Genomic DNA, 57,671 nt, shown 5'->3' with positions numbered 1-57,671 from the left:
GATCCCCCACGTCGTCGCCGGCATGATGGGCGAGCCGTTCCAGAGCCCGTTCGCGAGGCCGCCGGGCGAGGGCCTGTCCTCATCGACCGTCAACATCGTATGGGGCTTCTTCAACCTCGCCGTCGGGTACCTGCTGGTGTGCCGCGTCGGCGACTTCGGCCTCCGGACCACCGGCGACGTCGCCGCGCTCGGCCTCGGCGGCCTCCTGATCGGCCTGTTCCTGGCGCGGCGGTTCGGACGGTTTCACGGCGGAAACGACCCTCAGCGAACATGAGACGCGTATTTCGATCACTCGCGAGCTTCAACTACCGGGTCTGGGCCGCCGGCGCGCTGGTGTCCAACATCGGCACCTGGATGCAGCGCGCCGCCCAGGACTGGCTCGTCCTCACCCAGCTGACAAATCACAGCGCATCCGCCGTCGGCATCGTGATGGCGCTGCAATTCGGACCGCAGCTGCTGCTGATGCCCTGGTCGGGCCTCGCCGCCGATCGCTTCAACCAGCGACGGCTCCTGATGGCGACGCAGGCGACGATGGGCACGCTGTCGCTCATTCTCGGCATTCTCACCGTCACCGGGCTGGTGCAGCTCTGGCACGTCTATGTGTTTGCGTTTCTGTTCGGCTGCAGCGCCGCGCTGGACGCCCCGGTCCGCCAGACCTTCGTGGCCGAACTGGTCGACGATCGAGACCTGTCGAACGCCATCGCGCTGAACTCGACCTCGTTCAACGCCGCGCGCATGGTCGGCCCCGCGATGGCCGGCTTGCTGATCGCCTCGATCGGCACCGGCTGGGCGTTCCTGTTCAACGGGGCGTCCTTCATGGCGGTGCTGACCTCGCTGTGCCTGCTGCGCAAATCCGAGCTTCGGCCGAATGCGCGCGCACTCCGCACCAGGGGCGGCATCACGGAAGGATTTCAGTATGTCTGGTCTCGCTCCGATCTCAGGACGACCCTGGTCATGCTGTTTCTGATCGGCACCTTCGGGCTGAACTTTCCGATCTTCATCTCGACCATGGCGGTCGGCGTGTTTCATACCGACGCGCGCGGCTTTGGCCTGTTGTCATCGATGATGGCGATCGGCACGATGTCGGGAGCGCTGCTGGCGGCGACCCGCGACCGGCCGCGCTTTGTCGCGTTGATGCTGGGATCCGCGATCTTCGGCGTTGGCTGCACCCTGGCCGCACTGGCGCCGAACTACTGGCTGTTTGCCGCCGCCCTCGTCGTGATCGGCATCGCCTCGTTGACGGTCTTGAATACCTCGAACGCACTGATGCAGCTTTCGACCGAACCGGCGATGCGCGGGCGTGTGATGGCGCTGCGGCTCGGCGTTGCGCTTGGCGGCACGCCGATCGGCGCACCGATCGTCGGCTGGGTCGCCGATCATCTCGGCCCGCGCTGGGCGCTCGGCGTCGGCGCTGCCGCAGGCTTCGCCGCGGCACTCGTCGCGCTTGCCATGCTGTCTCGATTGGACGGCGAAGCCGAACTTCGCAGCCAGGAGGCGCGAAGGATCGAGGTCAGCCTGCCGCCGGCGGAGTGACCACGGTTCACGCGAACCGATGTCCACTTCGCTTGAAACGCGCTAATAGGCGTACGACGTCTTGCCCGGCTGCACGGTCAGCCGGAAGGCAACATCGGTCGAACCGTCCATCAGCTCGATCGAGTGGTCGCACACCAGGCATCGAAACTCACCGGCGACGCCGCCCTTCGACGTCAATTCGATCCGGCGATAGCCGGCCTGGCAATGGGGGCACGTCACGTCAGATTTTCGCATGGAATCAGCAAACCGTTGCTCTCTCTATTTTCCATATGCCCATCGTCAGAAATGTGACGGCGTCACGATCTGTGAGAGACAGAAGTGATTTCGCGCGGATTATCGATGACTGTAAACCGGCGCGGCCGGGCGATAGGGAAACGCCGAGACCCCGAAGTTGCGGCCATATTGCTGATGCACCGCCGGGACGTTGACCACGCCCACCTTGAGATCCTGCGATTTCGCGTCGATCGGAGGCGTGTTGGTCACGGGCGGATTGACCTGATCGACCTGCTTCTTCAAGCGCTCGTTGATGCAGCCGAGCGAGGCCGCATCACCGCAGCGCTCGGCCGGCGCGCCGCCGCCACTTCGTGCCGCAGGCCGGCCGGCGCCGCCATTGGTGTCGCGGTTAAGATTGAGGGCCGGCGGCGGTGTGCCGACGACAATTTCCGGCAGCGGCGTGTGCTGCTGCGTCTGCGCTTCCGCCTGCATCGCCGACAATCCGGCAACGGCGACCGCCAACATGATCACTTTCATCGGTGCTGCTCCTTGCAGAACCAGGGCTGTTTCAAACGATAGGAAGCCAGGGGCAGATATCAAGCGAGGATGGGCAACGCTTCGAACATGAAAGGCGCAGCCTTGCTATTTCCCTCCCCGGGCCTGGATCACAAGCGCGTTGAGCCGCGTGTTGAGCGCGACGAGATCGACGCGTCCGACGCGTCCGCCGCCGCCGAGGCACTTGCGGCCACATCCGCCGCCACCACCGCCGCCGCCGCGCCCGGGCTCACCGAAGGTTGCGACCGGCACGGTTCCCGTCACCCGAAAGCCGCGAGCAAACAGCCGAGCGCGCACCGCCACGCAATAGTTCACCGACAGATAGGAAAAGCGGGTCTCGCCATGGCCCGCGCGGTACTTCATGACAGCGGTGCACAGGTCGCCGCCGGCAAGGCGCCACGCCTGTGCAAGATACATGACACCGAAGTGAATGTTGTTTTCGGGAATGGCGAGTTCGGCAAGTGAGCCGGAGAAGCCGAGCATGCGCGCGGTCGAGGGCAGCAGCTGCATCAGCCCGATTTCGCCGACGCCGCCGATCACGTCGGGATTGTAGCCGCTCTCCACGCCCATCACCGCCTCGGCGATCTCCGGCGCGAGCCCGCTTCCCGCCGCCTCCTTCTCGACCAGCGCGCGATAGCGCATGCGCGCGTCCGACAGCGCTGGCTGGCTTGCCGGCGGAGGCGGGAGTGTCTTCCCGCCGGCGTCCTTCGGCGTATCCCTTGCTGTGTCCTTGGCCGGAGCGGCCGGCTTGGTCGGCTCGGTCGGCGGCCTTGCCATGACGTCGGCGGAAGGCTCGGCCTGGTCGACGGCGGCAAAGCGCGTGCTGAACGACGGCGCCGGCGCCTCTCCTTCGGCATGAACGGGCTGCGCAAGACAAAGCACGAATGCAAGTGCGCCAGCGATGCAGCTGCCCCGACGACGCGCAGGATCGATCAGCTTCCGCGTTCCGCGGAAGCTGATCGCCTTCATCGTGGGGGCGTCGTCGTTCATCGGTCGCTTGCGGTCCTGATGGTCGCGCGTCGGCACGACTACTGGATGGTGGGAACTGCCTCCGCTTCCGCGGCGCGCTCATGCGACGGCTGCTGGGCCGGCGCAGCGGGCTGCGGGGCGGCCGCAGCCGCGCCGTTGCGCGCGGCGAGCTTCGGCAGCTCCTCGCGCAGATAGGCGATCAGCTCCTGAACCAGCCGGTCCCAGATCTCGATCTGCGCGCGGACAAAGTTCGGCGCCACCCCGCCGGCGACGGAGACGTCGAGGCAGAACATCAGGAACGGCTGGCTGTACTGCAGCCGTCCGAATCGCCGCGTCGTGTTCCAGCGATTGACGAGGTCGAGCGGCAGCTCGCCCTGCACTTGAAGCGTGGTGACCAGCGTGGCGTCGACAAAGCTCTGTTCCTCGCCGACCAGCTGGTTTCCCGGCCGGATCTCGAAGCCAAGCCCCGCCGTCGCCGAGCGCAGATAGGTCGTGTTGGCGACCGGATCGGTCAGCGTTTCGACGCGATAGCCGACGCTCTGGAAGCTGTCGCGCAATCCTTCGATGGTGAGCCTGGTGATGGTCTCGGACATTGTGGTCTCCGTATTACTTCTTCGATGCGTCGAGCAGGCTCGACAGCGCGAGTTCGTTGAGGACGGGCGGATGCTGCTTCAGCAACTCGGCGAGATAGCCTCGCCGCATCATGTTCGACCGCTCGGAGCGGATCTGCAGCACCAGCTGGTCGCGCACTTCCGGCAAGGTGCGGGTGTAGGACGCCTTGGTGTCGATCAGCTTGATGATGTGCCAGCCGTCGTCGAGCTTGATCGGCTCGGACACGCTGTTCTTGGCGAGCCCCATCACCTGGCTGCGGATCTCCGGGCGGATCTGGGTCTCCGCAACCCATCCGAGGTCGCCGGCATCCTTGGCGGCGTTGTTGTCGCCGCGCGCGATCGCGGCGAAATCCGCCCCCGGCGCCTTCAGCTTGCGCTGCACGTCGTCGAGCTCCTGCCGCGCCTTGTCCTCGGCGGCCTTGTCGCCCTCCTTCGGAGCGGCGATGAAGATCTGCGAGAGCTGGAATTGCCGCGGCATGAGGAATGCGGCGCGATTGGCCTCATAGACCTTTTGCAGGTCGTCCTCGCTCGGGAAGTTCGCCGGCGGCGTCGACACCGATTGCAGATAGAGCTCGACTACCGCGCCCTCGCGGGCCCGCTCCAGCTGCGCCGCGATGGCCGGTTGCTGATCCCACTTCTTCGCCACCGCCTCTTGCAGCACGAGGCGGTTGGCAAGCAGCAGCCGGACCGCCTGGCTGAGCATGGCCGGATCCTTGGCGAGCGCGGCCTGCTCACGCGGAGCAAGCGCTGCGACATAGCTGCGCAGATCATCGGCCGAGATGTTGGTCTCGCCGACGCGCGCGATGACATTCTCCGGAGCCGTGGCGGGCTTCGGCGCGGCCGCAACCGGAGCCGGCGCGGGTGTGGCGGCGGCTTGCGCCTGTGCCGCGGGCTGCGGCTGTGGTTTCCTGACCGGAGCCTGCACTGTGCGTGGCGCGGGAGCCTGGGTCTGGCCCTGCGCGGATGCATCGATCGGCGCAACGAAGGTCGCGACGACGGCGGCGAGGCCGATCGAGCGAAGCGGCTTCGCGATAGTGGCGGTCGTCATGGGTTCACCTTCTGATCGAGGAACTTGTCCTGGCTTTCCTGCAGCTGGTTCTGGATTTCGACCCGGCGCTGCTGAATCATCGGCTCGCGCGACACCACGATCTCGCCGATGGTCAGGTCCTTGTAGCGCTGCACCATCTCCTTGCCGGCCTTGACCAGCTGGGTGTTCTTGGCGATGCAGCTCTTGGTGCTGGCCTTGTAGGCGGTGGCCTCACCTTCGAACTTGGCGCGCTCGGCATCCTTGGCGCGGGCGACGGTGGCCGCCTCCTCATATGCCGACTTCCACTTCTCCAGCGTCTCGTCGCGTTCGGCGAGCCGTTGATTGAACTCGTCGACCGCCTCGCGATGTTCCTTGTCGGCCTTCTTCAGCTGCGCCTTGAGGTCGTCGGCCTCCTTCTTGGCCGCCGCCTTCTCGCGATCGGCGTCGGCGATCTTCGCTTGCATCGCCGTACGCTGGTCTTCCAGCGCGCGGGTCTGCGCCGTCGCACCGCGCAGGGCCTCGCGCAGGCGGTCGGTCTCGGACTGGGCGAATGCGGTGCCGGAGCTCAAGGCTCCGACCACCATCATCAGGACAAAGAGTGCGATGCGCATGGTCAGAACTTCGCGTTGAGGTCGACTTGCAGGACGTCGACGGCATAGGGGCTGCCGGCGATGCTGTTGGCGCTCATCCAGCGCAAGGTTGCCCAGACATTCTCGCCGAGACCGACATTGCCGCCGACGAAATAGCCCTTGAGGTTGGTGCCGCCGAGACCGAAGTCGGAGTCGGCGAAGGCATCGATGGTGGCGTCGGATTCCAGGTATTTGTAGCCGGCGTGAACATTCCAATCCCAGAGATGCTTGATCTCCCGGTTGCCGACGGTGACACGGCCGAGCCAGCCCTGATTGCCGCCGTTGAATGCGCCGGGCGTGGTGCCGCCATCCGGGCTCGGCCCGCGATTGTTCATCAGCACGCCGTAGGTTGCGGCCGCGGCGTTCATGAACGAGCGGCTGAACGCGGTGTTGTAGACATACTCGCCGTCGAGCACGATGTGAGCCGGATGGAAATGTCCGAGATCGAGCTGCCCGCTGACGACTACCGGGCGATACTGGCTGACCAGTCCGAAATATTCGAACTGATTGATCTGGCCGCCATTGTTACCCGTCCCGATCGGATCGGCGATGATCTGACGCAGCGGGAAGTAGGTGTTGCCCTTCTGCGCGAAGCCCGGCCGCGTCAGGTCGGTATTGCAGACGTCAGATGCCGAGGTGATCCTGCAAGGGCTCGAGAACTGGCCCTGAACGTTGTCGAAATCGTAGAACGCAACGCCGAAGCGGAATGCGTATTCCGGGCTGAAGCGGGCATTGAAACCGGCCTGGCCTCCGAACAGCCATTTGTCGTGGCTCGGAAACTTGCTCGGCGGTGAATTCAGATTGCTCGGATCGACCGGCAGATTGTTGCCGGCGTTGAAATCGGTGTTGTAGATCGGGAACGCACCACCCACCACGAACGGCGTGAAGCCTTCCCACACCTCGTGCTTGGCCTGAACGGCAAAGCCGTCGAAGCCGAGCTCCTTGTACCAGACGAGATCGGTCGGCGACCAGAATGGATTGTCGATACGGCCCGCGGAGATCCTGAGGTCATCGCCCCAAGTCTGCCAGTTGATGTAGCCGCGGTCGAGCCAGACGCCATACTTCGAGAAGTTGCCCGCGCCGCCACCAAGGGTCTGGTTGGTCGACACCGGCGAGTTGTTCTCGCCGGTCGCAATGCGCAAGCCGGCCGAGAACCCGTAAAGCAGATCCGCTTCCATGCCGAGCCGGCCGCGGAACCGGAACTGGTTGCGATCCTGCGTGGCGTCGTAGGTCGGCCCGAACGTGGTGCTTGAGATGTCATAGGGCGAGCCGGAATTGATCGCGTTGTAGTTGGCGGCGCCGGCCTGGTCGTTGCCAGCAGGGAAATAGCTGCCCTGATAGCGCACGCGCGCATCGCCGTAGAAGCGGATGCGTTGCGCCCATTCCGGGTAGGTTCCGGGCGACGCCCAGTTCTCTTTCTGCGCCTTGGCCATCACCTCCTGCTTAATCTCTTCCCGTAACTGTCTTTTGACGACTTCGGGAACGTAGGTGACGTGGCGGGTGCCGGGCGGCTGCGCCGCCGCGGCGGCCGCGGTTGCGGCCTTGGTGGCGTCGTCAGCCTTGGCCGTGGCATCCTTTGCGGCCTGGCGAGAGACATAGGCCTCGTCCTCGGCCTGCTTGATCAGCGCCTGGGCCTGCTCCTCCTTGAGGACGCCCTGCTGCACCAGCAGATTGACGAGGTTGACGGTGGCGTTCGACGATGTCGGCTTGGTGCTCGACACTTTCGGCTTCTTGACATCGGTGCGCTTCGCCGCGGCGGCGGGAGCCTGGTCGGCAGCCTGGTCCGCGGTCTGGCCCACGGCCGGCGTTGCGCAGGCAAGCGCGCCCAGCGACACCGCAAGCGGCAACGCGCGCCATTCTGCGTGAGCTCGTTTCTTAAACATCAGTCCCCCAGTTCTCACTCGCACAATTGAAGTTCGCAGGTTGGTCGTTCGTAGGTTGGTCGTCGGTTGATCATCAGCTCGGCCGCCGCGCGGTGACGCGCGTGACCACCGGCATCGGCATGTCCTTGGGCGGCGGTTCGCGCAGCGTCAGACTGCCGATCACCTCGTTGCGAAGCGCTGCATCGACCTCCGTACTGCCGGACGACGGCGTCAGGACGACGCGGGTGATGTGGCCGGAGCCGTCCACCCACAGCCGCACCTGGATCTGCGTCGCCATGTTGCGCGTCTTCGGATTGGCGCGGATCGCGGCCTCGATCTGCGAGGTGATGATGGTGGCGTACCAGCCAAAGCGGCTGCCGCCTCCGCCGCCACCGCCATAAGGGCTGCCGCCGGGCTTGCCGCCGAGATTGAACAGATCGCCGGGTCCGGTCGGCTTGGCATCGAGCGACAGCGGACCGGGCGGCTCGTCGTTCTTGGCGTCCTTGGCCGGCTCGTCCTTTGGCTTGTCGACCGGCTTCTCTTCCTTGAACTCGGGCTCCGCCATCTTGGGCTGCTCGATCATCTTCTGCTCGGGCTGCGGCTGTGGCGGCGGAGGCGGAGGTGGCGGCGGCAGCGTCACATTGACGATGGTGAGATCGCGCACCTGACGCGGCGGCGGCATGTCATCGCGGCCAAGGAAGAAATAGACGATGCCGCCAAGGAACAATGCGACCACCGCCACAACAGCGCCGTAACGCAGCAGCGCATTGCGCTCGCCCTTGCGGGCCGCCGTGCTGTTGCGGGCGGGCGCCGGCGCCGCGGCAGGTGCAGGCGCGGCAGCAGCCTCGTGATCATCGGCCGGCGGCGTGGCGCGCGCGGCCTGCGCGTTCTGGTCCCGCATCGGCGCGTTCATGGCGCGGCCTCCACCGAGGCGCGATCGCGCAACCTGTCATTGACGTACTGCGTGACGAAGCTCGCGAGCGCGCCGAAGTCCGTGGTCTTCAGGATGACCTTGGTGTCGGGGCCTGCTTCGATCGCGGCGTGAAAGGTCTCAATCTCGCTCAAATAGTCCACATAGGCCGACGCGTCGATCGAGAGGCGGGCCCACGGGCAGCGCGAGATCGTCAGCCACAACGGATCGTCAGCGGGCTCGCGGCCGGCGACGTACCTGCGCAACGCATCCGCGAGCTTGACCAGCAGCGCCTCGCCGTGGAGCGGAAATGCCACCACCTCGCCGCGCGGTTCCTCGCGCACGTCCGCCGCGACCGGCGCCAGCGGAAGCTCCGCGCCCATACCGGCGCGGATCGACGCCTGCGACGCCGGCTCGGCGCGTGTGACATCCATGGCATCGCAGCCGTGATTGCAGCCTTGATCGGGCGATCGCATCATGCTGCTCAGCCACGACCGCAGCGTCCTGCGCTCGGTCAGTGGGAAGGGTGCTGGCTGGGTGATCATGGCGTCGCTTCCGGCCCGCTCACTTCACGAGCGGCTTGGTGGCGAGACCGACCTGGCTCAGGCCGATGCGGCTGAGCAGGTCGAACACATCCATCACGCTCTGGTACTGCGCCTGCGCGTCGCCGCGCAGCACCACGGGAAACTCGGGCGTCAGGGCCTTCTGCTGCACCAGCCGCTGCTCGAGCTCGGGCAGCGTGACCGGGATCGTGTCGAGGAAGATCTTGCCGTCATTGGCGACCGTGATCGCCTTGGTGGTCTGGGTCGCAAGGCTCGGCGCCGCCGAGGCCTTCGGCAGATTGACCTTCTGCCCCTGCACGGTCGCGGTCGTCATGATGATGAAGATCACCAGCAGCACGTAGGCGAGGTCCAACATCGGCGTGATGTTGATGTCGTCATAGGGTTTGGAATCGGCCTGGATCTGCATCGCCGTTACTCCGCGGCGATGCGGTGTTCGATCGGGTCCGGCCGGTCGGCGGAATAGAATTCCGCCATCTTGGTCACGAACTCGTCGACGAAGACCTGAATGTCGTTGGTCAGGTCCTTGATCCGGGAGATCAGGTAGTTGTAGCCGAACAGCGCCGGGATCGCGACGCCGAGACCGGCGACGGTTGCCACCAGCGCCGCGGCGATGCCGGGCGCGATCGCATTGACGTTGACGTCGCCGCTCGCCGCGATCGCCGCGAAGGTGATCATGACGCCGACCACGGTGCCGAGCAGGCCGAGGAACGGTCCGCCGGAGATCGCGATGGTCAGCACCACCATCATGCGGTTGAGCCGCTGCATCTCCTTGACGACGCCGGAGTCGAGCGCCGCGCGGATCGCCGCGATCGAGACCGCCGACAGCACCGGAGCGCGCTGCGAGTTGCTGAAGCGATGACGGATCTCCGCGGCGCCGATGTGGTAGATGCGGTAGAGCGAGGACGAGCGCATCATCTTGGCGTCGGCTTCGGTGAGCCGTCCGCCCAGCGTCGAGACGTCGTCGGCATCGCCGCGATCCAGCATGGTGAGATCGGCGGCGATCTCGCGGAAGCCCTTCATGAACTGGGCGTTCGCCTTGGCCTGCTTGTTGAGATACGAGGCCTTGTCGATCATCACCACCCAGCTGATCGCGGCCATGATCAGGAGAATGCCGATCACCACCCAGCCGTCGAGCGTCACCGACTTCAGGATCACCGCGAAGTAGCCGGACAGCCAGCTTGCGGTCTCTTCATCGACGCTGAAGGCCATCAGCTTGGCCTGGTCGGGGCCCTGCCCGATCGCCATCACCTTGATGAGCCCGGCGGGACGCGCGACCTTGCTGATCTGCAGCTCGTCGATGTCGCCGACAAAGCCGGCCATGGCGGCGGCGGGCGCCGGTGCCGGCGTTGCCGCCGCATCCGGCGTCGCCGCGGGCGCGGCGCCACCGTCCGCAGCCGACGCATCAGGGGGCACTGACGGTGTTGCTGCGGACGGGGCCGTCGCAGGCGCGATCGGAGAAGCGGAGGTCGACGAATCCCCTCCGATCAGGCCAACAGTATTGAGAGCCGGCAGGCTCGCGCTGAGCGCGGCATAGGATACGCCGTCGAGATAGAGCGTGACCTGGCCGTTTGCCGCAACGACGGCGACATGATGCCAGCTGCCGGCCGCAACCGGTGCTCCAGCAGTCGAGCGCTGCACGGTGCCCGCTTTGGTGACTTCAACGAACGGGCTGCCATTATCGACGCCGATCACCAGCGCGTTGGCGCCATCACGCCGGCTGAACAGCGCGGCGTTCGGCTGCAGCGCGGCCGGCTTGATCCAGGCCGACCAGGTCAGCGCGGCGCCATCGGGCGATGCGAGCGACGGCGAGGCCGGCACGGTCACCGGCGCGCGGCCGTCGAGCCGCAGCCCGGTTCCGATCAGCGAGCCGTCCGCCGGCTGGCCGACGCTTTGCGCGTTGTTGGCCCAAACCGAGGAATCGATCGCCGGCGTGCCACGCTCGTTGAAGTGATAGACCGTCAGGGTGTCCGGATCGTAGGTTCCCTTGGGGTCGCTGGTCGCGAGCGCTTTCTTGTTACCGTAATAGAGCCAGATATCGGTCCGTGCGCCCGGCGCAATGTTTGGCACCGCAACCCAGACCAGGCCTTCGCCAAGCAGGGAGTCGAACTTCTCGATGTGATGCTTCAGCGGCGTCTTGTCGTCGCCGGCGACGAACCGCAGATCGCTGCCGTCGTCCTTTGCCGCACTGAAGCGGAAATTGCCGACATGCAGCCGCACCAGCACCGGCGTCGCCCCGATCGGATCAGTGACGTTGGCGCCCGACGCGCTGACGTCGACCGTGATCTTCTTGCGCAGCGACCATTCGTCGTTCCACCAGGCATTCGCCGGTGCGAGCGTCGTCAGCAGGGCGACGAGCCCGAACAACAACGCCGTCGCGACGTTCGCAATACCTCGGCGCAGCGCCGGCCGGCGCGTGCGTCGCTCGAGAGCAAGACCCATCCCCATCAGAATTCACCCCAGATTCGGAAGTTCACGCGCGGACTATTGGCGTGCGTGTATGCTTGAGTAACGCCCGGCACCGAAAACGCGACCATGCCGTTGAAATATTCGAGCGTCTTGAATCGCGTGCCGACGCCGTAGCTCCATGCGACGAATGACGACTCCTGCCCCGGAAGCGGCTGCTGAATCGAGGCGTACCCGCCGTCCATGAACGTGAAGAAGCGCCAGTCGTTGAAGGTGACGAAGCGCGGCTTGCCGTCGCCGGTTTCGCTCTTGAGCTCGCCTTGCAGCATGCTGCCGACATTGGGCGTGCGCAGCTCGAAATTGGCGACCGCGCCGTTGTCGCCGAGCACCTCGGATTCGAGGTAGCCGCGAACGGTATCGAGACCGCCGAGGCTGAACTGCTCGCTCGAGACCAGCGGACCGTCGGCGATCTGCCCCTGCACCTTGCCGTAGAGCTGGAAACCTTCCGGCAGCTCCTGGGTATGCGAGACGTCCATGTTGAAATGGGTGAAGCTCGGCGAAGCCTTGAAGCGTTTCGCGTCGAACTCGTCCCACGGGCTGCTCAGCGTCCGGATGTTGTAGGTGATGCCGGCATTGAACTGGGTCGTGAACTTCTCGTCCTGGAACGTCGCCCCATAGCTCGCGACGACAGGATAATAAGTGACCGGCGACGAGAAGCCGTCGGTGCCGAGCTTTACGGTCTGGTCGAAATGCTTGTAGTCCATGCCGACCGACAGCGTATGGAACAGGCCTTCGCGGGTCGGCAGGGTGATCACCGCGCGCTCGCCGATGATCATGCCCGGACCGACCACGTTGGTGCCGCCGATCGTCGCGACATTGCTGTTCGACTTCACGCTGTAGAACAACAGATTGAGCCAGTCGGCGTTCGGGATCCGCGCCATGTAGGAGCCGGAGAACACCTCGGCATCGCTCGGACGTTCCGGCGCGACCTGATAGGTGAAGCTCAGGGAATGACCGAGCTGCCACAGATTGTCGTAATGCACGGTGGCGGAGACGCGGCTCGCCGTGGTGGACGGCGATTGCCGGTTGTTGGCTTCGAGGCTGGCGTGGAACGGCGCCTTGTCCTCGACATTGAGGTCGACGTCGACGGTGCCCGGCGCCACGCCGGCACGCAGCGCCGGGGTGACGCGGCGATCCGGCCATTGGTTGAGCGACACGATGTCCTTGGTGACATCGGTGAAGTTCGGAACGCTGCCTTCCTTCAGCGAAGGTGCGCTGTCCTTGATCCGGTCGAGATCGAAATAGCGCGAGTTCTTCACCCGCAGCCGCCCGACCTTCAATTCGGTCACCTTGAGGGTGACCACGCCGCCGGTCACGTTCTGCTGCGGCACCGCGACGCTGACGGTCTGGAAACCCTTGTCGTGATACGCCTTCTCCAACGCGGCCCGCGCCTTCTCGACGTCTTCCGAAGTCTTGCCCGGACCGAGGAACGGGTAGATCGCCTCCTCGATCTCGACCTGCGGCAGCTTTTCGGCGCCCTGCACGGCAAAGTCGTCGATGTCGAAGCGCTGCAGCGGCGCCGACGGCTTTTGCGCCGGCGCGTTCGCCTGAGCCGGCTGCTTGCCCGCTGCCGGCGCGGCAGCCGCAGAATCCTTCGCAGCAGAATCCTTCGCTGCTTCCTTCGCCGCATGCGCCGGAGCGACGGCTGTTATGGAGCCAGCCACGGTGAGTGCCGCAGCCGACACAAGCAACCCGACCCGACATCGCGGACGATGCCCAGAAACCCAATGATGTCTTCGACTACGCACAGACGTCCCACTTAGTTCGCGCAGACGCGCGCCATCGCGACGGGAAGGCCGCGATAACGACGCCTTACTCAGAAGACGTCTGGGCGAACGCAAACCCGCAAAAGAATCTGCGGCATCGCGGAATAAATTTTTGGTTTGTCAGGAAATCGAGCGACGCGGCATCGATTCGTTCGATTGGTCCCCGTTCCGATTGAAGCGAACGGCGCGCTGGATCTTTCTTGTCGCGTTTTCTTCACGCGAACCCGGTAGCCATCCCGCATCAAGTGCGGGACAGGCTTCGCTCGAAAACGCCCTTTGGTCAGCTCATCAGCACCACACCACCAGGCAGCGATGTGATCCGCGCGCCGAACAGTTGCTCGACCTGGGCGACGAAATTGTCGAGCTTGTCGACCTGGAATGTGCCGTTGACGAGCCGGCGCTTCAGTTCCGCATTGGTGATGATGATCTTTCCGGCGCGGTACCGGTTCACCTCGTCGACCACGCTCGCCAGCGGCCGGTCGCGGAAGATCAACAATCCGGTCTGCCAGGCCGCGACCTGCTTGGCGTCGACCGGAAGCGATGCCTGCAAGCCCGCGCGCGAGTAGCTGACCTGTTCGGCCTTGCGGAGCTGCACGGAGTGGCCGTCCTGCTCGACGGTGACGATGCCGTCGAGGCACGTCACCGAAACGACGCCGTCGAGGCAGCGCGCGTTGAAATCGGCCTGCAGGGCACTGATGCGTCCATCCCGCGCCAGCATCACCAGCGGCGTCGACGACGACCTTCGCGCGACCACCGAGGCCTCGCCCGAAATCAGTTCGACCCGCATCTCGTTCGGCGCGGGCCGTAGCGCCAGGCTGGTCTGGGTGTTCAATTCAACCGAGATGTCAGGCGCCAGCATCACCTTGCGCTGTTCGCCCTTTCCGGTCCGGTAGTCGGCCGAGAGCTCGTCGATCGATGGCCACATGTCGAGTGGCGGACGGATCATCATGTAGCCGGCCGCAGCGGCAATCGCGCCACCGAGCACGATGCGGCGCGTCAACAGGCGCGACGACCGGGTCGGCAACGCCACGACGGAAGCGGTTGCGGCCTGTTCTTCGGCAAGCTCCTTTGCCGCGACGCCGGCGGCGCGAAACAGCCGGGCCGCCCTCCTGAACGCATCCTCGTGGTCGGGACTTTGCGCGCGCCAGCGTTGCAAAGCGTCGACGTCGGCGCGTGTCGGCGCACCGGCTTTCAGCCGAACAACCCAGTCAAGCGCCTCATCCAGCAATGGATCGGGCCCGGAAGTGCGGGTCGGCTCGGTCACGACGGATCGCTCATCACCCTGCTCGCCAAACCTCAAGCTCCTCGCGTCGAGCACATAGCGAAGGTCGCTATATAGACGATTCCGACGGCAGCAGGGCACCGCAATCGGCCGTTGCGGACAACGCAGGCAGAAACATCCGGCAATCGCAGCCCGCGCGGCGTCGCGCACGATATGGCAGCGCGGCAACTGCCTGCCGGACCGATCGGGCCTGAACCTGTTTTCAAGCGGCTCAACACTTCCAGCGAACCTTTCCCAGGCACCCAAACGGTCCTTATGCGATCGCTCTCTACTCTATAGACGACGGAAAGCCTGCTATCCCGCAGAACAAAGGTTGAAAATCCTGCAGCTTGTGACCCCTGATTTCAGGTCAAACGATTGCAGTCGTTGGAAATAGTTCCGCGCAACAAATTTCGACGGCGCGCTGCGCGTTGACTGCGCGCGTCGCGGCCGCGGCGAATTCGATCACGAACGGGGACGAGGACCGCCGAGACGACGGATCAAAGTATAGTCGAGGCAATCGGCGCAATGGCTCAGGGCCAGCTTCAAATCGCTTTCCACCGTTCGCACACTGACGCCGAGACGGGTCGCCACATCGTGCGGCGTCCGTCCCTCGATCGTAATACTATAAAGTACATCGCGCGGCCGCTCCGGCAATTCGGCCAACGCCCGCTTGAAGGCATCAATATCGGATCGCGCCTCGACGATTCTCGCCGGGCTTGGTCCGTCGTCACTCACATCAAGCAATGAATCGATTTCGGCCGCGCTGACGCGGAGATTCTGCGCCTTCTGGCGATCCCGCGCGATGTTGATCGCGATGCGGAAAATATAGTCGGCGGGGCTGCGGATCGGCACGGCGTCCGTGACCCGCTCCAGCCGCAGGAATGTCTCGTGCAGGGCTTCGTACGCGAAGTCCGACGATCCCAGACGGCGGGTTAATTTCTTGACGAGACCGTCGTAATTGTCTGCCAGCTGGCCCCGCAGCCGCACTCGATTGATTTCAGCCACGTTTCGCGGCCTCCCAGACACCAGCCTGATATCCAGATTGCATTGTTCTTGAAGCTGCCAATCTCGTAACGGCCGGGCACAACACATTTATGACGGCAACAAGTCGACACCGAACGGCACGCAAGCTGGTGCATCGCGGTCACATCCAAACAATGAACCGGCGCTCTTTGATCAGCGCGCCGACGGTGCCGCGCGATCCGATCAGGCCGGGTCGAACACCAGGGTGATCTGGATATTCAGCCGGTCGGGCAGCGCCGACGGGATCGACGGCAGCGGTTGCGCCCGCCGGATCGCGTCGACGGCCGCCTTGTCGAGCACGGCCTGTCCCGAACTGGTCTTGACCCAGACTTCAAGCAGGGTGCCGTCCCGCTGCATGGAGAACAGCGTCTCGACCGCGCCGTGCAGCCGCCCGAGCCGCGCCGCATTCGGATAGCGCTGGTAGCGCGCCACGTGACGAAGCATCGTCTGCTGAAACTTCACCGCGACGCTGTTGGGCGGCGCATCGGCAGGCGACGGCGTCGGACGCAGGCTCGGCACGGCCGGCTCCGCCGGCATCGGCTCCCGCGCCGGGGCCGCGGTCAGATTGTCGATCGGCGGATCCGAGCTCTCCAGCGACACCTCGGTCCGGCTCGCGAGTGTCGCGGTTTGCGGCTGCGACACCGGCGCAACCGGAATCGGCGCGGGCGATGGGCTCGGCAGCAGCCGAACCTGGACGATCGAGCTCTGCTCGCGGCTTGCCGGTCCAGCCGGCGGTTGCAGCCGGATCCAGTAGATTCCTCCGACGAACAACAGCGTTGCAATCGCCGGCACCAGCAGCAGGCGCAGGATCTCGCCCGAAGTCCACGCGCTCGGATCCTCGGGATGGAACAGCAGCGTCATCGGCCTCATGCCGCGCGCGCCGCCGGGTCCGCTGGTGTCGTTGGCGCTCATTGGAACGATTTCACCCGGATCGCGATCCGCACCGGCTGCGAGGCGTTCGCGGGCGTCGTCCGGCTGACGGTCAGTCCTTGCAGCGCCGCGGTCACGGCTGCATCGCGGTTCTGATCGCCGGTCGAGCGCAACAGCTGGGTTCGCTGGATCGTGCGCGAGGGATCGATCCACAGATCGACAACGAGCTGATAGCTGCCGCCGCGCGACCCGATATTCTTCTGCAACGCCTTTTGAATGTCGAACTGCAGGCTTTCGCTGTAGTCGCGCAGCGCGCCGGCGTCGTTGCCGTCACTGCTCGCCCGCACCTGCAGCGTGCCGAGCGACAGATCCGCGGTCGCAAGCGGGCTCGCCGGCGGATGGTCAGCGCGCACGCTGCGCGAAGCGAGGGTGATGGCGTCCGGACGGATGTATTGGACCTTGAGGTCGGTTCCCGTCAGCAGCAGGTTCAGTGCATCCTCCGGCGTGAGGCTGCCTTCGACCGACGTTGACTTCCGGCCGGTTGCAGAATTGCTCTCATAGAGCACCTGCACGCCGGTTCGCTCGCCATAGGCCTGCAGCGCGCCGGCAAGCTGCTGGGCTGGGATGTTGAACGCGATCGGCGCCGATGCGGCAACCGTCTCGTGCTGCTGCGCGGCAACCGCGCAGATGCTGCCGATCAGCAGCGCGGCACAAATCCCGAACAGATACCGCGGCGTTGCGGAGCTCCCCGGAGCGTCGGCGCCGATCGCAGCGCCCGCGCGTGCACCATATGATCCAACTGCCGTCATAACCTTGCTTCGGCCCAAAGTGACCGCGGGTGAAATTCGGCCAGGATGTCTGTGCGGTTTAGCCTTCCAGCCAGCGAACCTGCGTTCTTTATATCGGGAATGTGACGGCCGTCTAACCGGCAATCCGGCCGGCAGGCTGCCGGGAATTTGTGCTGACCTTTCAGCGTGAAAAGTTCCCGAGCATCGCGGCAGCGGCGCCGAGCTTCGGGCCAGCGGCGTCGCGCGACCAGAAAAACGAGCGAGCGCTCTCTCAGAAAATTTGCTCATCCCCCTTTTCCGAACGCCGGTTCGTGGGCTAGGAATTACGCAAGGGCTTAAAAGCCCAGCCTGGACCGGCAACAAAATGAAACGGTCCGGGGACATAGCCAGGGAGGCAACGTGGGTCTCGCGCGTCAGCGGCCGGGGACGAATGCGTTCGCTATGGACGTGCTTTGCGCACGCATCCTCGAACGGCATCGCGATTCCGTTCGAGTCCAGAAACCGCATCTCGCCGTTCCGAACCTCACGCGCATCATCGGCGCGACGCTCACGCTTTCCAACAAGCACGGATTTCACGCCACCACGCTGCGCCAGCTCGCGGAAGCCTCCGGCCTCAGCATGGGCGGCCTCTACACCTACTTCGACAGCAAGCCGACGCTGCTGTCGATGATCCTCGGCGAGGTCGCCGAGACGGTGGCGGAGGTCCTCAACCAGCCGCCCGCCGACGTCAAACAGGATGCGCGCAAGCATCTGCACTGGATCATCGCCACCCATGTTCGCATGAGCGAGGCGATGCAGCCCTGGTTCGTGTTCTGCTTCATGGAAGCGAAGTCGTTTCCGCCCGCGGAACGCCAGCGTGCCATCGAGATGGAGGTGATGACCGAGAAGATCATCGCCGGCGTCCTCAAGCAGGGCGTCGCCAGCGGCGCGTTCGCGATCGATCAGGTCACGCTGACGGCCTCGCTGATCAAGCCGCTGCTGCAGGACTGGTACGTCAAACGCGCCAAATACCGCCGGCGCGGCACCTCGATCGAAACCTACATCAACGCCGTCAGCACGTTCGCCGACGCCGCGGTCGCCGGCAAGACGCGGCCCGGCCGCATCGCGACCGGCTCCCGCAGCAAATCCAGGCAGACGGCGCACCCATAGGCAGGAAGGACGAGGCAATGAAGCGATTGCGATTCAATCAACAGGAGATCGTCTTCGCCGTCTTTGCCGTGCTGTTCCTGGCGTTCTCGATTTTCCTGCGCGGCTTCCTGACGCCGGAAAACATGCTGACGCTGCTGCAGAACGTCGCGGTGCTCGGCATCCTCGGGCTCGCCATGGCGATCGTCGTGATCGGCCGCGGCATCGACATCTCGCTGATCGCAGCCCTCGCGGTCCCTCCGGGGCTCGTGCTGCAGATGGTGCAGAACGGGCACTCGCTGCCGGCCTCGCTGCTGACCGCCGTGCTGCTCACGATCGCCTTCGGTTTGGTCAATGGCTGGCTGATTGCCTATGCCGAGGTCCCTTCGCTGTTTGCGACACTGGCGACCGGCCTGCTGCTCGCCGGCCTCGGGCAGGCCGCGCTGTTTCAGCTCGACGTCGTGCAGTGGAGCGACGGCATGAAAGGCTTCGAGCGGCTCGGGCAAGGCACCATCCTCGGCATCCCGACCTCGATCGTGATGTTCGCGATCGCCTGCGTGGTGGTCGCCTTCCTGCTGCGCCAGACGCGGTGGGGCGCCTATATCTACGCGATCGGCGACAATCCCTATGCGGCCCGCGTCACCGGCATCCCGTCACGCCCGATCATCGTGCTGCAATATGTCGTCGCGGCGCTGATCGGCTGCTTTGCCGGCCTGGTGATGGCGGCGTCCGTCAACTCGATGCCGACCCGCGTCTTCAATTCGACCCTGATCTACGACGTCATCCTCGTCGTGGTGCTCGGCGGCATCGGCCTGTCGGGCGGCCGCGGCGGCGTGCTCAACGTCATCATCGGCACGCTGCTGATCGGCACCATGCTCAACGGCATGACCATCATGGACATCTCCTACGCCGGCCAGAACCTCGTCAAGGGCGTCGTCCTGCTGCTTGCCGTCATCACGGATTCATTCCTGAACCCGCGCAACGAAGAAACGGCACAGCAGGGCGACATCTGAACCAAGTCGAAGAACGATCAATCACGACCAAGGAGGAAGCAATGAAATACGCTGTCAGGACTGCAAAGGTGATCGCCGCAGCGCTCGGCCTCGCGGCCATCGCCGCACCGGCTCTGGCCCAGCAGGGCCTGGACGAGCCGTTCCAGAAGCCGTTCAAGGAGTCGCTCGCCGGCAAGACGGTGGCCTACGTTCCGGTCGCCATGAACTTCGACCTCACCGAAGGCTGGTACGCCGGCATGAAGAAGGAGCTCGAGCCGTTCGGCGTCAAGTTCGAAATCCGCGATCCCAACTGGAATACCAATGCCGGCGCGCAGGCGGTGACCTCGCTGATCTCCGAGAAGCCGGCCGTGATGGTGATCCATAATCCGGACGTACAGACCTACGCCAAGCTGCTGCAGCGCGCCGAGAACGAAGGCATCTACGTGATCCAGATCAACATGGGATCGGCCTATCGTTCTTCGGCCTTCGTCGGCGCCAACTGGATCGAGATCGGCGAGAAGGACACCGAAGCCGTGGTCAAGGCCTGCCAGGGCAAGTCGAACAAGATCGCCGTCGTGCAAGGCGCGCTCTCGGCGGCCGCCAGCGCCTACACGCTCAAGGGCGTCGAGAACGTGCTTGCCAAGCATCCGGAGATCAAGGTGGTCTCGAGCCAGGCGGCCGATTGGGACGCGGCAAAGGCCAAGGCGATCACCCAGACGGTGCTGAAGCAGAATCCCGATCTCTGCGGCATCGTCGGCTTCTGGGACGGCATGGATATCGGCACCGCGGCTGCGGTGAAGGAAGCCGGCCTGACCGGCAAGGTGTTCGTCGCGACCTCCGGCGGCGGCGAGCGCAAGGGCGCCTGCGAGCTCGTGAAGTCCGGCGCCTTCGACCTCAACCTGAGCTACGACGTGCCGACCCAGGCCGCGCAGATGGCCGGCACCATCAAATGGCTGCTGTCGTCGGGCGCCAAGGCCGGCTCGATCAAGGGTTCGGAATACACCACGCTGATTCCGATCACCAAGGAGAACGCGGACAGCCAGACCGCGTGCTGGAATCTCAGTGACCTGAAGAAATAACCCGGCCACTCCGCTTGACGTCCCGGGCGCAGCCCGCCCGGGGCGTCGATCTCCGAAAAATCGAACGCCTTGCTGGAATGCCGATGCGCGACACCTTGACGAGCCTGCGCTACCGCTACTGGCCGGATCATCTCCTCGGCGAGATCCTGTCCAAGCGTTGGACCGAGACCGCAATTCCGGTGATCCTGCTCTTGATCGTCGGCTTCGCGCTCAGCCGCTCCATCGATCATTTCCTGTCGCCGTCGAGCCTTGCCGACACTGCACGGCAGGCCGGCGAGATCGGCTTCATCGGGCTCGGCATGGCGCTGGTCGTCATCGTCGGCGGCATCGATCTGTCGGTCGGCTCGATCTTCGCGCTGACCGATTTCTGCGCGCTCTATCTGCTCGACGTGCTGAACTGGCCGGTGCCTGCGGTGGTGGTCGCCACCCTCGCCTGCGGCGCGCTGCTCGGCGCCGTCAACGGTGTCCTGATCGGATATTTGCGGCTACGCGCCTTCATCACCACGCTGATCACCCTGATCATCTACCGTTCGGCGTTCGATCTGTTGATCCAGCGCTACTCCAACTCGATCGCCGCGGCGTTTCCCGACATTCCGTCCTGGAATTTCATCGGCGGCGGCGACGTGTTCGGTATTCCGAGCGTCGCGCTGGTCTATATCGCGATCGCGATCTTCGGCCATATCTTTATGACACGGCTGCGCCCGGGTTGGCACATCACCGCGATCGGCGGCTCGCGCCGCTCGGCCTACAATTCCGGCATTCCGGTTCGCCGCACCATCGCGCTCTGCTATGTCGCCAGCGGCGTGCTGACCAGCATCGCCGCGCTGTTTTTTGCCGCCCGGCTCGGCACCGTCGGCGGCGACATCGGCGTCGGCCTCGAGGTGATCGTGCTGACCGCGACCGTGCTCGGCGGCATCACGCTCGGTGGCGGCAAGGGCTCGGTCGCCAAATCGCTGGTCGGCGTGCTGATCGTGCTGCTGATCACCAACGGCCTGACCACGCTCAATGCACGCGGCGGCATCAACCGGATGGCGCTTGCCGGCATCCTGCTGATCGCGGCGATGGTCGACATCCGTTGGCAGAAGAACCGCACCCGCATCATCAGCAAGGTCTATGTCGCGCCGACCTATCACGCGCTGCCGCCGCCGCCCGCTACCGAGATCGGCCAGGGCGGCCCGTTCGAGCAGAACGACAAATTGCGCGACGTCGAGTTGATCGGCCTGGGCCGCATCGAGGCGCCGGAGGACGTGATCCTCGATCGCAACAACAATCTCTACGCCGGCTCACGCCATGGCGACATCATGCGCTTCTTTGCGCCCGACTATCAGCGGATGGAGGTGTTCGCCCATATCGGCGGCCAGCCGCTCGGCATGGCCTTCGACCGTCAGGACAATCTCTATGTCTGCATCGGCGGCATGGGGCTCTACCGCATCAAGCCCGACGGCACCGTGGAGAAGGCGACCGACGAGACCAACCGCAGCATGCATTCGGTGAATGACGACAGCCGGCTGCGGCTGGCCGACGACCTCGACATCACCGATGACGGCCTGATCTTCTTCTCGGAAGCGACCGTGCGCTACGAGATGGACGAATGGCCGATCGACGGCCTCGAGGCACGCGGCAACGGCCGCATCGTCTGCTACGACACCAAGACCGGCGCCACGCACACCGCGCTGCGCGGCCTCAAATTTCCCAACGGCATCTGCGTCGCCGGCGACGGCCAGTCGATCCTGTTCGCCGAGACCTTCGGCTGCTCGATCAAGCGGCTGTGGTTCGCGGGACCGAAGAAGGGCCAGGTCGAGGTGGTGATGGACAATCTGCCGGGCTACCCCGACAACATTAATCTCGCCTCCGACGGCAATTACTGGCTGGCGCTGGTCGGCATGCGCAGCCCCTCGCTCGACCTTGCCTGGAAGATGCCCGGCTTCCGCCGCCGCATGGCCAAGCGCGTCCCGGTCGACGAATGGCTGTTCCCGAACATCAACACCGGCTGCGTCGTCAAGTTCAACGAGCAGGGCAAGATCCTCGAATCGTTCTGGGACCTGCGCGGCGAGAACCATCCGATGATCACCTCGATGCGCGAGCATCGCGGCTATCTCTATCTCGGCGGCATCATGAACAACCGGATCGGCCGCTACAAGCTGGAGAACGCCGACCCGAACTTCGTGCAGTATGACAAGCGCTGGGGGAAGGCGTCGTGATCGCGGCCGTCAGGGAATTCGCCAACCGCTTTCTCGGCCGTGGCGAGGCCACCATCACCGTGCCGTCGTTCGACGGCGCGCTCAAGCCGAACCAGAAGCTGGAGGCCGCGACCACCTTGCTGGAATGCGAGGCGCCCGAGGACCTCGCAACCGACGGCCGCAACCTCTATGTCGCCGACGGCCGGCGTCTGCTGCGACTGGACGGCAATGCCGCGACCGAGCTGCGCCGCTTCGAGCAGCCGATCTCGGCCCTCTGTGCGCTCGCCGATGGCGGCATCGCGATCGCACTCGGCGGCCGCGAGGTGCGCCTCTACGCCAATCCCGCCTCGGGCGAGCCGAGCGTGACATTCAGCGACGCCGCCTTCAATGCGATCAACGCGCTGGCGCCGGCGGGTGACGGCACCTTGATCGCCACCGACGGCTCGACGACCTGCGGCGTTGACGATTGGGCGCGCGACCTGATGGAGCTGAATCGATGCGGTCGTGTGTTCCGGCTCGATCCCAAGACCCGATCGGTGAAGCCGCTGGCCGCAAAACTCGGCTACGCCTTCGGCGCCTGCGCGCGCGGTGACGGCGTGCTGGTCAGCGAGAGCTGGCGGCATCGTCTCGTCCTCGTCACGGATGGCAAGGCGCCGCAGATCGTGCTGGGTCACCTGCCCGTCTATCCGTCGCGGCTGTCGAAGGCTGCGGGCGGCGGCTATTGGCTCACCGCGTTCACCGCGCGCACCCAGCTGATCGAGTTCGTGCTGCGCGAGCCGGCGTACCGGCGCCGCATGATGGCCGAGATCGACCCGGCCTATTGGGTGGCCCCGCGGCTGCGCTCGGGCTTCTCGTTCAAGGAGCCGATGCAGGGCGCGCACATCAAGACGATGGGTGTGATCAAGCCATGGGCGCCGCCGCGCTCCTACGGCCTCGTCATCCGGCTCGGCGAAGACGGCAAGCCGCTCTATTCGCTGCACAGCCGGGTCGACGGCATCAACCACGGCGTCGTCGCGGCGCTCGAGCTCGGCAGCGACCTCGTGCTGATCGCCAAAGGACCGGGCCGCGTGCTGAAACTGCCCCTCGCCGGGCTCGCCGAGGAGACAGGCTCATGAGCGACACCGTGCTGTCCCTGCGCAAGGCCACCAAGCTTTACGCCGGCGTGCCCGCCATCGAAGGCGTCGACTTCGATCTCCGCCGCGGCGAGATCCACGCGCTGGTCGGCGAGAACGGCGCCGGCAAATCGACCCTGACCAAGGTGATGGCCGGCGTCGTGACATTGACCTCGGGCAGCATGACGGTCGACGGCTCCGACGTCGCGCCGCGCACGCCGCTCGAGGCGCGCAATCTCGGCATCGCCATGGTGTTCCAGGAGAACAGCCTGGTGCCGACCATGACGGTCGCTCAGAATCTCTTCCTCGGGCAGGAGAAGTTCTACAACCGGCTGCGCGGCATCTACATCGCCGCCCAGCAATTCCTGCAATCGCTCAATTTCGACGTGACGCCGACCGCGACGGTGAGCGGGCTCGGCGCCGCCAAGAAGCAGATGGTGGAGATTGCGCGCGCGGTCCTGCACAAGGCCAAGGTCATCATCTTCGACGAGCCGACCGCATCGCTGACGCCGGAGGAGAAGAAGTATTTCTTCGACCTCGTCCGCGACCTCAAGAAACGCGGCGTCTCGATCGTCTTCATCTCGCACGCGCTGGAAGAGGCCCTCTTGCTCGCCGACCGCATCACCGTGTTGCGCGACGGCAAGCACGTCATCACCGACGACGCGGCGAAATTCGACCGGGCGGCGATCGTGCAGGCGATGGTTGGCCGCGACCTCTCGAACACGCTGTATGGCGCGCGGAAGGCCAGCGTCCGGCCGGCCGGCGCGCGCGTGCTCACGGTGCAGAATCTCAAGATGGCGCCGATGGTGAAGAACAATTCGCTGTCGGTGTTTGCCGGCCAGATCACCGGCGTGTTCGGCCTGGTCGGCGCGGGCCGCACCGAAACCTTCAAGATCGTGTCCGGCGTCTTGAAGCGCGACTTCTTCCACGGCGGCGAGATCCTGCTGCATGACAAGCCGGTGCGCTACCGGGTTCCGGCGCCGGCCGTGAAGGCCGGCATCGCCTATGTGACCGAGGATCGCAAGGTCGAGGGCTTCTTCGAGACCGCCTCGATCGCCCGCAACATCTATCTCGGCCTGCTCTCGAAATTTCCGGGCGGGCGGATGATGCTGTCGCGGCGCGAGACCAACACGGTCGGCAAGAGCTGGATCCAGCGGCTCAAGGTCCGTGCCATCGGCGACGAGGCCAAGGTGGTCGAGCTGTCGGGCGGCAACCAGCAGAAAGTGGTGATCGCAAAATCCCTGGTACAGGAGCCCGAGCTGATCATCTTCGACGAGCCGACGCGCGGCGTCGACGTCGGCGCCATCGTCGAGATCCACGAGTTGATCAACCAGCTCGCCGACGAGGGCAAGGCGGTGGTGGTGATCTCGTCCTATCTGCCCGAGATCATGGCCCTCTCCGACCGCATCCTGGTCTCGCGCCAGGGCAAGGTGGTCGAGGAATTCTCCGCGCTCGAAGCCACCGAGGAGAAGATCATGTACGCGGCGATCCATTGATGCCGCACCATCACGGCCGGCTCGCCACACCATGCCGGAGCACGCTCGCGCCGCGGGTTCGCCGCTACTGCTTTGGACCAACGGTCCCGGTCGCCTTCAATCTCGCCGACCTCACCCAACCCGAGACGTCGTTGCCCGTCCCTGGATGGAAGTACATCACCGACGACCAGCCATCATTGGTCTGCGCATAGGCGACGAGCTCGTCATTCGGAATCACGAACACCCCATTGATCGGACAGTGAAGATTAGGCGCGGAGTAGAATTGCAGCCGTCCCTTGCCCGTCACCACATTGGCGAGCGGCGGCGACAGTATCGGGACGCGGCTGGTGCCCGACCGCGGCTCCTTGCAGCTCGACGGCGTCTGCGCATGCACGGTTGCACCCAGGGCCCCCAGCATCAGGGCGCCAGCGGCGATGCAGGCGAGAGCAAACCTGTCCGACATCATTCATTCTCCCGATCGAGCCACGCGATCACACGTCATTCGAGAGTTTGTCGCCGGACAGGACGGGCAGGTTCTGCGCGCTCAAACGAAAGTTTTCGCGCCCGCAGCCCGGGGCGCTCGCTCCGCACGTCGATCGTGCCGTCGCAAAGCTGCTGCTTGAGCGAACCGATGGTCGGCGCCGCGCGCCGCTCGGCTTGCATCGTGCTTGCAGCAAGAAGCGCTCGGCAGAGCGAGCGCTTCGCCTGTTCCGGCAACGAAATGCGTGTCCGGTTCAGTTTCCGGCGATGATGACGAGGTTGTTCAGGACAGGCGTTGTGCAGAAGGCGACGACGAGGGCGATGTTGTAGACATTGTTGCTGCGCCAAAGCAGCCACGTCAGGACGAACGTGAGACCCAGCTTGGGGACCAGCCACCATACGCCGAACCATGTCTGCGCGATGTGCATGAACGGGTTCAACTCGCCCAGCCCGAGATTCAAGATCACATTCGTCGACTCGAGATCGGCGTATCCCAGCAGCAAGGCGACGAACAGCAAGAGACCCTTAACCCAGTTCATTCCTAGACTCCCCACCCCGAAGATGCCGGATCGGCCAGATCACGCTGTTGATGATGTCCACACGCTCAGGAGGCACCAGTCCAGTTGCAGGATACTCGTCCGGCTTCGGCACCCACGCCGTACCAAACAGAATGTCCAGGAGCGGGAAGAAGGCGGCAAAGTTTTTGTCACGGTGCTCGATCTGGACCGAATGATGGATCCGATGCCATTGCGGATTGTTGATCCATGTCACGAAGCGGCCGAGCGGGATGCGGACGTTGAGATGCGCGCAAGCATCGGGCACGAAGAAGATGAATGCCGCAGCGATCGCCATGTCCGGCGGGATCCGAAACAGGATCGCCAGGATCGGAAGAAAGGCGTCGGACAGCACCCTTTCCAACCAGAAATGCCGGCCGCCGGTGATGAACGTAATTCCGTTTGCGCTGTGGTGGAACGAGTGCATCGCCCAAAGGAAGGGGATCGCATGCTGGAGCCGGTGGAATGTGTATTTGTAGAGATCGAGCGCCACCACGACGATCGCGAACGAGACGAACCACCAGTAACCTTCGGTCGGCAGCTTGATCCAGCCAAGTCCGGCATAGCTTGCAATCGCACCCGCGCTGACCGCAGCAAGCGGGGCGAACAGGTGCTCCAACCCGACGCTCACGATGACCGCCAGCCAATCAGCACGAAACTCGTCGCTGGAAACGGGCGCAATGGGCCACGTCTTCTCCAGGATACGACTGCCGTAGACGACCCCCAGAATGACCGCCGCGCAAAAGACGGCGTTTGAAATCTCACTCGACATGAGAAACGACCCGCCGGTTCAAAGGCCGGACAAAATGAACAAAACATTCTGCCGCCTATAGCCTAAAAACCTTACTTTTTCCCAACGCCCCGGCGGGCGCAAGCAGGGTTTTTACGGGTCGCCCCCACTTCAGCCCGATTGTGACGGGTACAGCCGGGCGGCCAACGTGTGCATTGCGTCTGGTTGGAAGCGGCCGCCAACCAGGCGGTCGGCCTGTCGTGATGTCCCGCTTGCCCGTCAATCCCACGGCGGCCTGCCCCGGAATGCCTCGACCAGGAAGTCCACCATCACCCGCACCTTTGCGCTGACATGGCGGCGGCTCGGGTAAACGGCCAGCACGTCGATCTCGGGTGTCTGATAGTCCGGCAGCAGGCGGACCAAGCGGCCCTGCCGCAGCAGCTCCCCGATCAGGAACGTCGGCTGCAGAATCAATCCGAATCCGGCCGCCGCTGCCGCACAGGCCGTTTCGCCGTTGTTGGTATGGAAGATGTTGGATACCGGCACCGTGTGAAGCTTGCCGTCTCTGTCGAGCAACCGCCACTCCTCGGCCGAGGCGGAATAGGCGTAGGCAATGCAGGCGTGGTTCCTGATGTCATCCGGGGTCTGCGGCGCGCCATGTCGCGCGACGTAATCCGGTGACGCACAGACGAAGTGATGAATCGCCGCGAGCTTGCGGCTGATCAAGCTCGGCGATCCCTCGCGCGAGATGCGCACAGCCAGATCGAAGCCCTCGTCGACGAGGTCGACCAGCCGATCGACCAGGCTGATGTCCAGTTCGATGTCCGGATAGCGCGCCATGAAACGCGGCCACAGCGGCGCGAGATGAAGAATGCCGAAGCTCAGCGGTGCGTTGATCCGCAGACGCCCGCGCGGCTGCATTGCTGCGGAGGACGCGATCGCCTCTGCCTCTGCAACCTCCTCCAGGATCGAGAGCGCGCGGTCATACAGCGTCTTGCCGGTTTCGGTCAGTGACAGGCGCCTCGAGGTCCGATTGAGCAGGCGCGCCCCGAGCATCTCCTCCAATTCGTTGACGTAGCGGGTCACATTGGCCGGCGAGGTCTCCAGCTTGTCCGCAGCGCGGGTGAAAGAGCCTTGGCCAACCACCGCGGCAAACACCTCGAAAGCGCGCAGACGGTCCATGGCTCCCTCGATCATTCAGGATAACTGAATAATGTAACCAGTTTCCGTGCCTTCTTTCCAGTTCTGTGAGCATTTAGTTAGGTTCGCATGACGCCGCGATTGGCGCGGCCGAACGGGAGAACGGACATGGCACAGGGAACGGGACGTCTTTCAAACAAGGTTGCAATCGTGACCGGCGCGAGCTCGGGCATCGGCCGGGTCACGGCCAAGCTGTTCGCGGCCGAAGGCGCGAAGGTGGTGGTTGGCGCACGGCGGGAAAGCGAGCTGGCGAGCCTGGTCGACGAGATCAAGGCCAGCGGCGGGACGGCGGTCGCGCTCGCCGGCGATGTGCGGTCGGAAGATTATGCCAAGGCCCTCGTCGCACTGGCGGTCAAGGCGTTCGGCCGATTGGACATTGCCTTCAACAACGCCGGCACGCTCGGTGAGGGCGGTGCCTCGACCAACGTCTCCGAGGCTGGTTGGAGCGACGCCGTTGCGATCAACCTCACCGGCTCGTTCCTGGGCGCCAAGCACCAGATCGCCGAGATGACCAAGCATGGCGGCGGGTCGGTGATCTTCACCTCGACCTTCGTCGGCTACAGCTCCTCATTCCCCGGCGTTGCCGCCTATGCCGCAAGCAAGTCCGGCCTGATCGGCTTGACCCAGACGCTCGCCTCCGAGTTCGGCCCGCAGAACGTCAGGGTCAACGCAGTGCTGCCCGGCGCGATCGAGACCGAGATGTATCGCGAGATGAACGACACCCCCGACAAGGCGGCCTTCGTCACCAATCTGCATGCGCTCAAGCGGGTGGGTCGCCCCGAGGAAGTCGCACGCTCGGTGCTGTACCTGGCGTCGGAAGATTCCAGCTTCGTCACCGGGACCGCGTTGCTGGTCGACGGCGGCCTCTCGATCACCCGCACCTGAGGCGGCCGACCAACCACGGCAACGTTCAAGGAGGCTGACATGGGATTGCTGGTATGCTCCGTTGAACAAGAGAGAGCCGCCATGTCCCGTCGTTTCGCGACCACGCCGGCCACCTCCCGAATATCGAGCAGCCGGAGCAGACCGAAGCGGCCTTCGCCGCATTTCTCGCGGCGCGGTTTCACTAGCCGCGTCGGTTCGGGGATTTAGTCTGATTGGTGAAGAATGGCGCGCCACGTCCGATGAAGATGGGCACGACATGCCGGCCGTGGCGCTATGATCTTGCGGCCGACCAGGCGCTCCAATCAGCAAAGCTGCGACGCCCCGCTGCGCGGCCAGGCGCTTAGGCGACGCTGCAGCCAGGCCCCGGCCTAGAATTTCCAGCTCAGATCAGCCTTGACTCCATTGTCATGGAGGCGTTTGGCCATCTGGCCGGTATAGGCGACACCGAATGTGACGTTGCGGGCGAGGCTTAGGTCGAGCCCCGCCTCGATCGCCGCAGCATCGCGCGCAATCGGCAAGCCGGCGACGGTAAAGACATTGCTGCCGGCGAAGGCCACCGCCGTCAACGGCGTCACGTCGCCATAGGCATGACGCCAGCCGAGCATCCCCGTCCAACGGGCATCAACGCCGCCGAGCACGAAGCCAGTCGAGCCGCGCAAACCAAGCGTGGAGAAGCCGACGCCGAGGGTCGACGCCGAACCGGTGAGCGCGGCCGCGCCGCCAGTTTCGCCGAAGCCGCTACTGTGCGAATTGACGTAAGCCAGCGCCGCGAACGGCTCCAACGCGGACCGCGTCGACAAATCGATCCGGTACCCGAGTTCGCCGAAGACTTGCGCCGTTCCGGAGCTGTGGCCCGCAGCGAGGTGATCGACGAACCCAGGGATCGCCACGGTGCGGCTGCCGGCGATCTGGCTCCAGCCGTAGGCGGCGCCGCTGCGGAAACCGACCGCTCCCCATTGAGCGCCGGCAAAGCCACCGACATGGTAGGTGTCGATCGACGCGCTCGACCCATCGCTCGCGCTGCTCAGGTTCGCGTGCGTGTAGCCGGTGAGAACGCCGACGCGCCAATCGTCGGCGACGCGGGCATCAATGCCGGAGAAGAAACCTCCGATGTTGTGCGACAGCGCCGCCGCATTACCGTCGCTGCTCGAGTCTCCCCATGACCCGATCACGCGGCCCCATACCGCGAACCTCGCATCGGGCTTCACCGTGGCCGGATCTGCCGCATAGGCCATCGCCGACCTACCGCCGGTGCCCACTGCACTGAAAGCCTCGCGCAGGCGGTCGATCGCGGCTGCACGCACGAACCGGCTATCCTCGACGAGGGTGCCGAGCGTCGAGGCGTGAATATCGCCGGAGAGCTGGTCAAAGGCCGAACGGGCCTGCGCGGCATTGAGCGTGACCACCGCATTCCAGATCGGATTGCCGTAGCCGAGCGGATCGACCGCACCACCTGTTGCAACCTGGTTGCGCGTCGCGCCGACACTGGCGAAGCTGGCGACATTGCGAGTCATGGTCAGGTAGACGTCGGCCGCGTCGTAGCTGAGGGCCGGCGTAAGAAAGGCCGCATCCGATGTCGCGCCAGCGAAGCCGCCGCTGATGCCGCCGGCCGAGGTCAGGATCGTGTACTTGTTGCTGCCGGTGTAGTTGCCGGCCTGCACCTGAGCCTGAACCGTACCGCCGTTCAGTGTTGTCGCCCCACCGACCGCCAGCTGGTCGGAATTGCCCTTGGCATCGAGCTGAACCTGATAGAACGATCCGGAGTTGAACGTCGCGTTGCCGGCGACCCGCAGCGTGCCGATCGAATTACCAGGCGCGACTGTGCCGCCGCCGAAAGCCGTCAGCGTCCCAACGACGCCATTGCCGCCGAGCACACCGGCGGAGACGGTTGCTTGCGCATTTGCAAGCAATCCGTTGACGGAGAGAACGCCGCCCAGGACAAGCGCCGTCCCGGTGAAGCCACTGGAATCGCCGGTCAGATTGCTATGGCCTGCGAGCTGGTAGATGTGGCCCAGGCCGGACATCGGGGTCGAAAACGTGTAGTTCGCGTCGGTGTGATTGAACACAAGTCCGCCAGCACCTGCGCCGAACAGGATGGAGGGCGCTGCCACAGTGCCGGCAGCCGACGCCGCAGAGCCGATTTGCGAGCCGATCGCCAAGAAGCCGTTCGAGCCAGCCTGCTCCGCGATCTGGATCGCTCCGGCCGACGAGACCGTGGCACCGCTTGAAACGATCAGGGTGCCGTTGCCGAACCGGCCGACCACCACGCCGGCCGTATTCGTCCAGCTGGAACCGGCGCCGGTGACGACGACGGTGCCGGTGGCGCCGGGGTTGAACCCGATCAACCCATTGCGGTCAGAGGCCGTGGCGCCATTGCTGATCGTCAGGACTGAGCCTGGCGCGCTCGTATTCGAGTCGCCGACCACGATATTTCTCATATTCAGGGCCGACCCAACACCGTCGACCGTGACATGAGCAATACCCGTCCCTATTCCCAGCGACGTGTTCTGCGCATTGACGACGCCGCCATTCGCGATGTTCACCGTCGCATCGCCGTTGCGTGAAATCCAGAGGTCGTTCGCGGTGACGGTCAACTGAGAGCCCGCACCCGTCACGGTCATGCTCCCCGAGGCGTTGAACCCGACATAGACGTTTCCGGCGGAGGCCACGCGCCCGCCGTTCGAGACTGTCAACGTGCCACTTCCCGCCTGACCGATGTACCCACCATTGTTGAGCGTTAGCAGCGAGCCAGCGCCATCGACAGTCACGACACCCTGGCTGCCGGCGTTCCGGCCGACACTAGCGATGCCGTTGACGGTCAAGCTGCCGCCCTCCGCAACGTTGAGCTTGCCGGTGCCGCCATAGCCGACGTCGAGCGTTCCGCCCAAGCTACTGCCGATTGTGAAAGTGGAGCCGGCTCCAGTCACGCTCACCGTGCCAGTGCTGTTCGCCGCGGTCGCGACAAGGAGGCTGGTGTTCGCCGTCACGGAGCCGCCGGATTGAACCGAGAGCGTGTCGTCTGCCGGGTAGGTGCCGACGATGACCTGGTCCGCTATCAGCGCCGCCGCGTTGCTGACAGTGACGGCGCCGCTGCCGCCGAAGCCGGCATAGAAGCGACCGCTCCCAATCAGCGAGGTGCCGCTGCCCGACAGATTGAGCGCACCGCTGGAATTGGCGGCGTTCCCCAGGATGACGTCACCACTCACCGTTCCGTGTGCGCCGGCGGCAAGGTTCAGGCTCCCGGTGCCGTTCCATCCGATCACGAGCATCGCCGTGCCAGCTCCCGTGCCAACCGCGAAGCTCGAGCCGATGCCGCTGACCGAGACCGTTCCCGTGCCGCTGCTGGCAGCACCAAGGGTCAACCCGGATTGGGCAGTCAGCGCACCCCCGTTGGAGACCGCCACCGAACCGGTGCCGGCCGCACCGACTGTGATGACGCCGGAGCCGGGCCAGGCACTGGTCGCCGCATAGAGCCTTGATCCTGCACCATCGACGGTGACGGTGCCGGTCGATCCGCTGTTGACGCCCAGGACCACGACGTTTGCAGCAGCCGAACCACCATTGCTGACGTTCAGCGTACCTGCGCCCGAGTAGCCGGCAAGAAGCGCACCTTGAGGACCGATGCCGCCAAACTGCGTGCCGGTCCCGTTGACTGTCACCAGACCGACCGCGCCGGCCTGCTCGCCAATGACCAATGTCCCGCCGGCCACGAGGGCACCGGACGAAACGTGCAAAGCGCCCTGGCCGAACTTGCCGACGGAGAGCGACGCATCGAGGGCGCCACCGGGGCTCCATGCCGAGCCGCTGGTTGTCACCCAGTCCGTACCCATGCCGGTCACCGTGACCGTTCCGCTGGCCCCGGATTGGTAGCCGACATAGCCGTACGAATTTGCAAGCCCCGCATTGGACTTGATGGTCAACGCACCGCTGCCGGCCGCGCCCACGAACAACGCACCGGTCGTCACCGACGTGCCCGACAGCACGGGTGAATTCGGCGTCGTACCGTCGACGACCACCATGTCGGTCATCGATGTCGGCGTTCCATTATTCCAGTTGGTCGCGGCCTGCCAGTCGCTCGATGTCGCGCCTGTCCAATGGTCGACGGCATAGGCGGGTGTGGCGCACAGCGCGGTGGTACTCAAGAGAACCGCGAGGAAGCGGGAAGGACGAACCTGATGCGACATGATCGATTCCGGAAGCCGATTTCAAAGAAGTCGGCTCCGTGAATCGCAGCATCGCGCGCAAACGTCTCGGCAAGGACGTGAAACTATCTTTGCAGAATCGAGAAAATGCCGAACAGGGAAAACGATAGGTTTACCCGAACCGGGTGTCGGACGGTGTCATTTCGAAGCGCCGGCGGAAGGCACGGTTGAACGTCGAGATGTCCCGGAAGCCGCATTGAAAAGCGATGTCGATGACGCGCCAATGCTGAAGCCCTTCTTCACTGAGGAGATCCCTGGCCTTGTCCAGACGCTGGTCGCGCAGATAGCGCGCCACTGCGAGCCCTTCGCGCTCGAAATCCTTTCGCAACTGACCGACCGAAATCTTCACATGCGCCGCGATTGCTTCCTCGCTCAGCAGCGGATCGGAAATGTTCTGCGTGACAAACGCCTTGGCCGCGAGCAGGCGGGCGCGACCGAGGGCGCCGGTGCGCGCGGCCTCGATGCCGCGCGCGTTCGGCCCGAGCGCCAGTGCCGCGAGTTCCGCCATTTGTCGCGACGCCACCCTGAGCGCCGGCGGCGCCAATCGTCCGGCCTGCCCGATCAGGGCATGCGCATAGGTGTTGAAGAGGTTGAGATAGCCCGCGTGGTTGTCCACCAGCGCGGCGACGAAGCAATCGCTGCTCCGAACGTGATCCTGCAACAAGGATCGCGAAATCGCGACCCGAATCTGCCAGGCGGCGGCGTCGGCGGCGTCGGATCGATAGGTGATCCTGCACGCCTCCATCGTCGTACTGACGACCGCCTGGCCAGGGCCCGCGACAGCCTCCCGATCGCGCTGCACGAGCGCTAGGGCGGACCCGCGAGCTGGCAACCGAACGTCAACATTGTCGCTTCCGTTAAGGGACTGGCTGATGCCGACCGAAATCCCGTCATCGGCGACCAAGCTGGCGATCCCGAGATTGGCTGACACCACCGCTTGAGCCGCCGCATAACGAATCGCCGACTCGCGCTTCGCTGCAATGTCATACCGGTGGCCCGTCGCCGATCCGAGCCGAGAACCAAGCTCCGACAGGGAGCCGGCACTCTTCGCCGAAATATCAACCAGGGTCAGGTCCGTCATCTACTACCGTTTGGCCAGGAATAGGTGAGATCATTGGCATCCGCCGGGACGTCGAGCAGTAAGTCGCAAGGCAGGCGGACCTTACCGCCCATCAATAGACATCGATTCCGGGGCTGTCTTTGCACTTCTACGACTATCGCTGCGCAAATTCGAGACTGGTCGTCGAGTGCCCGCGTTCGGCCGCGCACCCTCGCCGCTTCGAAATCGCGTGATCGAACATCGTGTCACGTCGCCATCGTGGACCAGTCCGATTTGGAAACAAAACCAAGAACAACGGTCATGCCACCGGACAGCACAGGAATTGCGCCGTGATTCACATCGGCCGATACCGAACTACGCATCGGCTCTCCGTTGGTCGACACCGCGAACTACGCCGTCGCGCGAGCCAAGAACGCTGGTTTCGGGCGCGGCATCCTACCATTATGTCATTGACATATCAGCATGATTAACAGACGCGACCTAAGACTTCCTGCTCGGATCTGGAACTCTCGTGACATCGCGATACATGACCGGGCCAGAATTCTTGTTGATTGGTTGAAATCGCGACGCCGGAGTCCTATGCGTGGCCGCTATGAGCACCCTTGCCAACGCCGAAATGTCCCTGACGTCGTGGCCGCGCCACCAGGCGCGCGCCGACAAGCCGGCGCCGTTCCTGCCGATGAACCGCGCCGAGATGACGGCGCTCGGCTGGGACCAATGCGATATCGTGCTGGTGACCGGCGATGCCTATGTCGACCATCCGAGCTTCGGCATGGCGATCATCGGCCGGTTGCTGGAGGCCCAGGGCTTCAGGGTCGGCATCATCGCGCAGCCCGACTGGCAGTCGGCCGAACCCTTCAAGGCGCTGGGAAAGCCGCGCGTATTCTTCGGCGTCACCGGCGGCAACATGGACTCGATGGTCAACCGCTACACGGCGGACCGGCGGCTGCGCCACGATGATGCCTATACGCCGGACGGCGAGGGCGGCCGCCGGCCGGACCGCTGCACCATCGTCTATGCCCAGCGCTGCCGCGAAGCGTTCAAGGACGTGCCGATCGTGCTCGGCGGCATCGAGGCGTCGCTGCGCCGCATCGCGCATTACGACTACTGGTCCGACAAGGTGCGCCGCTCGGTGCTGGCCGACGCCAAGGCGGACCTTCTGCTCTACGGCAACGCGGAACGTGCCGTCGTCGAGGTGGCGCACCGGCTCGCCAATGGCGAAGCGCCGCGCGATCTCGACTCGATCAGGGGCGTCGCTCTGTTCCGCCGCGTGCCCGAGGATTACGCCGAGCTGCATGCCGACGATCTCGACTCCGCGGACGAGGGCGCAGCGCGCCAGGCGGGCAATGTCGTGATCCGCCTGCCCGCCTGCGAGCAGGTCGAGCAGGACCGCGAGGCCTATGCCCGCGCCTCGCGCGTGCTGCATCGGGAGAGCAATCCCGGCAATGCGCGGCCGCTCGTGCAGCGTCACGGTGACCGCGATTTGTGGCTGAATCCGCCTCCGATCCCGCTGTCGACGGCCGAGATGGACTCCGTCTACGATCTGCCCTACGCGCGTGCGCCGCATCCCTCCTACAAGGACGCCAAGATTCCGGCCTGGGAGATGATCCGCTTCTCGGTGACGATCATGCGCGGCTGCTTCGGCGGCTGCACCTTCTGCTCGATCACCGAGCACGAGGGCCGCATCATCCAGAACCGCTCGGAGGGCTCGATCCTGCGCGAGATCGAGCGCATCCGCGACAAGACGCCGGGCTTCACCGGCGTGATCTCCGACATCGGCGGGCCGACCGCCAACATGTACCGGATGGCGTGCAAGGATCCGAAGATCGAGGCCGCATGCCGGCGGCCGTCCTGCGTCTTCCCGGAGATCTGCCCCAACCTCAACACCTCGCATGACGACCTGATCCGGCTCTATCGCAAGGTGCGCGAGGTGAAGGGCGTCAAACGGGTGATGGTGGCCTCCGGCGTGCGCTACGACCTCGCGGTCGAGAGCCCCGAATACATCAAGGAGCTCGTCACCCATCACGTCGGCGGCTACCTGAAGATCGCGCCCGAACACACCGAGCGCGGCCCGCTCGACAAGATGATGAAGCCGGGCATCGGCGCCTATAATCGCTTCAAGAAAATGTTCGATGCCGCGGCCGAGCAGGCCGGCAAGAAATATTACCTGATCCCGTATTTCATCGCCGCGCATCCGGGCACGACCGACGAGGACATGATGAACCTCGCGCTCTGGCTCAAGAAGAACCGCTACCGCGCCGACCAGGTGCAGACGTTCCTGCCCTCGCCGATGGCGACCGCGACGGCGATGTACCACACCGGCGTCAATCCGCTGCGCGGCGTGCGCCGCGGGGCGAGCGACAAGGTCGAGGCGATCAAGGGCCTCAGGCAGCGCCGGCTGCACAAGGCGTTCCTGCGCTATCACGACCCCGACAACTGGCCACTGCTGCGCGAGGCGCTGAAGCAGATGGGCCGCGCCGATCTGATCGGCTCGCGCCCCGAGCAACTCGTGCCCGCGCACCAACCGCCCGGCACCGGCAAGGCCGCCGGCACGCGGCGACCGCTGCGCGAGGGCGGCCGGGCACAGCGCTTCACCACCAAGGGCCTGCGGATGGGCAAGTAAGACGGCCGGAATTCAGATCCGGCCGGACTTGGAAACTTGGCTGCGCTTTTTTCAGATTGGCGCCGACATGGCGCGCCATGCAGAACACCATAACGCACTTCTATGTAATTGAAATTGTGCGAGATTCCTGCCGCGCCGCCAGCCCGTCATCGCCGGCTTTGGCCCGGACGCTCTAATGTAGGGTATTTCGGTTCGCGCCCCACGGCTCCGCGCGCCTTTGCCGCTCCGGGGTGATAATGTCAAAGCTGCGGGACCAGAGATTTCGCGCAACCTGGATAATGGCGCTCGAAGAAGTGCGCTCCAGGATCGACCTGATGATCGCGACTGCGGTTGGATGTTGCGAGAAAGGGAGGACGTTATGGAAGCGTGGCGTGACGACAAGGCCCGCGCAACCCTGATTCGTGATGCCGCGGGAATCGTGCAGCCGGGCAAGACACCCCGGACCTTTGCCGAACTTCTGTTCGGCCACACCAACATCGAGGACCTCGCCAACCACGACGCCTCATCGCTTGCCCTTCTAGCCGAGCAGACCTGGGAGCATGTGCAGAGCCGCACAGCGGGCAGCGCAGATATCCGCGTTGTCAATCCGACGATGCCGGACGGGCGCGAGATTTCGGTGCTCGAGATTCTCAACGACAACATGCCCTTCCTGTTCGATTCCACCATGGCCGAGCTTGCCGAGCAAGGCATCGAGGTCACCCTGGTTGCGCATCCGATCATCGCGGTGGAGCGCGATCACCAGGGCAAGCTGCTGCGCTTCCATGGCGAAGCACTGCCGGAAGGCGCAAAGGGTGCACGCGAAAGCCTGATTCATTTTCACATCGCTCGCCTTGATGCCGACGCCGACCGCCAAAAGCTGATCGACGGCCTCACCAGGACATTGAGCGAGGTGCGCGCTTGCGTCGCTGACTGGCGAGTCATGCGCGAGCGCGTGGAGGAAGCAATCAAGACGTTCTCCTCCAATCCGCCGCCGTTGCCGATCGACGAGGTCGCCGAGGCCAACCAGTTCCTGCAATGGCTGTGCGCGGACAATTTCACCTTTCTCGGCGTGCGCGAATATCGCTTCTCGCCCGACAATGATGTGTCGGACGACATCACGACCGGCGATGGTCTCGGCATCCTGCGCGATCCCGACGTGAAGGTCCTGCGCCGCGGAACGGAAATGGTGGTGATGACGTCGGAAATCCGCGAGTTCATGCGCGAGCCGACCCTGCTGATCGTGATCAAGGCCAATGTCAGCAGCCGCGTGCATCGCCGTATCCGGATGGATTATGTCGGCATCAAGCTCTATACGCCCGATGGCCGGCTCGAGGGCGAATTGCGCCTCGTCGGCCTGTTCACCTCGGGCGCCTACACCCGCTCTGCGCGACAGATCCCCTATGTCCGCCACAAGGTTTCACAGGTGCTGCAGCGCGCCGGCTTCGACCCGAACAGTCATTCGGGCAAAGCGCTGACGCACATTCTTGAAGACTATCCGCGTGACGAACTGTTCCAGATCGACGTGGACACCCTGTACAATTTCGTCATGGAGATCCTGATCCTTTATGAGCGTCCCCGCGTCCGGGCGCTGGCACGGATCGACAAGTTCGATCGCTTCGTCTCCATCCTCGCCTTCATTCCGCGCGATAAATACGACACCGACGTGCGCATGCGCGTCGGTGCCTTCCTGGCGCAGGTCTACAAGGGGACGTTGTCGGCCTCCTACGTGTCCTTCCCCGAAGGGGCGCTTGCGCGCGTCCACTACATCATCGGGCGCTATGAAGGCAAAACGCCCATCATCGAGCGTGGCACGCTCGAAGCCGGAATCGCCGCCATCGCCGCGACCTGGGCCGACAAGCTGAAGGCCGCGCTCACAGCGTCGACTGACGGCATGCGCGCGCGCATGCTCGCGAGCCGTTACGCCCGGGCCTTTAGCGGCGGCTACACCGAGGTGTTCGGCGCCGACCAGGCGATCGCCGATATCGCCACGATCGAAAAACTCACGCCCGCGCGCCCCGTGGCGATCACGGTTTACCGCACCGAGGGTGAGGACGATCCGACGCATTTCGGCTTGAAGGTGTTCTCGCACGGCGCCCCACTGTCGCTGTCCTATCGCGTGCCGGTGATCGAGAATCACGGCTTGCGCGTGGTCAACGAACGCACCTATCAGATCGCACCGCACGCCATGCCGGCGCCGCCACCGGTCTGGCTGCACGACATGACGATCGAGACCAGCGACGGCCAGCCGATCCGGATCGGCCCGGAATTCAACCGCCGCCTGGAAGCCTCGATCATGGCCGTGGTCGGCGATCGCGCCGAATCCGACGGCTATAACGCCCTGATCCTGCGAACGGCCCTGGGCTGGCGGGAAATTTCGACCATTCGCGCCCTGTCCCGCTACCTGCACCAGATTCGCGCGCCGTTCACCCAAGACTATATGTGGGAGACCCTGCGCAAGAACGCCGCGATCACCGCCAGCCTTGTCACGCTGTTCCAGACCCGCCTCGATCCCCGCCTCGCCTGCACCGATGCCGAGCGTTCGGCACGCGAGACGGCGCTGCTCGCCGAAATCGAGGAGCAGCTTCAATCCGTCGCCTCGCTCGATGAGGACCGCATCCTGCGCCGCTTCACCAATCTGGTGCAGGCCACCATCCGCACCAATCTGTGGCAGATCGGCGAGAACGGACATCCGCGTCCGGTGATCTCCTTCAAGTTCGACGCGCACCGGATCGACGACCTGCCCGCTCCGCGACCTCTCTACGAAATCTTCGTCTACTCACCCCGTGTCGAAGGCATTCACCTGCGGTTCGGAAAGGTTGCGCGCGGTGGCTTGCGCTGGTCCGACCGGCCGCAGGATTTCCGTACCGAGATCCTCGGCCTCGTGAAGGCGCAGCAGGTCAAGAATGCCGTGATCGTGCCAGTCGGCGCCAAGGGCGGCTTCGTCCCCAAACGCCTGCCGCCGCCTTCGAATCGCGACGCCTGGCTCGCGGAAGGCACCGAAGCCTATCGCATTTTCGTGCGTTCGCTGCTCGAGCTTACCGACAATCTCGACGGCGACACCGTCGTGCAGCCCGACTCGACCGTGCGCCATGACGGCGATGACCCCTACCTCGTCGTCGCCGCCGACAAGGGCACGGCCACCTTCTCCGACGTTGCCAACTCGATCTCGGCCGAGAAGAACCACTGGCTCGGCGACGCTTTCGCCTCCGGCGGCAGCCAGGGCTACGACCACAAGAAGATGGGGATCACGGCGCGCGGCGCCTGGGAGGCGGTCAAGCGCCACTTCCGCGAACTCGGCACCGACATTCAGACCATGCCGTTCACCGCGGTCGGCGTCGGCGACATGTCAGGCGACGTCTTCGGCAACGGCATGCTGCTGTCGCCGGCGACGAACCTCGTGGCTGCCTTCGATCATCGCGACATCTTCATCGATCCGTCGCCGGATCAGGCGATCAGTTTTGCCGAGCGCAAGCGCCTGTTCGACCTGCCGCGATCGAGTTGGCAGGACTACAACAAATCACTGATCTCGCAAGGCGGCGGCGTATTCTCGCGCCTGCTCAAGGCGATCCCGCTCGCACCGGAAGTGCGCACCCTGCTCGATCTCGACAAGCCGCAAGCCACGCCCTCGGAGGTGATGACAGCGATCCTGAAATCGCGCGCCGACCTCCTGTGGTTCGGCGGCATCGGCACCTATGTCCGCGCCTCGGGAGAAAGCGACGATCAGGTCGGCGACCGCGCCAACGATCCGATCCGCATCACCGGCGGCGACGTGCGCGCACGCGTGATCGGCGAAGGTGCCAATCTCGGCGTCACCCAGCGCGGCCGCATCGAAGCGGCGCAGAAGGGCGTCAAGCTCAACACCGACGCGATCGACAATTCGGCCGGCGTGAACACCTCCGACGTCGAGGTCAACATCAAGATCGCGCTGGCGCGTCCCGAGCGCGAGGGACACCTCAGCCTCGCTGACCGCAACAGCCTGCTCGCGGTCATGACCGACGAGGTCGGCACGCTGGTGCTGCGCAACAACTACCTGCAGACGCTCTCGCTATCGCTCTCCGAGCGCAAGGGCATGGCCGAGACCGGCTTCCTCACCCGCCTGATGCAGTCGCTGGAGCGGCGGGGTCTGCTCAGCCGCGCCGTGGAATTCCTGCCCGACGACGCGGCGCTCACCGAACGCACAAGGCGCGGTCAGTCCCTGACACGGCCTGAACTTGCCGTGTTGCTCGCCTACGCCAAGCTGACGCTCTACGATGACCTGCTCGGCACCCACGTGCCCGACGACCCCTATCTTGCTCGCGAACTATCGCAGTATTTCCCGCGCGAGGTTCAAGACAGATTCCCGGCGGCGGTCGAGTCCCATCGGCTGCGACGGGAGATCATCGCGACCAGTCTCGTCAATGCCGTGATCAACCGCGGCGGCCCGGCCGGCGTTGTGCGCCTGACCGACGAGACCGATGCCGATGTCGCAACCATCGTCATGGCCTACGTGGCGGTGGATGAATCCTACGGACTGAAGTGGCTCAATGATGCGATCGACGCACTCGACACCTGTATCGACGGACAGTTGCAGCTTTCCCTTTACGCTTCGATCCAGGATCTCTTGCTCTCCCGTATGGTCTGGTACGTGCGCAACGTTGATTTCAAGGACGGCCTGGAGGCGGTCATCGCGCGCTTCGGCCCGGCTATCCGCGAGATTGTTGCAGGGCTCGACAATACCCTGCCGCCGGACTTGCAAGCCGCGCGCAGCAAGCGACGGCAGGACCTGACCGATGCCGGCGTCCCGGCCGGCATCGCCGGCGAATTCGCTGATCTCGATGCTCTGGTCTCGGCCCCGGATATCGTGACGGTTGCGGAGCGCACCATGCGCGCCATCGGCGATGCGGCTGCGACCTTCTTTGCTGCGGAAGCCAAGTTCCGTCTCGACCTCATCATCGGTGCCGCACGCAGCGTGCCGGCAAACGATTATTTCGAACGTCTCGCCATCGACCGCGCGATCGACCAGATCGCAGCCGCTGAAAGAAGGCTGACCGCGGATATGCTGGCGACCGGCCAGTCGGGCCAGGAGGCCGTCGAGACCTGGCTCGCCGCGCATCCCGAAGCGACGCGGATTCGCCGCTCGGTCGAGGAAATTGCGGCCAGCGGCCTGACGCTCGCCAAGCTTGCGGTGGCGGCGAACCTACTGGGGGACCTGGTCAAGGCCTGAGAGTGCTTCGTCCACCCAGTCGGGCCCCTCACCGGACGCGGCGGCCCGCAAACAAGCGGCACGTTTTCTTCCAGACCACCGCGATCCGGTGGGACGACGAGACCCGCGGCGGCGTCGCGGGTCTCGTGGATGGACCGGCTATGCCAGTCAGTGCAGCGAACCGTCCGTCCGGACCGAAGCCCGCGCGGTCGTGATCTTGTTTCGCGGCGTCAGAACGCTGAGCTGATGCGGCGTGGCCGACGTCGCGGCGACCGGCGCCTGCTCGTGGACGTTGGCGGCGCCAAGCGCGCCAGCCTGCACCGGCGAGATCGGCAGGCCCGCGGCTTCGTAAGTCGGAAGCTCTGCGGCGGATGCGGCCGTTGCACTCGCGATCGCGAGGGCGGCGGCAATGATGGAGAGGGAAATCTTGGTCACGTGAAGGCTCCTCAATCGGACTTGAGAAACCGACATAGGCCAATTTTGTTGCAATGCAATAACATATACCGCGCTGCACAAGTATTTGACCGCGCCCCGGCGCGAGAGGTCAGAGCACAGCGGTCTCGCCGCTGGGCACATGCCTTAAAAATTCAATGAAAACAAAGATGAATGGCGCGCCCGGAACGATTCGAACGTCCGACCCTCAGATTCGTAGTCTGATGCTCTATCCAGCTGAGCTACGGGCGCATTTTCGCGGGTCAGGCTTGAAGCCCGGATGGCTCCGGGAGCCCCGGAACGTCGCGAAAGAGCGCTCTAGCTACAGGCTCCCGGTCCGGTTGGCAAGGTCTGGAAACGCCAATTTCGGTCGCGGCTTCAGCCGCCCTGGAATTCCGGGGGCGGTCTCAGGCCCTGGCCCGCTCGCTGCGGATCGACAGCAATTCCACCGGGCGATCCGGGATCGAGATCCGGAAGGTGGCGCCGATGGTGCCCTCGACCAGGTGGATGTGGCCGCCATGGGCACGGATCAGCTCGGCCGCGATCGCAAGGCCAAGCCCGCTGCCGCCGGGGCGGCCGGAGGTCTGGAACGCCTCGAACAGATGCTCGCGCGCCTTGGCCGGCACGCCGGGTCCGGTGTCGGAGACCTCGATGATCGCAACCGTCCCCTCGCGGCGGCCGGTGATGCGGATCTGCTGAGCGCCGCCATCGCTGTCCTGCCGGCTTTCCAGCGCCTGCGTCGCGTTGCGCACCAGGTTGAGCAGCACGCGGAACAGCTGGTCCGGATCGGCGTCGATGGTCAGGCCGCGCTCGATCGCGCTGATCCAGGTGATCGAGACATCGGTCGCCAGCCCGGCCGACTCCCGCACCTCGGCAACCGCAGGCTCCACCATGATCACGCGGCGGTCGGGCGCCGCCTCCTGCGCGCGGCCATAGGACAATGTCGACTGGCAGAAGGCGATGGCGCGCTCGAGCGAGCGCAGCAATTTCGGAGCAAAGCGCTGCACCCGCGGGTCAGGCACGCTGGCGAGCTGGTCCGACAGCAACTGCGAGGATGCCAACAGGTTGCGCAAATCGTGATTGATCTTGGAGACGGCGAGCCCGAGCGCGGCGAGCCGGCTCTTTTGATGCAGCATCGAGACGAGGTCGCGCTGCATGTCCGACAGTTCGCGCTCGGCAACGCCAATCTCGTCGCCGCGCTGGCTGGGCACAATGATTCGCGCCGAACTTTCCGGATTCTCGTGGAAGCCGACCAGGCTCGCGGTCAGCCGCCGCATCGGCCGCACGAACAGATAGTGCAGGGCCAAATAGACCAGGCCGGCGGTCAGGCCGGCAATCAGCAGCGCAACGACCAGCACGTTGCGCGAGAAGCGGTACATCGCCTGCCGCAGCGGCTTCTCGTCGATCACCACTTCGATGAATTGCGCCTGGCCGGGCGCCGGGCCGACCACGCGGATGGTCTGGTCGCCGTGCTCCAGCATGATCTCGAAGGCATCGACGATCGCCGACCACACCGTCATGGCCCGCATGTCGACATCATGGTCGATCGAGGCCGGCAGGTCGGCGCTGGCGAGCAGGCGGCGCTGCTGGCCGAGCTTGATGGCAACCGCGCGGGCGCCGATGCTGGTTAGGATCTGCCGGGCCAGCGAATCCGGCACCAGACCGGAAGGGGCGGCATCGAGCACCAGCGCTGCGGTATTGGCGGCGGCCAGGCGGTCATTGAGCCGGTTCATCCGGAAGTTGGCGATCGCCGGCACATAGATCAGGAGCCCGGCGATCATCACCAGCGGAATCGTCAGCAGCAAAAGTTTGCCCGACAGCCCGAGCCGAAGGGACGGCTTGGGCCGCTGGTTCTGCGCGGTCGCCTGATCGTCAGTTAGAGCCACAAGATAAGGCCTTGTTTGGCTTAGGGGTCGGAAGATGCGGCCCGGCCCCCAAGCCGGTCAAATTACGGATCGCTAATGTCGGCGGTTCCCCGAACACCTCAAAGCGTACCCTTACCGTCAAATACCCCGCGAAATCAGATATATTCGCCCGAATTGCGACGTTTCAAAGAACCCTTTTTGCGACGCCCTGCGACATTGACGAAAACAGGGCGCTCCCTTATAAGCCGCGCCAACTGTCCGCGATGGCCCGGTTCTTGACCGGGGGCGGCTCATTTGGGGCCGTAACGGCTCGTTTGGGCCCGCCAGCATCACCGGACTCCATCTCAATATAACGGCAAATTGCCCGGTCAGCGGAGAATTACCCGTGAAGCGGACTTATCAACCCAGCAAACTGGTGCGCAAGCGCCGTCACGGCTTCCGCGCTCGCCTCGCCACGGCCGGCGGCCGCAAGGTCCTCGCTGCGCGTCGTGCGCGCGGCCGCAAGCGCCTGAGCGCCTGAGCCCGGACGTCTCCTCCCCGGAGATACCCATTATGGATCGGCTAAGGCAGCGGGCGGATTTCCTCGCCGTTGCCAATGGCGCACGGGCGAATACCGCAGCTTTTGTGCTGCAGGGCCGCCGGCGCGACGATCAGGGCCCGATCCGCGTCGGCTATACCGTCACCAAGAAGAATGGCACTGCGACCGAGCGCAATCGCATCCGCCGCCGGCTTCGCGAAGTGATGAGACGGGTCGATGCCGTATTCATGCGGCCGCACCATGATTATGTGCTAGTCGGCCGTCGTGACGCGCTGACCCGCGACTTTGCGACCATGATTGACGACCTGCGGTCGGCGCTGCGCCGCCTCGACCGGCCTGCTGCGCCCAAGACGGGTAACGACAAGGCGGGTAACAAACGCGCGCCCAATCCGAATGGAATGACGAGACCCTAAGAGATGTCCGACAACCGCAACACGATCCTTGCCGTCATTCTGTCCGGCCTCGTCCTGATCGCCTGGCAATATTTCTACAACGTGCCGCAGATGGAGAAGCAGCGCGAGGCGCAGAAGCAAGCCGAGTTGCTGAAGCCGACGCCGCAGGCCACGCCGGGTGCCGCGCCGGGGACCTCGACCGCTCCCCCGGCGACGCCGGGCACGCCTGCCGTTGACGCTCCGGTGGCGAGCCGTGAAACGGTGCTCGCGGCCGGTCCGCGCATCAAGATCGACACCCCGCGCGTGATCGGCAGCATTGCGCTGAAGGGCGCCCGGATCGACGATTTGTCGCTGGTCCAGTTCCGCGAGACGGTCGACCCCAAATCGCCGGCTATCGTGCTGCTGTCGCCGTCGGGCACGGCCGAGCCTTATTATGCCGAGTTCTTGTGGCTAACGCCCACTGGCTCGTCGGTGAAGACGCCGGATGCCGAAACCGTCTGGCAGCAGGAGGGGTCGAACAGCCTGTCGCCGAGCACCCCGGTGGTTCTGAAGTATGAGAACGGCCAGGGCCTGACCTTCCGCCGCACCATCTCGATCGACGATCGCTACCTCTTCAGCATCAAGGATGAGGTCAACAATCAAGGCAGCGCCCCGGTCACGCTGTATCCGTTTGCGCTGATCTCCCGCGGCGGCAAGCCGCCGGTCTCCGGCTACGCAATCCTGCACGAAGGCCTGATCGGCTATCTCGGCGAGCAGGGCCTGCAGGAATACACTTACAAGAACATCGACGATAGCAAGACCCCCACGGGTCCGGACTCGCGCGGCGTTATCTTCCAGAACGTAACCGACGCCTGGCTCGGCATCACCGACAAATACTGGGCGACCGCGCTGTTGCCCGAGACCAATGCGACTCTGGAGAAAGCGCGCTTCACGAACGGCGACAAGCGCTACCGGGTCGACTACATGCTCGGCGCGCAGACCATTCCGATCGGCGGCAGCGGCGTTGCCAATGCACGGCTGTTCGCCGGCGCCAAGGAGGCCGCGACCGTCGGCCTCAACTTCCCGCTGGTCGGCTTCGGCGGCTACAACAAGCAGCTCGGCCTCAACCATTTCGATCTTCTGATCGACTGGGGCCACTTCTACTTCATCACCAAGCCGATGTTCCTGGCGCTCGACTGGTTCTATCGCCTGGTCGGCAATTTCGGCATCGCGATCCTCTTGGTGACCGTGATCGTGAAGCTGTTGTTCTTCCCGCTCGCCAACAAGTCCTACGCCTCGATGGCGAAGATGAAGTCGGTGCAGCCGCAGCTCCAGGCGCTGAAGGAACGCTATCCTGACGACCGCGTGAAGCAGCAGCAGGAGATGATGGAGATCTACAAGAAGGAGAAGATCAACCCGATCGCCGGTTGTCTTCCCGTCGCCTTGCAGATCCCGGTGTTCTTCTCGCTCTACAAGGTGCTGTTCATCACCATCGAGATGCGGCACGCGCCGTTCTTCGGCTGGATCAAGGACCTCTCGGCACCCGATCCGACCAACCTGTTCACGCTGTTCGGGCTGATCCCGTTCGATCCGATCGCGCTGCTCGGACCGCATTTCGGCGCCTACCTGGTGATGGGCATCTGGCCGATCATCATGGGCATCACGATGTGGGTGCAGATGAAGCTCAACCCGGCGCCGCCGGATCCGACCCAGAAGATCATCTTCGACTGGATGCCGCTGATCTTCACCTTCATGCTGGCCGGCTTCCCGGCGGGTCTCGTGATCTACTGGGCCTGGAACAACACGCTCTCGGTGCTGCAGCAGAGCTTCATCATGCGCAAGAACGGCGTGAAGGTGGAGCTGTTCGACAATCTGAAGTCGACGTTCGCCAAGAAGCCGACGTAGGAAGCACCGTCATTGCGAGCGAAGCGAAGCAATCCATGCCTCCACGCGAGGAGAGATGGATTGCTTCGTCGCTTCGCTCCTCGCAATGACGGAACGAGAACGAGCCGCCGCGCATGACCACCGAACCCGATGCGGAGCTGATCGAGCAGGGACGCAAGCTGTTCGCCGGCGACTGGCGCTTCATCTGGGCCTCGCCCTCGATCGAGACGCTGCCGCCGATGGCCGGCCTCGAGGTCGCCTTTGCCGGCCGCTCCAATGTCGGCAAATCGAGCCTGATCAACGCGCTGACCGGCCGCAGCAACCTGGCGCGCACCTCGCACACGCCCGGCCGCACCCAGGAACTGATTTTCTTCGAAGGGCCTGAAAAGGCCGGCTTCCGCCTGGTCGACATGCCCGGCTACGGCTACGCCTCGGCGCCGAAGACCAAGGTGGCGTCGTGGACGGCGCTGATCCACAAATTCCTGCTCGGGCGCGCGACGCTGGCGCGGGTCTATGTGCTGATCGACGCGCGCCACGGCATCAAGGATGTCGATCTCGACGTGCTGAAGACGCTGGATAAATCCGCGGTCAGCTACCAGGTCGTGCTGACCAAGGCCGATCAGGTCAAGGCGGGCGAGCTGAAGACCACGATCGCCGAGACCATCGCGACGCTGGCAAAACATCCCGCCGCCTTCCCCGAGGTGCTGGTGACCTCGTCGCGCACCGGCGACGGCATGCCGGAGCTGCGCGCCGCCATGGTGCGCCTGATCGAGGAACGGCGCCGATGAACGGCGCATCCCGTCTTCTGATCGGCCTTGCCGCCATCATGGGCGCCTGCGGCGTGATATTGGCTGCGGCCGCGGCCCATTTGCCTGACGCCACGCGGCTGGCGGCGGCGTCCTCGATGCTGCTGTTCCATGCGCCGGCCGCCATCGCGACGATCGCGGTCGCGGACCGTGCGATCGTTCATACCAAGCTCGGAATCGTGGCGGCGGCCGGCTTCGTCATCGCGGCGTCATTGTTCGCGGCCGACCTGGTGCTGCGCCAATATGCAGGCCACGGACTGTTTCCGATGGCCGCGCCGACCGGCGGAACGCTGCTGATCGTGAGCTGGGTGGTGCTGGCGGTCGCGGCCATGTGGCCGAGGCGTTGATGCCTCCTTTCCTTCTCCCCTTGTGGGAGAAGGTGGCGCGGATGCAATCCGCGCCGGATGAGGGGTCTCTATCCGCGGAGACAGACCCCTCACCCGGCGCCTTCGGCGCCACCCTCTCCCACAAGGGGAGAGGGTGAACAGCACTTTGCGCCCTGCCCGGCAATCAGATAGAACCGCGCCCGTCCCTCCGCTGACGATGAGACCAGCCCCATGACCGACCAGCACATCAGCCCGCTCGATCAGGCCCGCATCCTGTCCGAGGCGCTCCCGCACATGCAGGAGTATGACGAGGAAACCATCGTCATTAAATATGGCGGTCATGCCATGGGCGCCGAGGACACCGCCAAGGCGTTCGCGCGCGACATCGTGCTGCTCGAGCAGACCGCGATCAATCCGGTCGTCGTGCATGGCGGCGGGCCGCAGATCGCGACCATGCTGAAGCGGCTCGGGATCCAGTCGGAGTTCGCCGCCGGCCTGCGCATCACCGATGCCGCGACCATCGAGATCGTCGAGATGGTGCTGGCCGGCTCGGTCAACAAGCAGATCGTCGGCTACATCAACGAGGCCGGCGGCAAGGCCGTGGGCCTGTCCGGCAAGGACGGCAACATGGTGAAGGCGTCGAAGACGACCCGCACCATGGTCGATCCCGATTCCAACATCGAGAAAGCCGTCGATCTCGGCTTCGTCGGCGATCCTGAAAAGGTCGACCTGACGCTGCTCAACCAGCTGATCGGCTATGAGCTGATCCCGGTGCTGGCGCCGCTGGCGACCTCGCAGGACGGCCAGACGCTGAACATCAACGCCGACACCTTTGCCGGCGCGATCGCGGGCGCGCTGAAGGCCAAGCGCCTGCTGCTGCTGACCGACGTGCCCGGCGTGCTCGACAAGTCCAAGAAGCTGATTCCGGACCTGTCGATCAAGGAGGCCCGCAAGCTGATCGCCGACGGCACGATTTCCGGCGGCATGATCCCGAAGGTCGAGACCTGCATCTACGCGCTCGAACAGGGCGTGCAGGGCGTCGTCATCATCGACGGCAAGACCCAGCACGCGGTGCTGCTCGAGCTCTTCACCAACCAGGGCACCGGCACGCTGATCCATAAGTAATGGCAGACGCGGCAGCGCGAATGAAGGCCGGCATCGCGGGACGCACGGCGAGGATCCCTCGCCGGTCGCCGGCGGCGCGGCTCGCAATGTCGCTGCCGGCCGCGCTGATGTCGTTCCTGTTCTCGGCGGCTCCGGCGCATGCCGACCTCAAGCTCTGCAATCGCATGAGCTATGTGATCGAGGCCGCGATCGGCATCGACGACAAGGCCGCAACCGCGACGCGCGGCTGGTTCCGCATCGATCCCGCGACCTGCCGCGTCGTCGTGCAGGGCGCGCTGAGCGCCGATCGTGTGCTGCTCAACGCGCGGGCGCTCGGCGTCTACGGCGCCTCGCCGATCCCGCAGAATGGGACTGACACGCTCTGCGTCGCGCAGGACAATTTCGTGATCGCCGCCGCGCGGCAATGCCGCTCCGGCCAGACGCCGGCGCAATTCACCCAGATCACGCCGACGCAGAGCGATGACGGTAATCTCGTCGCCTATCTCGCCGAGGACAGCGAGTATGACGACGAGCAGGCGCGGCTCGCGGGCATCCAGCGCCTGCTGGTGATCGCGGGCTACGATGCCGCACCGATCGACGGCGTCGACGGGCCGAAGACCCAGAGCGCGCTGTCGGCATTCCTCAAGAGCCGCGGGCTCGCCAGCGACATCGTGCAGTCGCCGAACTTCTTCACCACCATGGTCGATGCCGTCCAGAAGCCGTCGCCGACGGGACTGACCTGGTGCAACGACACGCAGTACAAGGTGATGGCATCGGTTGCGACCGATGACGGCAAGGCGGTGACCAGCCGCGGCTGGTATCGGATCGACCCCGGCAAGTGCCTGCATCCCGACGTCACGGGCACGCCGAAACAGATCTATTCATTCGCCGAAGCGGTCGACAGCGACAACCGCGCCATCCGCGTCAAGGACAAGCCGCTGAACTGGGGCGGCGCGGTGCAGCTCTGCACCCGCGACAGCAAGTTCGAGGTCAACGAGCAGGGCGACTGCTCGACGCGCGGCCTCACCGCGCTCGGCTTCACCACCGTCGACATGACCAGCGGCGGCAAGACGCTGCGCTTTGCGATGCCGTGATGATCACTTTCGTCGTCCCTGCGAAAGCAGGGACCCATAACCACAGGCCGGTGTTTTGCAGTTGTCTATGGCCCCAAGCGAAGGTTACTTCCGCCTTGCTCAACAATATCAGTCACGGAGTATGGGTCCCTGCTTTCGCAGGGACGACGGGTGGAGAAAGCCATGACTAAAACTCCCCGCGGCTTCAGCCATGTCGAAACCTGGGTGTTCGACCTCGACAACACGCTGTACCCGCATCACGTCAATCTGTGGCAGCAGGTCGATGCGCGGATCGGCGAGTTCGTCGGCAACTGGCTGAAGATCTCGCCCGAGGAGGCGCGGCGGCTGCAGAAGGACTATTACCTGCGCTACGGCACGACGATGCGCGGCATGATGACTGAGCACGGCGTGCAGGCCGACGACTATCTCTCCTATGTGCACAAGATCGACCACTCGCCGCTGCAGCCGAATCCGGCAATGGGCGCTGCGATCGCAAAGCTGCCGGGGCGCAAGCTGATCCTGACCAACGGCTCGGTCGACCATGTCGATGCTGTGCTGGGCCGGCTCGGCATCGGCCATCATTTCGACGGCGTGTTCGACATCATCGCCGCCGATCTCGAGCCGAAGCCGGCGCCGCAGACCTACCAGAAGTTCCTCAAGCTGCACGACGTCGATCCGACGAAAGCCGCGATGTTCGAGGACCTCGCGCGCAATCTGGTGGTGCCACATGGGCTCGGCATGACCACCGTGCTGGTAGTGCCCGACGGCAGCCAGGAGGTGGTGCGCGAGACCTGGGAGCTCGAAGGCCGCGACGCCGCTTATGTCGACCATGTCACGGATGATCTGACGGGCTTCTTGCAGCGGCTAAACAAGAAGCCCTGATCCCTCCATGCGTCGTCCCGGCGAAAGCCGGGACCCATAACCACAAACCTGCGCTTGGGTACTCGCCGTGGCCCCAGCGTGCCGCAACACTGGCATTCGTGGTTATGGGTCCCGGCTCGCGCTTCGCTTGGCCGGGACGACGGAGATAGAGACCGCTTGGCGGACGGCCGAGTTTGCCTTGACTCCGCAGCCCCGAATTCCGAAAAGGCCCGGCAAAATTCCCTCATATCCCGATACGTCCAAGGATTGTCCCGATGTCTCTGTCCGCCCTCGAAACCACCGTCAACACCGCGTTCGACGCCCGCGAAGGCATCTCGACCTCAACCAAGGGCGAGGTCCGCGAGGCGGTCGATCACGCGCTGGAGCTGCTCGACAAGGGCGAGGCCCGCGTCGCCGAGCGCGAGGCAAGCGGCAAGTGGAAGGTCAATCAGTGGCTGAAGAAGGCCGTGCTGCTCTCGTTCCGCCTCAACGACATGGGCCAGATCGTGGGCGGCCCGGGCAAGGCATCGTGGTGGGACAAGGTGCCGTCGAAGTTCGAGGGCTGGGGCGAGAACCGCTTCCGCGACGCCGGTTTCCGCGCCGTGCCGGGCGCGATCGTGCGCCGCTCGGCCTTCATCGCCAGGAACGTCGTGCTGATGCCCTCCTTCGTCAATCTCGGCGCCTATGTCGATGAAGCGACCATGATCGACACCTGGTCGACGGTCGGCTCCTGCGCCCAGATCGGCAAGCGCGTGCACATCTCGGGCGGCGTCGGCATCGGCGGCGTGCTCGAGCCGCTGCAGGCCGAGCCCGTGATCGTCGAGGACGACTGCTTCATCGGCGCGCGCAGCGAGGTTGCCGAGGGCGTGATCGTGCGCAAGGGCGCGGTGCTGTCGATGGGCGTGTTCCTCGGCGCCTCGACCAAGATCGTCGACCGCGAGACCGGCGAGATCTTCGTCGGCGAGGTCCCTGAATATGCCGTCGTCGTGCCCGGCACGCTGCCGGCCAAGCCGCTGAAGAACGGCCAGCCCGGCCCTGCCACCGCCTGCGCCGTGATCGTCAAGCGCGTCGACGAGCGCACCCGCGCCAAGACCAGCATCAACGAGCTGCTGCGGGACTGATCGGTCTTTCGCCCGACAATCTATCACCGTCACCCTGAGGTGGCCGCTTCTTCAGCGGCCCTCGAAGGGTCGACGGCCCGGCTTGTGGCCGTGCACCCTTCGAGGCTCGCTCCGCTCGCACCTCAGGATGACGGATCTGATATCGAACCAAGCACCTCTTCAAAACGACAAAACTCCGGGCCGCGAAACATTGCCGCCGTCCGGAGCTTATTTTCATGGACTGGGCCAATTACCTGTTCGGCTTCAAGGGCCGCGTCAACCGGGCCAAGTTCTGGCTCGGAGTGCTGATCATTGTCTGCTGGATGATGTTTCTCGCCGCGCTCGTGGTCCTGGCCGGCCTCGGCGGCAAGACCGGTTCGTTTGGCTTCAACGTCGACGACATCTTCCGGGCCTTCGACCCCGACAGCTACAAATCACTGACATGGGCCGGATTGCCGACCTTGCTGGTCGAGGCCTGCGGAACGTTCCTGTTCGTCTGGGTCTATATCGCAGTCTCGATCAAGCGCCTGCACGACCGCGACAAGAGCGGTTGGTGGATGGTGCCGTACTTCGTCCTCCCCGGCCTCATGAGCCAATTCTCGGACCGGCTGCCGGACGAATCCTATTTGATGGCGGCTGCGGGCATGATCGTGTTCGTGCTCTACATCTGGGGCTTCATCGAGCTGGCGTTTCTGCGCGGCACCTCTTACCCCAATCGCTACGGTCCCAATCCGCTGGGAAAAACCCATGTGAGCCGCGGAGGCGGCCGCGGCACTGGGTCGCGCTCCACGCAGGGCTGGGATCAGCAAAGCGAGCTCGATATCGTGCCGCACAAAGCTGGTCCACCGACGCTGTGACGTGTTAAGCGAGGCGCATGAGTGATGCCGTCTCGATTACCCGCGATCTGGTTCGCTGCCCCTCCGTCACCCCGGCCGACGCCGGCGCGCTTGGCGTGCTCGAAGGCCTGCTGAAGGCCGCTGGCTTCGACGTGCACCGCGTGACGTTCTCCGAGCCCGGCACCGCCGACATCGACAACCTCTACGCCCGCATCGGCAGTGCTTCGCCGCATATCACCTTTGCCGGCCACACCGACGTGGTGCCGCCGGGCGATGAAGCGGCATGGACGCTCGGTGCGTTCTCGGGCGAGGTGAAAGACGGCTATCTCTACGGCCGCGGCGCCGTCGACATGAAGGGCGGCATCGCCTGCAGCGTCGCCGCGGTGCTGCAATATCTGAACGACCATGGCGGCAAGCCACAAGAGAATGGCGGCGGATCGATCTCGTTCCTGATCACCGGCGACGAGGAAGACGTCTCGATCAACGGCACCGTCAAGCTGCTGCAATGGTGCGCCGAGCGCGGCGAAAAATTCGATCATTGCGTGCTCGGCGAGCCGTCGAATGTCGAAGTGCTCGGCGACATGATCAAGATCGGCCGGCGCGGCTCGCAATCCGGCACGCTGGTGGTCGACGGCGTGCAGGGCCATGTCGCCTATCCGCACCGTGCCTCGAATCCGGTACCTGATATCTCCAGGCTGATCGTGGCGCTGAGCGACGAGCCGCTGGATCACGGCAGCGCGCAATTCCAGGCCAGCAACCTCGAATTCACCACCGTCGATGTCGGCAACACCGCGAGCAATGTGATCCCCGGCCAGGCGCGCGCGAATTTCAACATCCGCTACAACGACAACCACACCCAGGAGAGCCTGCGGCAGTTGGTCGATGAGCGGCTGGCGGAGGCCTGCGGCAACCGCATCCGCGCCCACATCGACTGGCAGCCGTCGAACTCGAACGTGTTCGTCACCCAGCCCGGCCCGTTCACGGACCTTGCGGTCGCCGCGATCGAGGAGATCACCGGCCGCAAGCCGGAGCTCTCCACCTCCGGCGGCACCTCGGATGCACGCTTCATCTCGAGCTATTGCCCGGTGATCGAGTTCGGCCTCGTCGGCCAGACCATGCACCAGATCGACGAGCGCACGCCGGTGGCCGATCTGGAGAAGCTGACGCGGATCTATCGGGGCGTGTTGGACAGGTATTTTGCGTAATCCAGCCGCTCGGCTGGACAAAATATCGAAAACAACCCCATGCACAGTAGGGATTGTGGTCACTGGTGATCCACCGGCACCAGATGCAGTAGATCGCGTAGGATGGCTGGAACGCAGCGATACCCATCATGCCTCAGCGAAAGCGATGGGTATCGCTTCGCTCCACCCATCCTACGAAGTCACTTCCGCCTAATAATCCACCCGCATCAGGTAGAGCCCGTCCGGTGGCGCGACGGGGCCGCAGGCGGCGCGGTTGCGGGCGGTGAGTGCGGCAAAAAGATCGTCCGCGCTCCAGCGGCCCTCGCCGACCCAGACCAGCGAGCCGACCATCGAGCGCACCTGGCTGTGCAGGAACGAGCGCGCCGAGGTCACGATGTTGATGGCAGCGCCGTCGCGGGTGACGTCGAGCTGGTCGAGCGTCTTCTCCGGCGACTTGGCCTGGCACTCGGTGTCGCGGAAGGTGGTGAAGTCGTGCTTGCCGAGCAGCCGCTGCGCAGCGGCGTGCATCGCGTCGGCATCGAGCGCGCGCGGCACGCGCCAGACCCGGCCGACATCGAGCGCGAGGTTCGCGCGGGTGTTGGTGATGCGATAGAGATAATGCCGCTTCGTCGCCGAGAAGCGTGCCTCGAAATCGTCGGGCACGATATCGGCTGCGAGCACGGCGATCGGATCGGGCCGCAGATGCGCGTTCAGCCCGTCGCGAAAACGGCCGGGCGGGAAATGCTTGGCGATGTCGCAATGCGCGACCTGGCCGCGCGCGTGCACGCCGGCGTCGGTACGCCCGGCGCCATGGACGCGCACATCCTCGCCGCAGATCGCCTTGACCGCGGTCTCCAGCGCGCCCTGCACGGTCGGCGCAGTGTCCTGGATCTGCCAGCCGGAGAACGGCGTGCCGTCATATTCGATGGTGAGCTTGTAGCGGGGCATCAGGTGAGCCGCGCGGGCGGCTTCAGCGGCGTGCCGCGCAAAAAGTCCGCCGCCTTCGTCGGAGTCTTGCCGGCGCGCTGCAATTCGAGAATCCGGATCGCGCCGTCGCCGCAGGCGATCGCGAGATGACCGTCGAGCACAGCGCCCGGTTGGCCCGCGCCCTTGGCCAACTCGCAGCGCAGGATCTTCAGCCGCACCGGCTCGCCTTCGCCCAAAAGTTCGCACCAGGCGCCGGGGAACGGCGACAGCCCGTGGATGTGCCGCAGCACGGCGTGCGCCGGCTGCGTCCAGTCGATCCGCGCCTCGGCCTTCTCGATCTTGGCGGCGTAGGTGACGCCGTCCTCGCTCTGCTTCATCAGCTGCAAGCCGCCGCGCTGCAGCCCGCCCATCGCGCGCACCATCAGATCGGCACCGAGCGGCGCCAGCGCGTCGTGCAGATCGGATGCCGTCATGCTGTCCGTGACCGGCAGCCGCTCGGCCATCGCGACGTCGCCGGTGTCGAGACCGACATCCATCTTCATCACCATCACGCCGCTCTCGGCATCGCCAGCCATGATGGCGCGGTTGATCGGCGCGGCACCGCGCCAGCGCGGCAACAGCGACGCATGCAGGTTGAAGCAGCCGAGCCGGGGCGCGTCGAGAATGGCCTGCGGCAGGATCATGCCGTAGGCGACGACGACGGCGGCATCCGCATCATGGGCGCGAAACGCCTCGAGCGCTTCGTCCGTCCTGAGAGTTTTCGGCGTCAGCACCGGAATGCCGAGCCGCCGCGCCTCCTGCTCGACCGGCGTCGGCTGCAGCTGCAGGCCGCGCCGGCCGCCGGGCTTCGGGGCGCGGGTATAGACAGCCACGACCTCATGGCCGTGCGCCACCAGTTCCAGCAATGTCGGCACGGCGAAATCGGGCGTGCCCATGAAGATCAGGCGGAGAGGCATGCGATCAGATTCTTCCGGGCGTGAGACAGCGGAGGACGCGCCTAGTCCGCTGCGCGCTTGGCGGCCTTCTCGAATTTCTTGAAGACGCGGTCGCGCTTCAGCTTCGACAGATAGTCCACGAACAGCACGCCGTTGAGATGGTCGATCTCGTGCTGGATGCAGGTGGCATAAAGCCCCTCGGCATCCTCCTCATGCAGCTTGCCGTCGAGGTCGGTGAAGCGCAGCCGCACCCGCGCCGGGCGCTCGACCTCCTCGTAGTATTCGGGGATCGACAGGCAGCCCTCTTCGTAGACCGACAGCTCTTCCGAATGCGAGATGATCTCCGGATTGATGAACACCCGCGGCTGCGGCGTGGTCTCGCCGTTCTCGTCGCGCTTGGCGAGGTCCATGGTGATCAGCCGCAGCGGCTGCGCGACCTGGATCGCCGCAAGCCCGATGCCGGGCGCGTCATACATGGTCTCGAGCATGTCGTCGGCGAGCTTGCGGATCTCCGGCGTCACCTTCTCGATCGGTTTCGACACCAGCCGCAACTGCTTGTCCGGCAGGATGATGATTTCTCTTAAAGCCATGGCGGCGATTTAAGCTGCGGGCCTGATGCGGTCAATGCGCTCAGGAACCCGGTAAGCTAACCTTAACCACGTTTCTTCACCTCAGGTTAACCAAGAAAATTCGGAAAGCATTTACCATAAGCGTTCCCTCTTCGTTCGCGTCCGACGGCGAATCGGCTACAACGGATGGCATGAACGAGATTCTGCTCACGATGGGCGACCTTCCGGTCCGCGTCTCCGACGCGCTGATTGGCCTTGGCGCGCTGGCGCTGATCCTGCTGTTCGCCATCGCCGTGGTGATCGCGCGCGGCAGCCGGCGCGGCGCGGAACTCGCGATGGCCCAGGCCATTCGCGCCGACGAGCTGGAGGAGCGGCTCGCCGACATGCTGCGGGCCCAGAGCGAATCCTCCGGGCGGGTCGACGCGATGGCCCAGGCGCTGGCCGGGCGCCAGGCCGAGATGGCCCGCGCCGTCAACGAGCGGCTGGATTCGGTGACCCACCGGGTCGGCCAGTCGATGGAACAATCGACCCGCAACACGATGGATTCGCTGCGCGTGCTGCACGAGCGGCTCGGCATCATCGACCACGCCCACAAGAACCTCAACGAGCTCACCACCCAGGTGACGACCTTGCGCGACGTGCTCGCCAACAAGCAGTCGCGCGGCGCGTTCGGCCAGGCGCGGATGGAGGCGATCGTCCAGGACGGCATGCCGAAGGGCTCGTTCGAGTTCCAGTACACGCTGACCACAGGCAAGCGGCCGGACTGCGTCGTGTTCCTGCCCGACCAGCGCCCGCTCTGCATCGATGCTAAATTTCCGCTGGAGGCGATGACCGCGCTGCACGATGCGCGCAGCGACGAGGAGCGCAAGTTTGCCAGCCAGCGATTGCGTACCGACGTGCTGAAGCATGTCAGCGACATCGCGGAGAAATATTTGATCCCGGGCGAGACCCAGGAC

The 57,671-nt window shown here is 64.8% G+C and carries 50 protein-coding genes and 1 tRNA gene (1 of these 51 running past the window's edge); 23 read left to right on the top strand and 28 right to left on the bottom strand.

Features of this window, described 5'->3' with window-relative positions; all coding sequences use genetic code 11:
* Together QMZ05_RS18445 and QMZ05_RS18440 are read left to right on the top strand one after the other, a co-directional pair.
* Window positions 1-274 carry the 3' portion of a hypothetical protein gene (locus tag QMZ05_RS18445; RefSeq protein ID WP_353702037.1) on the top strand. Its footprint begins 56 nt before the window's first position, so the window shows 274 of its 330 coding nt (coding positions 57-330); its start codon lies beyond the left edge, outside the window; the stop codon is at window positions 272-274.
* Window positions 271-1,533, top strand: a complete 1,263-nt coding sequence (locus QMZ05_RS18440) for an MFS transporter (protein WP_353702036.1) — start codon at window positions 271-273, stop codon at window positions 1,531-1,533. Before QMZ05_RS18445 ends, QMZ05_RS18440 begins: the two co-directional genes overlap by 4 nt.
* Before the next feature lie 42 nt (window positions 1,534-1,575).
* On the opposite strand, the gene QMZ05_RS18435 is transcribed toward QMZ05_RS18440, so the two are convergent.
* From QMZ05_RS18435 to QMZ05_RS18360, 16 genes are all read right to left on the bottom strand, one after another.
* Window positions 1,576-1,752: an MJ0042-type zinc finger domain-containing protein gene (locus QMZ05_RS18435; protein ID WP_353702035.1), complete on the bottom strand. Its 177-nt coding sequence runs from the start codon at window positions 1,750-1,752 to the stop codon at window positions 1,576-1,578.
* Between the two features lie 114 nt (window positions 1,753-1,866).
* Window positions 1,867-2,283: a hypothetical protein gene (locus tag QMZ05_RS18430; RefSeq protein WP_353702034.1), complete on the bottom strand. Its 417-nt coding sequence runs from the start codon at window positions 2,281-2,283 to the stop codon at window positions 1,867-1,869.
* Between the two features lie 105 nt (window positions 2,284-2,388).
* Complete coding sequence (locus tag QMZ05_RS18425) at window positions 2,389-3,291, bottom strand: transglycosylase SLT domain-containing protein (RefSeq protein ID WP_353702033.1); 903 nt, start codon at window positions 3,289-3,291, stop codon at window positions 2,389-2,391.
* Between the two features lie 38 nt (window positions 3,292-3,329).
* Window positions 3,330-3,863 (bottom strand): YbjN domain-containing protein, encoded by a 534-nt coding sequence (locus QMZ05_RS18420; RefSeq protein WP_353702032.1) that lies wholly within the window; start codon window positions 3,861-3,863, stop codon window positions 3,330-3,332.
* A 13-nt stretch (window positions 3,864-3,876) separates the two neighbouring features.
* The gene (locus QMZ05_RS18415; protein ID WP_353702031.1) at window positions 3,877-4,929 is read right to left on the bottom strand and encodes a peptidylprolyl isomerase; all 1,053 of its coding nucleotides are present in this window, start codon (window positions 4,927-4,929) and stop codon (window positions 3,877-3,879) included.
* The gene (locus tag QMZ05_RS18410) at window positions 4,926-5,519 is read right to left on the bottom strand and encodes a hypothetical protein (RefSeq protein ID WP_353702030.1); all 594 of its coding nucleotides are present in this window, start codon (window positions 5,517-5,519) and stop codon (window positions 4,926-4,928) included. Before QMZ05_RS18410 ends, QMZ05_RS18415 begins: the two co-directional genes overlap by 4 nt.
* A gap of 2 nt (window positions 5,520-5,521) precedes the next feature.
* Window positions 5,522-7,420 (bottom strand): putative porin, encoded by a 1,899-nt coding sequence (locus QMZ05_RS18405; RefSeq protein ID WP_353702029.1) that lies wholly within the window; start codon window positions 7,418-7,420, stop codon window positions 5,522-5,524.
* A gap of 73 nt (window positions 7,421-7,493) precedes the next feature.
* Window positions 7,494-8,312 carry a TonB C-terminal domain-containing protein gene (locus QMZ05_RS18400; RefSeq protein ID WP_353702028.1) on the bottom strand — a complete coding sequence of 273 codons (819 nt, stop codon included), beginning with the start codon at window positions 8,310-8,312 and terminating at the stop codon, window positions 7,494-7,496.
* Window positions 8,309-8,854, bottom strand: a complete 546-nt coding sequence (locus tag QMZ05_RS18395) for a hypothetical protein (RefSeq protein ID WP_353702027.1) — start codon at window positions 8,852-8,854, stop codon at window positions 8,309-8,311. The genes QMZ05_RS18400 and QMZ05_RS18395 overlap by 4 nt, the downstream gene beginning before the upstream one ends.
* A 19-nt stretch (window positions 8,855-8,873) precedes the next feature.
* A complete protein-coding gene (locus tag QMZ05_RS18390) occupies window positions 8,874-9,278 on the bottom strand; it encodes a biopolymer transporter ExbD (protein WP_024578845.1) in 405 nt (134 codons plus the stop codon).
* Between the two features lie 5 nt (window positions 9,279-9,283).
* A complete protein-coding gene (locus tag QMZ05_RS18385; protein ID WP_353702026.1) occupies window positions 9,284-11,317 on the bottom strand; it encodes a DUF2341 domain-containing protein in 2,034 nt (677 codons plus the stop codon).
* Complete coding sequence (locus QMZ05_RS18380) at window positions 11,317-12,999, bottom strand: ShlB/FhaC/HecB family hemolysin secretion/activation protein (RefSeq protein WP_353702025.1); 1,683 nt, start codon at window positions 12,997-12,999, stop codon at window positions 11,317-11,319. Before QMZ05_RS18380 ends, QMZ05_RS18385 begins: the two co-directional genes overlap by 1 nt.
* 382 nt (window positions 13,000-13,381) lie before the next feature.
* Window positions 13,382-14,365 carry a DUF4880 domain-containing protein gene (locus QMZ05_RS18375; protein WP_353702024.1) on the bottom strand — a complete coding sequence of 328 codons (984 nt, stop codon included), beginning with the start codon at window positions 14,363-14,365 and terminating at the stop codon, window positions 13,382-13,384.
* Between the two features lie 462 nt (window positions 14,366-14,827).
* Window positions 14,828-15,370, bottom strand: a complete 543-nt coding sequence (locus QMZ05_RS18370; RefSeq protein WP_353702023.1) for an RNA polymerase sigma factor — start codon at window positions 15,368-15,370, stop codon at window positions 14,828-14,830.
* A gap of 201 nt (window positions 15,371-15,571) precedes the next feature.
* Window positions 15,572-16,300: an energy transducer TonB gene (locus QMZ05_RS18365; protein ID WP_353702022.1), complete on the bottom strand. Its 729-nt coding sequence runs from the start codon at window positions 16,298-16,300 to the stop codon at window positions 15,572-15,574.
* Window positions 16,297-17,067: a secretin and TonB N-terminal domain-containing protein gene (locus tag QMZ05_RS18360; protein WP_353702021.1), complete on the bottom strand. Its 771-nt coding sequence runs from the start codon at window positions 17,065-17,067 to the stop codon at window positions 16,297-16,299. The genes QMZ05_RS18365 and QMZ05_RS18360 overlap by 4 nt, the downstream gene beginning before the upstream one ends.
* 420 nt (window positions 17,068-17,487) lie before the next feature.
* Between QMZ05_RS18360 and QMZ05_RS18355 the strand changes: the two genes are divergently transcribed.
* The 6 genes from QMZ05_RS18355 (at window position 17,488) to QMZ05_RS18330 (ending at window position 25,030) form a co-directional block, all read left to right on the top strand.
* Window positions 17,488-18,195, top strand: coding sequence for a TetR/AcrR family transcriptional regulator (locus QMZ05_RS18355; protein WP_167529170.1), 708 nt, complete (start codon window positions 17,488-17,490; stop codon window positions 18,193-18,195).
* Between the two features lie 17 nt (window positions 18,196-18,212).
* Window positions 18,213-19,184, top strand: coding sequence for an ABC transporter permease (locus QMZ05_RS18350; RefSeq protein ID WP_074126794.1), 972 nt, complete (start codon window positions 18,213-18,215; stop codon window positions 19,182-19,184).
* A 41-nt stretch (window positions 19,185-19,225) separates the two neighbouring features.
* The gene (locus tag QMZ05_RS18345; RefSeq protein ID WP_074126795.1) at window positions 19,226-20,242 is read left to right on the top strand and encodes a sugar ABC transporter substrate-binding protein; all 1,017 of its coding nucleotides are present in this window, start codon (window positions 19,226-19,228) and stop codon (window positions 20,240-20,242) included.
* A 77-nt stretch (window positions 20,243-20,319) separates the two neighbouring features.
* Window positions 20,320-22,443: an SMP-30/gluconolactonase/LRE family protein gene (locus QMZ05_RS18340; protein ID WP_353702020.1), complete on the top strand. Its 2,124-nt coding sequence runs from the start codon at window positions 20,320-20,322 to the stop codon at window positions 22,441-22,443.
* Window positions 22,440-23,537, top strand: coding sequence for a hypothetical protein (locus tag QMZ05_RS18335; RefSeq protein ID WP_353702019.1), 1,098 nt, complete (start codon window positions 22,440-22,442; stop codon window positions 23,535-23,537). Before QMZ05_RS18340 ends, QMZ05_RS18335 begins: the two co-directional genes overlap by 4 nt.
* Window positions 23,534-25,030 carry a sugar ABC transporter ATP-binding protein gene (locus tag QMZ05_RS18330; protein ID WP_146988637.1) on the top strand — a complete coding sequence of 499 codons (1,497 nt, stop codon included), beginning with the start codon at window positions 23,534-23,536 and terminating at the stop codon, window positions 25,028-25,030. The genes QMZ05_RS18335 and QMZ05_RS18330 overlap by 4 nt, the downstream gene beginning before the upstream one ends.
* Window positions 25,031-25,094: 64 nt before the next feature.
* Here QMZ05_RS18330 and QMZ05_RS18325 read toward each other — a convergent pair whose 3' ends face one another.
* The 4 genes from QMZ05_RS18325 to QMZ05_RS18310 all read right to left on the bottom strand — a co-directional run bounded on the left by QMZ05_RS18325 (window position 25,095) and on the right by QMZ05_RS18310 (window position 27,955).
* Complete coding sequence (locus tag QMZ05_RS18325) at window positions 25,095-25,472, bottom strand: hypothetical protein (RefSeq protein ID WP_353702018.1); 378 nt, start codon at window positions 25,470-25,472, stop codon at window positions 25,095-25,097.
* 271 nt (window positions 25,473-25,743) lie between these two features.
* Entirely contained in the window at window positions 25,744-26,007 is a 264-nt protein-coding gene (locus QMZ05_RS18320) for a DUF5658 family protein (protein ID WP_353702017.1), read from the bottom strand.
* A gap of 7 nt (window positions 26,008-26,014) precedes the next feature.
* Window positions 26,015-26,815: a sterol desaturase family protein gene (locus tag QMZ05_RS18315; RefSeq protein ID WP_353702016.1), complete on the bottom strand. Its 801-nt coding sequence runs from the start codon at window positions 26,813-26,815 to the stop codon at window positions 26,015-26,017.
* A gap of 237 nt (window positions 26,816-27,052) precedes the next feature.
* Complete coding sequence (locus tag QMZ05_RS18310; protein WP_353702015.1) at window positions 27,053-27,955, bottom strand: LysR family transcriptional regulator; 903 nt, start codon at window positions 27,953-27,955, stop codon at window positions 27,053-27,055.
* Window positions 27,956-28,081: 126 nt separating this feature from the next.
* On the opposite strand from QMZ05_RS18310, the gene QMZ05_RS18305 reads away from it, so the two are divergent.
* Window positions 28,082-28,858 (top strand): SDR family oxidoreductase, encoded by a 777-nt coding sequence (locus tag QMZ05_RS18305; protein WP_353702014.1) that lies wholly within the window; start codon window positions 28,082-28,084, stop codon window positions 28,856-28,858.
* A gap of 368 nt (window positions 28,859-29,226) precedes the next feature.
* Here QMZ05_RS18305 and QMZ05_RS18300 read toward each other — a convergent pair whose 3' ends face one another.
* Window positions 29,227-32,877 (bottom strand): autotransporter domain-containing protein, encoded by a 3,651-nt coding sequence (locus QMZ05_RS18300; RefSeq protein ID WP_353702013.1) that lies wholly within the window; start codon window positions 32,875-32,877, stop codon window positions 29,227-29,229.
* A gap of 295 nt (window positions 32,878-33,172) precedes the next feature.
* Complete coding sequence (locus tag QMZ05_RS18295; protein WP_353702012.1) at window positions 33,173-34,141, bottom strand: AraC family transcriptional regulator; 969 nt, start codon at window positions 34,139-34,141, stop codon at window positions 33,173-33,175.
* A gap of 595 nt (window positions 34,142-34,736) precedes the next feature.
* Here QMZ05_RS18295 and QMZ05_RS18290 point away from each other — a divergent pair.
* Both QMZ05_RS18290 and QMZ05_RS18285 read left to right on the top strand, forming a co-directional pair.
* A complete protein-coding gene (locus QMZ05_RS18290) occupies window positions 34,737-36,743 on the top strand; it encodes a YgiQ family radical SAM protein (RefSeq protein WP_353702047.1) in 2,007 nt (668 codons plus the stop codon).
* Between the two features lie 358 nt (window positions 36,744-37,101).
* Window positions 37,102-41,925, top strand: coding sequence for an NAD-glutamate dehydrogenase (locus tag QMZ05_RS18285; protein WP_353702011.1), 4,824 nt, complete (start codon window positions 37,102-37,104; stop codon window positions 41,923-41,925).
* A gap of 147 nt (window positions 41,926-42,072) precedes the next feature.
* On the opposite strand, the gene QMZ05_RS18280 is transcribed toward QMZ05_RS18285, so the two are convergent.
* The 3 genes from QMZ05_RS18280 to QMZ05_RS18270 form a co-directional block, all read right to left on the bottom strand.
* Window positions 42,073-42,339 (bottom strand): hypothetical protein, encoded by a 267-nt coding sequence (locus QMZ05_RS18280; RefSeq protein ID WP_353702010.1) that lies wholly within the window; start codon window positions 42,337-42,339, stop codon window positions 42,073-42,075.
* Between the two features lie 172 nt (window positions 42,340-42,511).
* Window positions 42,512-42,588 (bottom strand) — tRNA-Arg (locus QMZ05_RS18275).
* 155 nt (window positions 42,589-42,743) lie between these two features.
* Entirely contained in the window at window positions 42,744-44,222 is a 1,479-nt protein-coding gene (locus QMZ05_RS18270) for a HAMP domain-containing sensor histidine kinase (protein WP_353702009.1), read from the bottom strand.
* A 364-nt stretch (window positions 44,223-44,586) separates the two neighbouring features.
* On the opposite strand from QMZ05_RS18270, the gene rpmH reads away from it, so the two are divergent.
* The 11 genes from rpmH to dapE all read left to right on the top strand — a co-directional run bounded on the left by rpmH (window position 44,587) and on the right by dapE (window position 54,305).
* Window positions 44,587-44,721: a 50S ribosomal protein L34 gene (gene rpmH, locus QMZ05_RS18265; RefSeq protein ID WP_008542748.1), complete on the top strand. Its 135-nt coding sequence runs from the start codon at window positions 44,587-44,589 to the stop codon at window positions 44,719-44,721.
* 32 nt (window positions 44,722-44,753) lie between these two features.
* Window positions 44,754-45,152 (top strand): ribonuclease P protein component, encoded by a 399-nt coding sequence (gene rnpA / locus QMZ05_RS18260; RefSeq protein ID WP_074127686.1) that lies wholly within the window; start codon window positions 44,754-44,756, stop codon window positions 45,150-45,152.
* A gap of 3 nt (window positions 45,153-45,155) precedes the next feature.
* Window positions 45,156-47,015, top strand: a complete 1,860-nt coding sequence (yidC, locus tag QMZ05_RS18255; RefSeq protein ID WP_353702008.1) for a membrane protein insertase YidC — start codon at window positions 45,156-45,158, stop codon at window positions 47,013-47,015.
* A gap of 113 nt (window positions 47,016-47,128) precedes the next feature.
* Window positions 47,129-47,782 carry a ribosome biogenesis GTP-binding protein YihA/YsxC gene (gene yihA / locus QMZ05_RS18250; protein WP_074127691.1) on the top strand — a complete coding sequence of 218 codons (654 nt, stop codon included), beginning with the start codon at window positions 47,129-47,131 and terminating at the stop codon, window positions 47,780-47,782.
* A complete protein-coding gene (locus QMZ05_RS18245; protein ID WP_353702007.1) occupies window positions 47,779-48,147 on the top strand; it encodes a DUF423 domain-containing protein in 369 nt (122 codons plus the stop codon). Before yihA ends, QMZ05_RS18245 begins: the two co-directional genes overlap by 4 nt.
* Before the next feature lie 210 nt (window positions 48,148-48,357).
* Entirely contained in the window at window positions 48,358-49,251 is an 894-nt protein-coding gene (gene argB, locus QMZ05_RS18240) for an acetylglutamate kinase (RefSeq protein ID WP_029083632.1), read from the top strand.
* Window positions 49,252-49,337: 86 nt separating this feature from the next.
* Window positions 49,338-50,324: a DUF1036 domain-containing protein gene (locus QMZ05_RS18235; protein WP_353702046.1), complete on the top strand. Its 987-nt coding sequence runs from the start codon at window positions 49,338-49,340 to the stop codon at window positions 50,322-50,324.
* A 162-nt stretch (window positions 50,325-50,486) separates the two neighbouring features.
* The gene (locus QMZ05_RS18230; RefSeq protein ID WP_353702006.1) at window positions 50,487-51,185 is read left to right on the top strand and encodes a pyrimidine 5'-nucleotidase; all 699 of its coding nucleotides are present in this window, start codon (window positions 50,487-50,489) and stop codon (window positions 51,183-51,185) included.
* 254 nt (window positions 51,186-51,439) lie between these two features.
* Entirely contained in the window at window positions 51,440-52,285 is an 846-nt protein-coding gene (gene dapD, locus QMZ05_RS18225; protein WP_353702005.1) for a 2,3,4,5-tetrahydropyridine-2,6-dicarboxylate N-succinyltransferase, read from the top strand.
* Between the two features lie 215 nt (window positions 52,286-52,500).
* Window positions 52,501-53,121 (top strand): DUF805 domain-containing protein, encoded by a 621-nt coding sequence (locus QMZ05_RS18220; protein ID WP_353702004.1) that lies wholly within the window; start codon window positions 52,501-52,503, stop codon window positions 53,119-53,121.
* Window positions 53,122-53,138: 17 nt separating this feature from the next.
* The gene (dapE, locus tag QMZ05_RS18215) at window positions 53,139-54,305 is read left to right on the top strand and encodes a succinyl-diaminopimelate desuccinylase (protein ID WP_353702003.1); all 1,167 of its coding nucleotides are present in this window, start codon (window positions 53,139-53,141) and stop codon (window positions 54,303-54,305) included.
* Window positions 54,306-54,494: 189 nt separating this feature from the next.
* Here the strand turns inward: dapE and truA are convergent, their stop codons facing one another.
* Genes truA through def form a run of 3 tightly spaced genes read right to left on the bottom strand, consistent with a single transcriptional unit; the run spans window position 54,495 to window position 56,736 of the window.
* Window positions 54,495-55,232, bottom strand: a complete 738-nt coding sequence (truA, locus tag QMZ05_RS18210) for a tRNA pseudouridine(38-40) synthase TruA (protein ID WP_050419938.1) — start codon at window positions 55,230-55,232, stop codon at window positions 54,495-54,497.
* Window positions 55,232-56,167 carry a methionyl-tRNA formyltransferase gene (fmt, locus tag QMZ05_RS18205; protein ID WP_353702002.1) on the bottom strand — a complete coding sequence of 312 codons (936 nt, stop codon included), beginning with the start codon at window positions 56,165-56,167 and terminating at the stop codon, window positions 55,232-55,234. Before fmt ends, truA begins: the two co-directional genes overlap by 1 nt.
* Before the next feature lie 41 nt (window positions 56,168-56,208).
* Entirely contained in the window at window positions 56,209-56,736 is a 528-nt protein-coding gene (gene def / locus QMZ05_RS18200; RefSeq protein ID WP_074130988.1) for a peptide deformylase, read from the bottom strand.
* A 170-nt stretch (window positions 56,737-56,906) separates the two neighbouring features.
* Between def and rmuC the strand changes: the two genes are divergently transcribed.
* The coding region (rmuC, locus tag QMZ05_RS18195) for a DNA recombination protein RmuC (RefSeq protein ID WP_353702001.1) at window positions 56,907-57,671 on the top strand (765 nt) is incomplete at its 3' end.

It is taken from the genome of Bradyrhizobium sp. INPA03-11B (genome assembly GCF_040446015.1).
Taxonomy (GTDB): Bacteria; Pseudomonadota; Alphaproteobacteria; order Rhizobiales; family Xanthobacteraceae; genus Bradyrhizobium; species Bradyrhizobium macuxiense_A.
Note: the sequence above shows the minus strand (reverse complement) of the source record. Positions and strands in the feature narration are given on the sequence as shown.

What these genes read in the sequence shown, in the direction of transcription:
- QMZ05_RS18385 (WP_353702026.1), bottom strand. Translation starts at nt 11,317, where the DNA reads ATGGGGATGGGTCTTGCTCTCGAGCGACGCACGCGCCGGCCGGCGCTG.
- QMZ05_RS18325 (WP_353702018.1), bottom strand. Translation starts at nt 25,472, where the DNA reads ATGTCGGACAGGTTTGCTCTCGCCTGCATCGCCGCTGGCGCCCTGATG.
- QMZ05_RS18415 (WP_353702031.1), bottom strand. Translation starts at nt 4,929, where the DNA reads ATGACGACCGCCACTATCGCGAAGCCGCTTCGCTCGATCGGCCTCGCC.
- QMZ05_RS18220 (WP_353702004.1), top strand. Translation starts at nt 52,501, where the DNA reads ATGGACTGGGCCAATTACCTGTTCGGCTTCAAGGGCCGCGTCAACCGG.
- fmt (WP_353702002.1), bottom strand. Translation starts at nt 56,167, where the DNA reads ATGCCTCTCCGCCTGATCTTCATGGGCACGCCCGATTTCGCCGTGCCG.
- QMZ05_RS18390 (WP_024578845.1), bottom strand. Translation starts at nt 9,278, where the DNA reads ATGCAGATCCAGGCCGATTCCAAACCCTATGACGACATCAACATCACG.
- QMZ05_RS18315 (WP_353702016.1), bottom strand. Translation starts at nt 26,815, where the DNA reads ATGTCGAGTGAGATTTCAAACGCCGTCTTTTGCGCGGCGGTCATTCTG.
- dapD (WP_353702005.1), top strand. Translation starts at nt 51,440, where the DNA reads ATGTCTCTGTCCGCCCTCGAAACCACCGTCAACACCGCGTTCGACGCC.
- QMZ05_RS18310 (WP_353702015.1), bottom strand. Translation starts at nt 27,955, where the DNA reads ATGGACCGTCTGCGCGCTTTCGAGGTGTTTGCCGCGGTGGTTGGCCAA.
- QMZ05_RS18395 (WP_353702027.1), bottom strand. Translation starts at nt 8,854, where the DNA reads ATGATCACCCAGCCAGCACCCTTCCCACTGACCGAGCGCAGGACGCTG.
- QMZ05_RS18245 (WP_353702007.1), top strand. Translation starts at nt 47,779, where the DNA reads ATGAACGGCGCATCCCGTCTTCTGATCGGCCTTGCCGCCATCATGGGC.
- def (WP_074130988.1), bottom strand. Translation starts at nt 56,736, where the DNA reads ATGGCTTTAAGAGAAATCATCATCCTGCCGGACAAGCAGTTGCGGCTG.
- yidC (WP_353702008.1), top strand. Translation starts at nt 45,156, where the DNA reads ATGTCCGACAACCGCAACACGATCCTTGCCGTCATTCTGTCCGGCCTC.
- rnpA (WP_074127686.1), top strand. Translation starts at nt 44,754, where the DNA reads ATGGATCGGCTAAGGCAGCGGGCGGATTTCCTCGCCGTTGCCAATGGC.
- QMZ05_RS18290 (WP_353702047.1), top strand. Translation starts at nt 34,737, where the DNA reads ATGTCCCTGACGTCGTGGCCGCGCCACCAGGCGCGCGCCGACAAGCCG.
- QMZ05_RS18300 (WP_353702013.1), bottom strand. Translation starts at nt 32,877, where the DNA reads ATGGTGGTCGTCGACGGTACGACGCCGAATTCACCCGTGCTGTCGGGC.
- QMZ05_RS18410 (WP_353702030.1), bottom strand. Translation starts at nt 5,519, where the DNA reads ATGCGCATCGCACTCTTTGTCCTGATGATGGTGGTCGGAGCCTTGAGC.
- QMZ05_RS18350 (WP_074126794.1), top strand. Translation starts at nt 18,213, where the DNA reads ATGAAGCGATTGCGATTCAATCAACAGGAGATCGTCTTCGCCGTCTTT.
- QMZ05_RS18235 (WP_353702046.1), top strand. Translation starts at nt 49,338, where the DNA reads ATGTCGCTGCCGGCCGCGCTGATGTCGTTCCTGTTCTCGGCGGCTCCG.
- QMZ05_RS18355 (WP_167529170.1), top strand. Translation starts at nt 17,488, where the DNA reads ATGGACGTGCTTTGCGCACGCATCCTCGAACGGCATCGCGATTCCGTT.
- QMZ05_RS18365 (WP_353702022.1), bottom strand. Translation starts at nt 16,300, where the DNA reads ATGAGCGCCAACGACACCAGCGGACCCGGCGGCGCGCGCGGCATGAGG.
- QMZ05_RS18405 (WP_353702029.1), bottom strand. Translation starts at nt 7,420, where the DNA reads ATGTTTAAGAAACGAGCTCACGCAGAATGGCGCGCGTTGCCGCTTGCG.
- dapE (WP_353702003.1), top strand. Translation starts at nt 53,139, where the DNA reads ATGAGTGATGCCGTCTCGATTACCCGCGATCTGGTTCGCTGCCCCTCC.
- QMZ05_RS18295 (WP_353702012.1), bottom strand. Translation starts at nt 34,141, where the DNA reads ATGACGGACCTGACCCTGGTTGATATTTCGGCGAAGAGTGCCGGCTCC.
- QMZ05_RS18230 (WP_353702006.1), top strand. Translation starts at nt 50,487, where the DNA reads ATGACTAAAACTCCCCGCGGCTTCAGCCATGTCGAAACCTGGGTGTTC.
- QMZ05_RS18285 (WP_353702011.1), top strand. Translation starts at nt 37,102, where the DNA reads ATGGAAGCGTGGCGTGACGACAAGGCCCGCGCAACCCTGATTCGTGAT.
- QMZ05_RS18340 (WP_353702020.1), top strand. Translation starts at nt 20,320, where the DNA reads ATGCCGATGCGCGACACCTTGACGAGCCTGCGCTACCGCTACTGGCCG.
- argB (WP_029083632.1), top strand. Translation starts at nt 48,358, where the DNA reads ATGACCGACCAGCACATCAGCCCGCTCGATCAGGCCCGCATCCTGTCC.
- QMZ05_RS18400 (WP_353702028.1), bottom strand. Translation starts at nt 8,312, where the DNA reads ATGAACGCGCCGATGCGGGACCAGAACGCGCAGGCCGCGCGCGCCACG.
- yihA (WP_074127691.1), top strand. Translation starts at nt 47,129, where the DNA reads ATGACCACCGAACCCGATGCGGAGCTGATCGAGCAGGGACGCAAGCTG.
- QMZ05_RS18440 (WP_353702036.1), top strand. Translation starts at nt 271, where the DNA reads ATGAGACGCGTATTTCGATCACTCGCGAGCTTCAACTACCGGGTCTGG.
- truA (WP_050419938.1), bottom strand. Translation starts at nt 55,232, where the DNA reads ATGCCCCGCTACAAGCTCACCATCGAATATGACGGCACGCCGTTCTCC.
- QMZ05_RS18425 (WP_353702033.1), bottom strand. Translation starts at nt 3,291, where the DNA reads ATGAACGACGACGCCCCCACGATGAAGGCGATCAGCTTCCGCGGAACG.
- QMZ05_RS18345 (WP_074126795.1), top strand. Translation starts at nt 19,226, where the DNA reads ATGAAATACGCTGTCAGGACTGCAAAGGTGATCGCCGCAGCGCTCGGC.
- QMZ05_RS18360 (WP_353702021.1), bottom strand. Translation starts at nt 17,067, where the DNA reads ATGACGGCAGTTGGATCATATGGTGCACGCGCGGGCGCTGCGATCGGC.
- QMZ05_RS18430 (WP_353702034.1), bottom strand. Translation starts at nt 2,283, where the DNA reads ATGAAAGTGATCATGTTGGCGGTCGCCGTTGCCGGATTGTCGGCGATG.
- QMZ05_RS18330 (WP_146988637.1), top strand. Translation starts at nt 23,534, where the DNA reads ATGAGCGACACCGTGCTGTCCCTGCGCAAGGCCACCAAGCTTTACGCC.
- QMZ05_RS18305 (WP_353702014.1), top strand. Translation starts at nt 28,082, where the DNA reads ATGGCACAGGGAACGGGACGTCTTTCAAACAAGGTTGCAATCGTGACC.
- QMZ05_RS18420 (WP_353702032.1), bottom strand. Translation starts at nt 3,863, where the DNA reads ATGTCCGAGACCATCACCAGGCTCACCATCGAAGGATTGCGCGACAGC.